At 59.2% G+C, this 55,036-nt stretch carries 57 protein-coding genes; 36 read left to right on the forward strand and 21 right to left on the reverse strand.

Features of this window, described 5'->3' with window-relative positions:
* Window positions 1-7: 7 nt before the first annotated feature.
* Window positions 8-634 carry an RNA pyrophosphohydrolase gene (locus tag B472_RS10775; RefSeq protein WP_019426394.1) on the reverse strand — a complete coding sequence of 209 codons (627 nt, stop codon included), beginning with the start codon at window positions 632-634 and terminating at the stop codon, window positions 8-10.
* Between the two features lie 99 nt (window positions 635-733).
* Here B472_RS10775 and B472_RS10780 point away from each other — a divergent pair, with 99 nt between their 5' ends.
* Both B472_RS10780 and B472_RS10785 read left to right on the forward strand, forming a co-directional pair.
* Entirely contained in the window at window positions 734-2,479 is a 1,746-nt protein-coding gene (locus tag B472_RS10780) for a proline--tRNA ligase (protein ID WP_019426395.1), read from the forward strand.
* A gap of 17 nt (window positions 2,480-2,496) precedes the next feature.
* Entirely contained in the window at window positions 2,497-3,123 is a 627-nt protein-coding gene (locus tag B472_RS10785) for a lytic transglycosylase domain-containing protein (RefSeq protein ID WP_019426396.1), read from the forward strand.
* A gap of 62 nt (window positions 3,124-3,185) precedes the next feature.
* On the opposite strand, the gene grxD is transcribed toward B472_RS10785, so the two are convergent.
* The 4 genes from grxD to hemA form a co-directional block, all read right to left on the reverse strand.
* Window positions 3,186-3,509, reverse strand: coding sequence for a Grx4 family monothiol glutaredoxin (gene grxD / locus B472_RS10790; RefSeq protein ID WP_019426397.1), 324 nt, complete (start codon window positions 3,507-3,509; stop codon window positions 3,186-3,188).
* A gap of 85 nt (window positions 3,510-3,594) precedes the next feature.
* Entirely contained in the window at window positions 3,595-4,434 is an 840-nt protein-coding gene (gene prmC / locus B472_RS10795; RefSeq protein ID WP_019426398.1) for a peptide chain release factor N(5)-glutamine methyltransferase, read from the reverse strand.
* Entirely contained in the window at window positions 4,434-5,522 is a 1,089-nt protein-coding gene (gene prfA, locus B472_RS10800) for a peptide chain release factor 1 (protein WP_026039439.1), read from the reverse strand. The genes prmC and prfA overlap by 1 nt, the downstream gene beginning before the upstream one ends.
* A gap of 114 nt (window positions 5,523-5,636) precedes the next feature.
* Complete coding sequence (gene hemA / locus B472_RS10805; RefSeq protein WP_019426400.1) at window positions 5,637-6,908, reverse strand: glutamyl-tRNA reductase; 1,272 nt, start codon at window positions 6,906-6,908, stop codon at window positions 5,637-5,639.
* Window positions 6,909-7,043: 135 nt separating this feature from the next.
* On the opposite strand from hemA, the gene B472_RS10810 reads away from it, so the two are divergent.
* A complete protein-coding gene (locus B472_RS10810) occupies window positions 7,044-7,319 on the forward strand; it encodes an SPW repeat protein (RefSeq protein WP_019426401.1) in 276 nt (91 codons plus the stop codon).
* Between the two features lie 48 nt (window positions 7,320-7,367).
* Window positions 7,368-8,342: a tripartite tricarboxylate transporter substrate binding protein gene (locus B472_RS10815; protein WP_019426402.1), complete on the forward strand. Its 975-nt coding sequence runs from the start codon at window positions 7,368-7,370 to the stop codon at window positions 8,340-8,342.
* On the opposite strand, the gene ugpQ is transcribed toward B472_RS10815, so the two are convergent.
* The 5 genes from ugpQ to ugpB all read right to left on the reverse strand — a co-directional run bounded on the left by ugpQ (window position 8,329) and on the right by ugpB (window position 13,277).
* Window positions 8,329-9,108 carry a glycerophosphodiester phosphodiesterase gene (ugpQ, locus tag B472_RS10820; RefSeq protein WP_019426403.1) on the reverse strand — a complete coding sequence of 260 codons (780 nt, stop codon included), beginning with the start codon at window positions 9,106-9,108 and terminating at the stop codon, window positions 8,329-8,331. The two genes, B472_RS10815 and ugpQ, sit on opposite strands and share 14 nt — an antisense overlap.
* Complete coding sequence (locus tag B472_RS10825) at window positions 9,105-10,118, reverse strand: sn-glycerol-3-phosphate import ATP-binding protein UgpC (protein WP_019426404.1); 1,014 nt, start codon at window positions 10,116-10,118, stop codon at window positions 9,105-9,107. Before B472_RS10825 ends, ugpQ begins: the two co-directional genes overlap by 4 nt.
* Before the next feature lie 10 nt (window positions 10,119-10,128).
* Window positions 10,129-10,983, reverse strand: a complete 855-nt coding sequence (gene ugpE / locus B472_RS10830) for a sn-glycerol-3-phosphate ABC transporter permease UgpE (RefSeq protein ID WP_019426405.1) — start codon at window positions 10,981-10,983, stop codon at window positions 10,129-10,131.
* Between the two features lie 9 nt (window positions 10,984-10,992).
* The gene (ugpA, locus tag B472_RS10835) at window positions 10,993-11,874 is read right to left on the reverse strand and encodes a sn-glycerol-3-phosphate ABC transporter permease UgpA (protein WP_019426406.1); all 882 of its coding nucleotides are present in this window, start codon (window positions 11,872-11,874) and stop codon (window positions 10,993-10,995) included.
* Window positions 11,875-11,972: 98 nt separating this feature from the next.
* Complete coding sequence (ugpB, locus tag B472_RS10840; protein ID WP_019426407.1) at window positions 11,973-13,277, reverse strand: sn-glycerol-3-phosphate ABC transporter substrate-binding protein UgpB; 1,305 nt, start codon at window positions 13,275-13,277, stop codon at window positions 11,973-11,975.
* A 266-nt stretch (window positions 13,278-13,543) separates the two neighbouring features.
* Between ugpB and B472_RS10845 the strand changes: the two genes are divergently transcribed.
* From B472_RS10845 to aspS, 10 genes are all read left to right on the forward strand, one after another.
* Entirely contained in the window at window positions 13,544-17,422 is a 3,879-nt protein-coding gene (locus B472_RS10845) for a DUF3683 domain-containing protein (RefSeq protein WP_019426408.1), read from the forward strand.
* A 41-nt stretch (window positions 17,423-17,463) separates the two neighbouring features.
* Entirely contained in the window at window positions 17,464-17,883 is a 420-nt protein-coding gene (locus B472_RS10850; protein WP_019426409.1) for a gamma-butyrobetaine hydroxylase-like domain-containing protein, read from the forward strand.
* A gap of 10 nt (window positions 17,884-17,893) precedes the next feature.
* Window positions 17,894-18,625 (forward strand): bifunctional demethylmenaquinone methyltransferase/2-methoxy-6-polyprenyl-1,4-benzoquinol methylase UbiE, encoded by a 732-nt coding sequence (ubiE, locus tag B472_RS10855; RefSeq protein WP_019426410.1) that lies wholly within the window; start codon window positions 17,894-17,896, stop codon window positions 18,623-18,625.
* 35 nt (window positions 18,626-18,660) lie between these two features.
* Window positions 18,661-19,683 (forward strand): Tim44 domain-containing protein, encoded by a 1,023-nt coding sequence (locus B472_RS10860; RefSeq protein ID WP_040505861.1) that lies wholly within the window; start codon window positions 18,661-18,663, stop codon window positions 19,681-19,683.
* Between the two features lie 48 nt (window positions 19,684-19,731).
* Window positions 19,732-20,304 carry an SCP2 domain-containing protein gene (locus B472_RS10865; RefSeq protein ID WP_019426412.1) on the forward strand — a complete coding sequence of 191 codons (573 nt, stop codon included), beginning with the start codon at window positions 19,732-19,734 and terminating at the stop codon, window positions 20,302-20,304.
* Entirely contained in the window at window positions 20,301-21,878 is a 1,578-nt protein-coding gene (gene ubiB / locus B472_RS10870) for a ubiquinone biosynthesis regulatory protein kinase UbiB (RefSeq protein WP_019426413.1), read from the forward strand. Before B472_RS10865 ends, ubiB begins: the two co-directional genes overlap by 4 nt.
* A 25-nt stretch (window positions 21,879-21,903) precedes the next feature.
* On the forward strand, window positions 21,904-23,346 hold the full coding sequence (locus tag B472_RS10875) for a sodium:solute symporter family protein (RefSeq protein ID WP_019426414.1): 1,443 nt from the start codon (window positions 21,904-21,906) through the stop codon (window positions 23,344-23,346).
* A gap of 105 nt (window positions 23,347-23,451) precedes the next feature.
* Window positions 23,452-23,790 (forward strand): FmdB family zinc ribbon protein, encoded by a 339-nt coding sequence (locus tag B472_RS10880; protein ID WP_019426415.1) that lies wholly within the window; start codon window positions 23,452-23,454, stop codon window positions 23,788-23,790.
* Window positions 23,791-23,833: 43 nt separating this feature from the next.
* Window positions 23,834-24,505 (forward strand): DUF502 domain-containing protein, encoded by a 672-nt coding sequence (locus B472_RS10885; RefSeq protein ID WP_019426416.1) that lies wholly within the window; start codon window positions 23,834-23,836, stop codon window positions 24,503-24,505.
* A 47-nt stretch (window positions 24,506-24,552) separates the two neighbouring features.
* Window positions 24,553-26,367 (forward strand): aspartate--tRNA ligase, encoded by a 1,815-nt coding sequence (gene aspS / locus B472_RS10890; RefSeq protein ID WP_019426417.1) that lies wholly within the window; start codon window positions 24,553-24,555, stop codon window positions 26,365-26,367.
* Window positions 26,368-26,598: 231 nt separating this feature from the next.
* On the opposite strand, the gene B472_RS10895 is transcribed toward aspS, so the two are convergent.
* Entirely contained in the window at window positions 26,599-27,030 is a 432-nt protein-coding gene (locus B472_RS10895; protein WP_019426419.1) for an RNA-binding protein, read from the reverse strand.
* A 167-nt stretch (window positions 27,031-27,197) separates the two neighbouring features.
* Complete coding sequence (locus B472_RS10900) at window positions 27,198-27,494, reverse strand: hypothetical protein (RefSeq protein WP_019426420.1); 297 nt, start codon at window positions 27,492-27,494, stop codon at window positions 27,198-27,200.
* On the opposite strand from B472_RS10900, the gene katG reads away from it, so the two are divergent.
* Entirely contained in the window at window positions 27,487-29,652 is a 2,166-nt protein-coding gene (gene katG / locus B472_RS10905) for a catalase/peroxidase HPI (RefSeq protein WP_019426421.1), read from the forward strand. The two genes, B472_RS10900 and katG, sit on opposite strands and share 8 nt — an antisense overlap.
* A gap of 31 nt (window positions 29,653-29,683) precedes the next feature.
* On the opposite strand, the gene B472_RS10910 is transcribed toward katG, so the two are convergent.
* Entirely contained in the window at window positions 29,684-30,307 is a 624-nt protein-coding gene (locus B472_RS10910; RefSeq protein WP_081504939.1) for an ATP-binding cassette domain-containing protein, read from the reverse strand.
* Window positions 30,308-30,348: 41 nt separating this feature from the next.
* On the opposite strand from B472_RS10910, the gene nudB reads away from it, so the two are divergent.
* The 8 genes from nudB (at window position 30,349) to B472_RS10950 (ending at window position 37,393) form a co-directional block, all read left to right on the forward strand.
* Window positions 30,349-30,816: a dihydroneopterin triphosphate diphosphatase gene (gene nudB / locus B472_RS10915; RefSeq protein ID WP_019426423.1), complete on the forward strand. Its 468-nt coding sequence runs from the start codon at window positions 30,349-30,351 to the stop codon at window positions 30,814-30,816.
* The gene (locus B472_RS10920) at window positions 30,813-31,568 is read left to right on the forward strand and encodes an endonuclease/exonuclease/phosphatase family protein (RefSeq protein WP_019426424.1); all 756 of its coding nucleotides are present in this window, start codon (window positions 30,813-30,815) and stop codon (window positions 31,566-31,568) included. The genes nudB and B472_RS10920 overlap by 4 nt, the downstream gene beginning before the upstream one ends.
* Window positions 31,569-31,570: 2 nt before the next feature.
* Complete coding sequence (gene clsB, locus B472_RS10925; protein WP_019426425.1) at window positions 31,571-32,797, forward strand: cardiolipin synthase ClsB; 1,227 nt, start codon at window positions 31,571-31,573, stop codon at window positions 32,795-32,797.
* Window positions 32,798-32,865: 68 nt separating this feature from the next.
* Entirely contained in the window at window positions 32,866-33,594 is a 729-nt protein-coding gene (folE, locus tag B472_RS10930) for a GTP cyclohydrolase I (protein ID WP_019426426.1), read from the forward strand.
* 2 nt (window positions 33,595-33,596) lie between these two features.
* Window positions 33,597-34,019 carry a BLUF domain-containing protein gene (locus B472_RS10935; protein WP_019426427.1) on the forward strand — a complete coding sequence of 141 codons (423 nt, stop codon included), beginning with the start codon at window positions 33,597-33,599 and terminating at the stop codon, window positions 34,017-34,019.
* Between the two features lie 37 nt (window positions 34,020-34,056).
* Window positions 34,057-34,872 carry a DUF429 domain-containing protein gene (locus tag B472_RS10940; protein WP_019426428.1) on the forward strand — a complete coding sequence of 272 codons (816 nt, stop codon included), beginning with the start codon at window positions 34,057-34,059 and terminating at the stop codon, window positions 34,870-34,872.
* Window positions 34,873-35,229: 357 nt separating this feature from the next.
* Window positions 35,230-36,582: a hypothetical protein gene (locus B472_RS10945; RefSeq protein WP_019426429.1), complete on the forward strand. Its 1,353-nt coding sequence runs from the start codon at window positions 35,230-35,232 to the stop codon at window positions 36,580-36,582.
* A gap of 115 nt (window positions 36,583-36,697) precedes the next feature.
* Window positions 36,698-37,393 carry an aspartate/glutamate racemase family protein gene (locus B472_RS10950; protein WP_019426430.1) on the forward strand — a complete coding sequence of 232 codons (696 nt, stop codon included), beginning with the start codon at window positions 36,698-36,700 and terminating at the stop codon, window positions 37,391-37,393.
* 34 nt (window positions 37,394-37,427) lie between these two features.
* Here B472_RS10950 and B472_RS17495 read toward each other — a convergent pair whose 3' ends face one another.
* Complete coding sequence (locus B472_RS17495) at window positions 37,428-37,766, reverse strand: BrnA antitoxin family protein (RefSeq protein WP_116798658.1); 339 nt, start codon at window positions 37,764-37,766, stop codon at window positions 37,428-37,430.
* The gene (locus B472_RS10960) at window positions 37,729-38,025 is read right to left on the reverse strand and encodes a BrnT family toxin (protein ID WP_019426432.1); all 297 of its coding nucleotides are present in this window, start codon (window positions 38,023-38,025) and stop codon (window positions 37,729-37,731) included. The genes B472_RS17495 and B472_RS10960 overlap by 38 nt, the downstream gene beginning before the upstream one ends.
* A gap of 198 nt (window positions 38,026-38,223) precedes the next feature.
* Between B472_RS10960 and B472_RS10965 the strand changes: the two genes are divergently transcribed.
* Genes B472_RS10965 through B472_RS10985 form a run of 5 tightly spaced genes read left to right on the forward strand, consistent with a single transcriptional unit; the run spans window position 38,224 to window position 41,038 of the window.
* Entirely contained in the window at window positions 38,224-38,706 is a 483-nt protein-coding gene (locus tag B472_RS10965; protein ID WP_019426433.1) for a pyridoxamine 5'-phosphate oxidase family protein, read from the forward strand.
* A complete protein-coding gene (locus B472_RS10970; RefSeq protein WP_019426434.1) occupies window positions 38,703-39,155 on the forward strand; it encodes a GNAT family N-acetyltransferase in 453 nt (150 codons plus the stop codon). Before B472_RS10965 ends, B472_RS10970 begins: the two co-directional genes overlap by 4 nt.
* 45 nt (window positions 39,156-39,200) lie before the next feature.
* A complete protein-coding gene (locus B472_RS10975) occupies window positions 39,201-39,590 on the forward strand; it encodes a cupin domain-containing protein (RefSeq protein WP_019426435.1) in 390 nt (129 codons plus the stop codon).
* 13 nt (window positions 39,591-39,603) lie between these two features.
* A complete protein-coding gene (locus B472_RS10980) occupies window positions 39,604-40,560 on the forward strand; it encodes a putative transporter (RefSeq protein WP_019426436.1) in 957 nt (318 codons plus the stop codon).
* 34 nt (window positions 40,561-40,594) lie between these two features.
* Window positions 40,595-41,038 (forward strand): SRPBCC family protein, encoded by a 444-nt coding sequence (locus B472_RS10985; RefSeq protein WP_019426437.1) that lies wholly within the window; start codon window positions 40,595-40,597, stop codon window positions 41,036-41,038.
* Window positions 41,039-41,044: 6 nt separating this feature from the next.
* Here B472_RS10985 and B472_RS10990 read toward each other — a convergent pair whose 3' ends face one another.
* From B472_RS10990 to B472_RS11000, 3 genes are read right to left on the reverse strand one after another with little or no spacing between them, the layout of a single operon-like run.
* Complete coding sequence (locus B472_RS10990) at window positions 41,045-42,730, reverse strand: SulP family inorganic anion transporter (RefSeq protein WP_019426438.1); 1,686 nt, start codon at window positions 42,728-42,730, stop codon at window positions 41,045-41,047.
* Window positions 42,731-42,754: 24 nt separating this feature from the next.
* Window positions 42,755-44,095 carry a sulfatase gene (locus B472_RS10995; RefSeq protein ID WP_019426439.1) on the reverse strand — a complete coding sequence of 447 codons (1,341 nt, stop codon included), beginning with the start codon at window positions 44,093-44,095 and terminating at the stop codon, window positions 42,755-42,757.
* A 4-nt stretch (window positions 44,096-44,099) separates the two neighbouring features.
* A complete protein-coding gene (locus B472_RS11000) occupies window positions 44,100-45,080 on the reverse strand; it encodes a tripartite tricarboxylate transporter substrate binding protein (protein ID WP_116798659.1) in 981 nt (326 codons plus the stop codon).
* Window positions 45,081-45,195: 115 nt separating this feature from the next.
* Between B472_RS11000 and B472_RS11005 the strand changes: the two genes are divergently transcribed.
* A complete protein-coding gene (locus tag B472_RS11005; protein ID WP_019426441.1) occupies window positions 45,196-45,768 on the forward strand; it encodes a thermonuclease family protein in 573 nt (190 codons plus the stop codon).
* Between the two features lie 3 nt (window positions 45,769-45,771).
* Here the strand turns inward: B472_RS11005 and B472_RS11010 are convergent, their stop codons facing one another.
* The 3 genes from B472_RS11010 to gpmA all read right to left on the reverse strand — a co-directional run bounded on the left by B472_RS11010 (window position 45,772) and on the right by gpmA (window position 48,844).
* Window positions 45,772-46,527, reverse strand: coding sequence for a molybdopterin-synthase adenylyltransferase MoeB (locus B472_RS11010; RefSeq protein WP_019426442.1), 756 nt, complete (start codon window positions 46,525-46,527; stop codon window positions 45,772-45,774).
* A 26-nt stretch (window positions 46,528-46,553) separates the two neighbouring features.
* Window positions 46,554-48,002, reverse strand: coding sequence for a S41 family peptidase (locus B472_RS11015; RefSeq protein WP_019426443.1), 1,449 nt, complete (start codon window positions 48,000-48,002; stop codon window positions 46,554-46,556).
* A 98-nt stretch (window positions 48,003-48,100) separates the two neighbouring features.
* Window positions 48,101-48,844, reverse strand: a complete 744-nt coding sequence (gene gpmA, locus B472_RS11020) for a 2,3-diphosphoglycerate-dependent phosphoglycerate mutase (protein WP_019426444.1) — start codon at window positions 48,842-48,844, stop codon at window positions 48,101-48,103.
* 115 nt (window positions 48,845-48,959) lie between these two features.
* Here gpmA and B472_RS11025 point away from each other — a divergent pair, with 115 nt between their 5' ends.
* The 7 genes from B472_RS11025 to tldD all read left to right on the forward strand — a co-directional run bounded on the left by B472_RS11025 (window position 48,960) and on the right by tldD (window position 54,927).
* Entirely contained in the window at window positions 48,960-49,361 is a 402-nt protein-coding gene (locus tag B472_RS11025; RefSeq protein WP_026039445.1) for a rhodanese-like domain-containing protein, read from the forward strand.
* A gap of 41 nt (window positions 49,362-49,402) precedes the next feature.
* Complete coding sequence (grxC, locus tag B472_RS11030) at window positions 49,403-49,663, forward strand: glutaredoxin 3 (protein ID WP_019426446.1); 261 nt, start codon at window positions 49,403-49,405, stop codon at window positions 49,661-49,663.
* 118 nt (window positions 49,664-49,781) lie between these two features.
* Window positions 49,782-50,261 carry a protein-export chaperone SecB gene (gene secB / locus B472_RS11035; RefSeq protein ID WP_019426447.1) on the forward strand — a complete coding sequence of 160 codons (480 nt, stop codon included), beginning with the start codon at window positions 49,782-49,784 and terminating at the stop codon, window positions 50,259-50,261.
* A 27-nt stretch (window positions 50,262-50,288) separates the two neighbouring features.
* A complete protein-coding gene (locus tag B472_RS11040) occupies window positions 50,289-51,290 on the forward strand; it encodes an NAD(P)H-dependent glycerol-3-phosphate dehydrogenase (protein ID WP_019426448.1) in 1,002 nt (333 codons plus the stop codon).
* 12 nt (window positions 51,291-51,302) lie between these two features.
* Window positions 51,303-52,484, forward strand: coding sequence for a rod shape-determining protein RodA (gene rodA / locus B472_RS11045; protein ID WP_019426449.1), 1,182 nt, complete (start codon window positions 51,303-51,305; stop codon window positions 52,482-52,484).
* Window positions 52,481-53,368, forward strand: coding sequence for an NAD(P)-dependent oxidoreductase (locus B472_RS11050; protein WP_019426450.1), 888 nt, complete (start codon window positions 52,481-52,483; stop codon window positions 53,366-53,368). Before rodA ends, B472_RS11050 begins: the two co-directional genes overlap by 4 nt.
* A gap of 98 nt (window positions 53,369-53,466) precedes the next feature.
* Window positions 53,467-54,927, forward strand: a complete 1,461-nt coding sequence (gene tldD, locus B472_RS11055; protein ID WP_019426451.1) for a metalloprotease TldD — start codon at window positions 53,467-53,469, stop codon at window positions 54,925-54,927.
* Window positions 54,928-55,036: the final 109 nt, after the last annotated feature.

Here is a 55,036-nt window from a genome sequence, read left to right on the forward strand (position 1 = left end):
CCTGAGCTCAGCCTTGAGGGTTGGGGTCGAAACTGGCCCCAGGCGGCAATTCCATGTGCAGAGGCGCTGGTATTTCCATTGCCCCGTTCTGGCCGTTGTCTGAGTCCACGCCATCGCGTGGCCCACGGTTGCCACCACGCAAGTAACGGTTTTGTCTGTCCTGACGGGGCAGGTAGCGGGCCAGTTCGGTCAAGGCCATTTCGTACACGCCACGCTTGAACTCGACCACCACATCCAGCGGCACCCAATAATCGTTCCAGCGCCAAGCATCGAACTCGGGGTGGTCGGTGGCGCGCAGGTTCAAGTGGTGGTCGTGCGTGACCATCTGCAGCAGGTACCAGATTTGTTTCTGGCCCTTGTAAAAACCACGCGCATCCCTGCGGATGAAGCGGTCTGGCACCTCATAGCGCAACCAATCACGGGTTCGGGCCACAATGCGCACATGCTCCGGTTGGAGCCCCACTTCTTCGTGCAATTCGCGGAACATGGCTTGTTCAGGACTTTCACCCCGGTCAATGCCACCCTGCGGAAACTGCCAGCTGTGGGTGCGAATGCGCTTGCCCCAGAAAACCTGGTTCTTCTGGTTGAGCAGAATGATGCCGACGTTCGGCCTAAAGCCTTCACGGTCAAGCATAATCAACCTCAAATTTTTAAATTGTGTCCATTATGCACGCCGTACCGGCGCTGGCTCTTGGATGTTTCCCTGATCCCCCTGCTCAGTTAGCCCGCCGCGATGAAAGCCTCCCAGTTCCTCATTTCTACCCTCAAAGAAGCCCCAGCCGATGCTGAAGTGGTCAGCCACAAGCTGATGACCCGCGCCGGCATGATCAAGAAGCTGGGCGCAGGCATCTACAACTACATGCCCATGGGTTTGCGGGTGATCCGCAAAGTCGAAGCCATCGTGCGCGAAGAGATGAACCGCGCAGGCGCCATCGAGATGACCATGCCCGTGGTGCAACCGGCCGAGTTGTGGCAGGAGACAGGCCGCTTTGACAAGATGGGTCCAGAGCTTTTGCGCATCCAGGACCGCCATGGTCGCGATTTTGTGATCCAGCCCACCAGCGAAGAGGTGGTGACCGACGTGGTGCGCCAGGAAGTGCGCAGCTACAAGCAGCTGCCCAAAAACTTCTACCAGATCCAGACCAAATTCCGCGACGAGCGCCGTCCCCGCTTTGGTTTGATGCGCGGTCGCGAGTTCACCATGAAAGACGCCTACAGCTTTGACCGCGATATGGCGAGCGCCAAAGCCAGCTACCAAGTGATGGCCGGAGCCTACCGCCAAATTTTTGACCGTTTTGGCCTGACTTACCGCGCTGTGGCTGCCGACAGCGGTGCCATCGGGGGCGATTTGAGCGAAGAGTTCCAGGTGATCGCTGCCACCGGCGAAGACGCCATCGTGTATTGCCCCTCCAGCAACTACGCCGCCAACATCGAAAAGGCCGAAGCCTTGGCGCCCAGCCGGCCCCGTGGCGCGGCCACGCAAGCCTTGACCAAGACCCCCACTCCCGGCAAGAGCACCTGCGAAGACGTGGCTGCTCTGCTGAATGTGCCGCTGGCCACCACGGTCAAGTCGCTGGTGCTGGCCACCGACACCTTGAACGAGCAGGGCGAGGTGCTGAAGTCACAAGTCTGGCTGCTGCTGCTGCGCGGCGACCACGACATGAACGAAGTCAAAGTGGGCAAACTGCCCGGCATGGAAGGCGGTTTCCGCTTTGCCACCTTGGGTGAAATCGAAGAGCACTTTGGCTGCAAGCCCGGTTACCTCGGCCCCCTGAATTTAAAGAAGCCGGTGCACCTGGTCGCCGACCGCGACGTGGCCGTGATGGCCGACTGGATCTGTGGGGCCAATGAGGAAGACTTTCACATCACCGGCGTCAACTGGGGCCGCGACCTGCCCGAGCCCGCGCTGGTGGCCGACATCCGCAATGTGGTGGCGGGCGACAAGTCGCCTGACGGCGCGGGCGAGTTGGCCATTGAGCGCGGCATCGAAGTGGGCCATGTGTTCTATTTGGGCACCAAATACTCGAAGGCCATGAACGCCACCTTTCTGGATGAGACCGGCAAGCCGCAGTTTCTGGAAATGGGTTGCTACGGCATCGGCATCACCCGCCTGCCTGCTGCCGCCATCGAGCAAAACCACGACGAGCGCGGCATCATCTGGCCCGACGCGATTGCGCCCTTCACGGTGGTGGTTTGCCCCATCGGCATGGACCGCAGCGAGGCGGTCAAGCTTGAAGCCGAGCGCATCTATGCCGCCTTGCTGGCCGAGGGCGTGGACGTGATCCTGGATGACCGTGGCGAGCGCCCCGGTGCCATGTTTGCCGACTGGGAACTGATCGGTGTGCCGCACCGCATCACGATTGGCGACAAGGGCCTCAAAGACGGCCTGGTCGAATACCAGCACCGCCGCGATGCCGAATCCAGCAAAGTGGCTTTGGCCGACATTCTGAGTCACCTCAAGGGGCGTTTGGCCCCCTGAACCGCGCACCCCGGCCCATGACGCGCCCGGACTTGCCCAGCCGCCGGGCTTGTTTGCTCAGTCTGTGTGGCGCTGTGTTGCCCGTCGGGCTGGCGCACGCTGGAAGGCAAATTGAAGAGCCTCTGTCGCACGCCGTGCGTTCGGCCCTGAGCGCTGCCGTGGCTGCGTCGGCTCCCCCTGAACCCCTGTTGCCCACCACCGCTGATCAGCAGGCTTATGCACAGTGGCAAGCAGACAGCAGCCAGCGTCTGACGCGCTACAAAAAACACCCCACTGAACGGCAAGAGTTTTTGCAAACCCTTTGGTACGAAGCCCGCAGGGCTGGCCTGCCTTTGTCGCTGGTGTTGGGCGTGGTGCAGGTCGAAAGCGCGTTTCGCAAATTTGCCATCTCCAGCGCTGGGGCACGCGGCTACATGCAGGTCATGCCCTTTTGGGCGGGCCTGATCGGCGACGGCGACGACAGCCGCCTGTTCCACATGCAGACCAACCTGCGTTTTGGCTGCGTGATCCTGCGGCACTACCTGGACCGCGAACGGGGCGACATGTTCATGGCGCTGGGCCGTTACAACGGCAGCCGCGGACAGTCGGCTTATCCGCAATCGGTGATGGCGGCGCAGCGGACTTGGCGGCACCCCTTGGATTGAGGGCACAAAAAAGCCACCCGAGGGTGGCTTTGACGGTTGGAGGCCTCGCTCGAGGCCACCCTTCAAGCCTGGCCGTTGATGACCTGTTGCAGCTCGCCCGATTCGTACATTTCCATCATGATGTCCGAGCCACCAATGAACTCGCCCTTGACATAGAGCTGGGGGATGGTGGGCCAGTTGCTGTATTCCTTGATGCCCTGACGGATTTCTGCGTCATCCAGCACGTTCACGGTCTTGACGGTCTTGGGGTCGACACCGCAAGCCTTGAGCAGTTGGATGGCGCGGCCCGAAAAACCGCACATGGGAAAGTTGGCGTTGCCTTTCATGAACAGGGTGATCTCGTTGCCTTTGACGAGTTCGTCGATGCGTTGTTGGGTGTCGCTCATGTTGTTGCTCCAAGTGGGGTCAGTGTCGGTTGAAGTGAATTATGTCTCTGATTGAAAGTCTGCCATTTTTGCAGGGATGTTGCTGTCAATTCGGCATCACCGCCCCTGTACAGCGTTCGATGCCGCCCAGATCGCGGCGCGACTGAATCTGGACAAACCCGGCTTTGCGCAGCAGGTCCTGCACAGCGCTGGCCTGGTCCCAGCCGTGTTCGAGCAGCAGCCAGCCGCCTGCGGTGAGTCGGCTGGGGGCCTGGGCGATGATGTGACGGATGTCATCGAGGCCATCGGCACCACCCGTCAGGGCGCTCAGGGGCTCATGGGTCAGGGCGCTCAGGTGCGGATCACCTTCGGCCACATAGGGCGGGTTGGAGACGATCAATTCAAACGGGCCAGGCACGGCGTCCATCCAGTGGCTCAGCACGCACTGCACTGGCAAGTTCAGGCGCTGGGCGTTGGCGCTGGCCACGGCCAGGGCGGCGGAGCTGGCGTCCACCGCCGTCACCTGTGCTGCAGGGCGCTGGTGCTGCAGGGCCAGCGCCACAGCGCCGCTGCCGGTGCCCAGGTCCAGCACGCAGGCTGCTTGGCCCGCAGGCAGCAATTGCAGCGCCCATTCGACCAGAATTTCCGTATCGGGGCGCGGGTCCAGCACGCGGGCGTCGACATGCAGGGTCAGACCAAAAAAGTCCTTGAGCCCGGTGATGTAGGCCACAGGCTCGCCTTGCAGGCGGCGTTGCAGGGCTTGATCCCAGTTGTGTTGTTGGGCCTCGGTCAACAAATCCGCATCGTGGGCCAGCAGCCAGGCGCGGTCATGCAGCGGGCGCGCCAGGGCGTGCAGCAAGAGGATTTGTGCGTCCACCCGGGCCAGGGCTTGTTTCAGGGCTTGTTGCATGCAATCGGCCACGCTGGGGCTGGCGTGCGTGGCCATCACGCAGTCGCCCCGATTTCAAGCGCGGCCAGCTGTTCAGCGGCTTCGTAGCTTTGCAAGGCACTGACCACGTCCTGCAAATCGCCCTCCATGATGGTGAGCAGCTTGTAAAGCGTGAGGTTGATGCGGTGGTCGGTCAGGCGCCCTTGCGGGAAGTTGTAGGTTCGGATGCGGTCCGAGCGGTCGCCGCTGCCGATCAGGCTTTTGCGCTCGGCAGCGTCTTTCGCGGCACGTTCCGCACGGTCTTTTTCTTGAATGCGGGCCGTCAGCACTTTCAGGGCCTGAGCCTTGTTGCTGTGTTGGCTGCGGCCGTCCTGGCATTCGGCCACGATGCCGGTGGGCAAGTGGGTGATGCGCACGGCCGAGTCGGTCTTGTTGATGTGTTGCCCGCCCGCACCGCTGGCGCGGTAGGTGTCGATGCGCAAGTCAGATGGGTTGATCTTGATGGCCTCGGCTTCGTCCGGCTCGGCCAGCACGGCCACAGTGCAGGCGCTGGTGTGGATGCGGCCTTGCGTTTCGGTGGCAGGCACGCGCTGCACCCGGTGGCCGCCCGATTCGAATTTGAGCGCGCCGTAAACCTGATCGCCCTCGATGCGCACCACGACTTCCTTGTAACCGCCCAGCTCGCTCAAGGATTCAGACACGATGTCGCAGCGCCAGCCCTGGCTTTCGGCATAGCGCGTGTACATGCGCAGCAAGTCCCCCGCAAACAGGGCCGACTCGTCGCCCCCGGTGCCCGCGCGGATTTCAACAAAGGCCGGCCGTGCGTCGTCAGGGTCTTTGGGCAGCAGCATGCGTTGCAGTTCGGCGTCTAGGAGCTGCAATTCGGCGCTGGCGCTGGCCGATTCTTCTTCGGCCATTTCGCGCATATCCGCATCTGCCAGCATGGTTTGGGCTGCTGCCAGATCGGCGTTGCGCTGCTGAAATCGGGCAAAGCGGGAGGCCACGGCGCTGACCTCGGCATGCTCACGCGACAGCTTCAGGAACTGCGTCATGTCGGCCATGATGTCTTCACGGGACAGCAGAAAGTCCAGCTCGGTCAAGCGCAAAGCATAGCGTTCGAGTTGTTGGATCAAAAAGGGTTTCATGCCGGCTGAATCTTGTGTGTCGGCGCGACTGCACCGACTGGAGGTCTGCATTGGCGCCGCGGCGCCGAGAGGCGAGGCGATGTCGGATTTGAACGCCGACCAGGGACTCAATCGCTAACGTTCTTTGCGCAGAAAAACGCGTTGGACCGTTTGCATGCTTTGCTCCCGCAGTTCTGGCGGTGCGCCGCGCAGTTCAGCCAGAGCGCCGTGCAACATTTTTTGCGTCAATCCCTTGGACAGGGCTTCCATCACGGCGATCGGGTCGTCGCCCCGGGCCAGAAGTTTGCGGGCACGGGCCAGTTCAGCTTCGCGCCAAGCGTCGGCTTGGTTTTGCAGTTGCTGGATCAGGGGCACCGCGCAACGCTGGCCCATCCAGTTCATAAAGCTTTGCACCCCCGCATCGATGATGACCTCGGCCTCGGCCACGGCCGCTTGGCGGTGGGCTTGGCCGGTTTGCACCACACTGGCCAGATCGTCCACGGTGTAGAGGTAAACGTCTTCGAGTGACTTGACTTCGGGTTCGATGTCCCTGGGCACAGCCAAATCGACCATGAACATGGGGCGGTACTTGCGTTTTTTCAGGGCCCGCTCGACCGCGCCCAAGCCAATCAGGGGCAAGGTGCTGGCCGTGCAGCTGATCACGGCGTCAAATTCATGCAGGCGGTCGGGCAGATCGGCCAAGGGCATGACTTCGGCCCCAAAGCGGTGGGCCAGCAACTCGGCCCGGTCCAAGCTGCGGTTGGCAATGGCCATGCCTCTGGGCTGCTTGGCTGCAAAGTGAGTAGCCACCAACTCATTCATTTCTCCAGCGCCAACGAACAGGATGCGAATGTCTTTGATGTCTTCAAACAGCTGGCTGGCCAGACGAACCGAAGCGGCCGCCATGCTGATCGAATGGGCGCCGATTTCGGTGGAGCTGCGCACCTCTTTGGCCACGGCGAAGCTGCGCTGAAACAGTTGGTTCAGTGTGCTGCCCAGGGCGCCGGCTTGTTCGGCTGCACGCACGGCGTCTTTGAGTTGTCCCAAAATCTGGGCTTCACCCAGCACCATGGAATCCAGGCCACTGGCCACCCTAAATGCATGGCGAGCGGCTTCGTTGCCCTCCAGCAAATAGGTATGGGCATGCAGTTCGGAGGCGCTGACGCCACCGGTTTGGGCGAGCCATCTGAGGGTGTCGTTGGTGGCAGCTTGGTCGGCAGCGCAATAAATTTCGGTGCGGTTGCAGGTCGAAAGAATGGCCGCTTCGGGCTCTTGTGCGATGCGGTTGGCCAAGTCACGGCGCAGGCCTTGCAGTGTGGGAACCAGTTTATCCACGGCAAACGCAAACCGGCCACGCAGATCCAGCGGGGCGGTGGTGTGGTTCAAACCGAGGGTCCAGACAGCCATGACATGAATTATAGGCTTGTTGTGTCAACTTTTCTTGACACAATCAAGACATGGCCACTTGACGTGGCTTTGGAGGCACAATTTGCCTCTTGGGCGCCCTGATCGGGTGCCTGCCTCCTAAAAAAATGAGGTTTTATGACGTTGGGCTTGTTGGGGTTTCACCTGCTGGGCTTTGTTTTGCCTGCTTTGGCCATGGCGGTGCTCATGCCTTGGGCGGGCCGTTGGGTCATGGGCAGCAGTGCCAAAACGATCCGCCACCGGATGTGGGTGCATGCACTGTGCGGCCTATGCGTGCTGCTGCTGGGTTTGTGGCTGCACGGACAAGATGGCAAGATGAGCACTTACATCGCCCTGGTGTTGGTGGCTGCGACGGTCGAATGGCTCATGCAGCGGGCTTGGATCCAGCGTTGAGCCTCAACGGGCTTCTTTTGATCAAAGTCATTCAAAAAAGGACAAAGCATGTTGTGCTTCAAAAAACGCATTTGGATCGCCCTTGCGGGTTGGGGCTTGGCGCTGGCTTTCAGCAGCGCTTGGGCATTTCCAACCAAACCCATACGGGTGGTGATGGGCTTCCCAGCGGGAGGGCCTTTGGACCAGCATGCCCGTTTGTTGACCGACCGGCTGCAGACCCATCTGGGACAGCCCGTCTTGGTGGATTACAAAGCAGGTGCTGGTGGTACGGTGGGCGCGCAAGAGGTGATGCGTTCAGCCCCCGATGGCCACACCCTCATGCTCGCCAACACCGGCGTCATGGTCATCAACCCAGCGCTTTACACCAAGTTGCCGTACAGCACATTGCGCGATTTTGTGCCTGTGGCCCGCACGGCCATGCAGCCACTGGCCTTGATGGTCAACCCCAAAGTGCCCGTTCAATCTTTGCAGGAATTCGTGGCTTACGCCAAGGCGCGTCCTGGCCAGATCAATTACGGTTCGGCCGGCAATGGCGGCAGCAGCCACTTGGTGCCGGAGATGTTCAAGTCGGCCACGGGACTGTTCATGGTCCACATCCCCTATCGAGGCAGTGCGCCCGCTTTCACCGACCTGATGGCGGGGCAAGTCCAGTTCATGGCCGAGAGCATTCCCCAAGCCGCCCAGTACCACAAGCAGGGCAAGGTGCGGGCATTGGCCGTGACCAGCCGAGAGCGCAACCCGGCACTGCCCGACATCCCGACCGTGATCGAAACCGGCATCGCGAATTTTGAGGTGGTGGGCTTTTATGGTTTCTTGGCCCCTGCAGGCACGCCTAAAGAGGTGGTCAACAAGCTCAGTGACGCGTTCAAAGCGGTGATGAACCAAAGCGACATTCGATCACGCATGGTGGCGCAAGGCGCCGATCCGGCTTTTTTGGGGGCCGATGACTTCGCTAAATTTCTGACGACAGAAATGCCGCGGTGGGCGTCAGTCGTTCAAAAGTCGGGCGCTAAGCTCGACTGAGTCCATTGGGGTTGAACAGGTCCACCCGGTCGGTGATGATGCCGTCGGTGCCCAGAGCCAGCAGGTGCTGGGCGGCCCAGTCGTCGTTGACGGTGTAACTCAGGCACCGCATGCCCGCGTTGTGCACCCGGGCCACGGTGGCAGCGTCCCACAGGGCGTAGTTGGCGACCACGGCCACACATCCGAGCGCTTGGGCTTTCTCAAACCAGCCGGTCCACATCGTGTCGACCAGCAAGCCGCGAGGCAGTTCGGGCGCTGCTGCTTTTGCGGCTGCCAATGCATCGGGTTTGAATGAGGTGAGCAGTGGCGGCACTTCCGCGCCATGCCACAGTTGCGCGGCCAGACGCCCCACAGTCTCGCCCGTGGCGGACTCGGTGCCCGGGGTGGGCTTGATCTCGATGTTCAGCAGGTGCCCGTTGGTCTGGCAAAACCGCGCCAGCGCCTCGAGCGTGGGCAGGGCTTCGCCCGCCCAGGTGCGCGAATGCCAGCTGCCTGCGTCCAACTGTGACAGGGCGTGCCAGGGCAGCTCACCGCCGATGCCTTGGCCGTTGGTGGTCCGCTCCAGCGTGGCGTCGTGCATCAAAAACACCACACCGTCGGCGCTGAGTTTGGCGTCGCATTCGAACATGCGGTAGCCGTGCGACGCGCCCAGCCGGAAGGCGGCCAGGGTGTTTTCCGGTGCGAGCTTGCCTGCACCCCGGTGTGCAATCCAAAGCGGGTAAGGCCAAGCGGGAAGGGCGCTCACGGCAGCGGCGGCGGGTTTCATGCTGTGTGGATGCGTTGGCCCGTTTGAGCGTCAAACCAGTGCAGTTTGTCTGCTCGCGGGGTGATGTAAAAGGACTCGCCAGTCGCAGGGGCTGGCAGCGATGCGTCCAGGCGCAGCGTCAGGCTTTCTGTGCCCAAACGGGCGTGCACCAAGCGCTCGGCCCCAAGCAGTTCCACCGTTTCCACTTGCAAAGGCCAGCCGCTGGGCGTGATGTCCATGTGCTCGGGCCGGATCCCCAGAATGCGGCCTGCGGGTGTGTCTGGGGCTTGTTCGAGCAGGTTCATCGGGGGTGAGCCAATGAAACTGGCCACGAAGGTGCTGGCGGGGCGGTTGTAGACCTCTTCGGGGGTGCCGAACTGTTCCATGTGGCCACCGTTCATCACGATCATGCGCTGAGCCAGCGTCATGGCTTCGACCTGGTCGTGCGTCACAAACAGGCTGGTGATGCCCAATTCGCGGTGCAGTTTTTGAATCTCGAGTCGGGTCTGGGCGCGCAGCTTGGCGTCCAGATTCGACAGCGGCTCGTCAAACAAAAACACCTGGGGCTGGCGCACGATGGCGCGGCCCATGGCCACCCGCTGGCGCTGCCCGCCCGACAGTTCGCGCGGCTTGCGCTGCAGCAGTTGGCTCAATTCGAGGATGCCTGCGGCTTTGTCCACCCGGGCTTTGATCTCGGCCACCGGCACTTTGGCGATTTTCAGGCCATAGGCCATGTTGTCGAACACGCTCATGTGCGGGTACAGCGCGTAGTTTTGGAACACCATGGCGATGTCGCGCTCGGCGGGCTCCAGGTCGTTGACGACCCGTTCACCGATGGCGATCGTGCCGCCCGAGATGTCTTCGAGGCCCGCCACCATGCGCAGCAGGGTGGATTTGCCGCAGCCCGAAGGACCGACGATGACCACGAACTCACCATGAGCGATCTCAGCGCTCAGGTCGTGGATAACGGTGTTGGCTTTGTCGCCTGCACCGTAGGTTTTGAGGATGTGAGAGAGGGTAATGGAAGCCATGTGGAGGTATTTATTTTTCCGTATCAACCAGGCCCTTGACGAACCATTTTTGCATCAGGATCACGACCAGCGCCGGGGGCAGCATGGCCAAAATGGCGGTGGCCATGACCACGTTCCATTCGGTGTAAGCCTCGCCCGCGATCAGGCGCTTGATGCCCATGACCACCGGGTACATGTCTTCGTTGGTGGTCACCAAGAGGGGCCACAGGTATTGGTTCCAGCCATAAATGAACTGGATCACGAACAACGCGGCGATGGAGGTGCGTGTCAGGGGCAGCAGGATGTCGATGAAAAAGCGCATCGGTCCTGCGCCGTCCATGCGCGCAGCTTCCACCAACTCGTCAGGCACCGTGAGGAAAAATTGCCGGAACAAAAAGGTGGCCGTGGCCGAGGCGATCAGTGGCACGGTCAGGCCCGCATAGCTGTTGAGCATGCCCAGGTTGGCCACCACTTCGTAAGTGGGGCCAATGCGCACTTCAACGGGCAGCATCAGGGTGACAAAAATCATCCAGAACACCAGATTGCGCAGCGGAAACCGGAAGTAAACGATGGCAAAGGCCGACAACAAAGAGATGACGATCTTGCCAATGGCAATCACCAGCGCGCTGATCAGGCTGACCCACATCATGGGCGCGGCCGCCGGGATGCGGCTGCCGGCGCTGGTTTCGCCGCCAAACAAGGCGGTTTTGTAGGTTTCTAGGGCATGGCTGCCGGGCCACATGGACATGGGCACCGATTGGGCGATCTCGGTGGCGCTTTGGGTCGAGGCGACAAAGGTCAGGTACAGCGGGAAGGCCACGATCACCACCCCCAGGATCAGCACCAGGTGGGACAGGACCGTGAGGCCGGGGCGTTTTTCAATCATGGGGCGGGCTCAGTACTGGACTTTTTTCTCAACAAAACGGAACTGCACCACCGTCAGCGCCACCACGATCAACATCAGAATCACCGACTGAGCGGCCGAGCCGCCCATGTCGAGCGCCTTGAAGCCGTCGTAATAGACCTTGTAAACCAAGATGGCCGTGTCCTTGCCGGGGCCGCCCTGGGTGGTGGCGTCGATGATGCCGAAGGTGTCAAAAAAGGCGTAGACCACGTTGATGACCAAGAGGAAAAACGTGGTGGGGGACAAGAGTGGGAAAACGATGGTCCAAAAGCGGTGCCAAGGGCTGGCCCCATCGATGGCCGCCGCCTCGAGCAGGGATTTCGGGATGGACTGCAGCCCCGCCAAAAAGAACAAGAAGTTGTAGGAGATCTGCTTCCAGACCGCCGCCACCACGATCAGGGTCATGGCGTGGCCGGAGTCCAGCAGGTGGTTCCACTCAATGCCCACAGAGCGCAAATAAAAGGCGATGACGCCCATGGGCGAGGCAAACATGAACAGCCACAGCACGCCCGCCACCACCGGGGCCACTGCATAGGGCCAGATCAGCAAGGTTTTGTAGATGGCTGCGCCTTTGAGCACGCGGTCGGCCATGACAGCCAGCAAAAGTGAAATGACCAGGCCGGAAACGGCCACCAGCAAAGAAAAAACAGCCGTGGTTTTGAAAGATTCGAGGTAAGTGCTGTCAGCAAACAGGCGCTCGAAGTTCTCCATGCCCACAAATTCGGTGCTCAGGCCAAAAGCGTCCTGCGACAACACGCTTTGGTACAGAGCTTGGCCGGCGGGCCAAAAAAAGAACACCAGCACGATGGTCATTTGCGGCGCTATGAGCAGCCAGGGCAACCATCGGGATTGGAATCGAACGCGTTTTTCCATGGGGGTTCAGTTTCGACAAGCTAAAAAGCTGAAAAAGCAGGGACCCCAGGCCCCTGCTTTCAAGACACACGCTGGGCCGCAATCGGCCCAGGAAAGGCTTATTTGTTGGCTTTTTGGAAGCGATCGAGCTGCTCGTTGCCCCGCTTGACCGCGGCATCCAGTGCTTCTTTGGGTTCTTTTTTACCGGCCCAGACCTGCTCGAGCTCTTCGTCGTTGACGGTGCGGATCTGCACAAAGTTGCCCAAGCGGATACCGCGCGACTTTTCAGTGGTCTTGCGGATCATCTGCTCCACGGAGACATCGGTGCCGGGGTTTTGCTTGTAGAAGCCCGATTTTTCGGTCATTTCAAACGAGGCGGGTGTCAAAGGCAGGTAACCCGTGCGCTGGTGGCTGCGGGCATCGACTTCGGGCTTGGACAGGTGGGCGAAGAACTGGGCCACGCCCTTGTATTCGTCGGCCTTTTTGCCCGACATCACCCACAGGCTGGCGCCGCCAATCACGGTGTTTTGCGGTGAACCGGCCACATCGGGGTAGTAAGGCAAGGTGCTGATGCCGCTGGCGAACTTGGCGTTGCGCTTGATGTTGCCGTACAGCGCAGACGAGCCCGTGGTCATGGCGCATTCGCCCGATACAAAGGTGGCGTCAGCCGCGTTGCCCCGGCCCTTGTAGACAAACAGGCCTGTTTTGGACATGTTGGCCAGGTTTTCGATGTGGCGCACATGCAAGGGGCTGTTGAAGGTCAAGCGTGCATCCATGCCGCGCATGCCGTTGCCCTTGGAGGCAAACTCGGTGTTGTGCCAAGCCGAGAAGCTCTCGAGCTGGGTCCAGCTCACCCAGCTGGTGGTGAAGGGGCACTTGTGGCCCGAGGCCTTGAGCTTGGCAGCCGCCAAGGCCACTTCAGGCCAAGTTTTGGGTGGTTTTTCAGTGTCAAGGCCCGCGGCTTTGAAGGCATCTTTGTTGTAGTGGAAGACGGTGGTCGAGCTGTTGAAGGGGAAGCTCAACATCTGGCCATTGGGTGCGGTGTAGTAACCCGCGACCGCCTGCACGTAGTTTTTGGGCTCGAACTTGACGCCAGCGTCGGCCATCACTTTGCCCACAGGCACGATGGCGCCTTTGCTGGCCATCATGGTGGCGGTACCCACTTCAAACACCTGCAGAATGTGCGGCGCATTGCCCGCGCGGAAGGCGGCAATGGCTGCTGTCATCGATTCGTCGTAGCTGCCCTTGAAAGTGGGCACCACTTTGTACTGTGTCTGACTGGCATTGAAGTCTTTGGCGTGGTCGTTGACCCATTCGCCCAAGGCGCCGCCCATGGAGTGCCACCATTGGATTTCAGTCTGTGCTTGGGCCGAGAGGCTGGCCAGGCTCAAAGCCAAGGCGGAAAGGGTCAGTTTGAGTTTCATGTGAGCTCCTGGGGGTAAAAGCAAATATCAAAACGATGGATGTCTTGAAAGGCATTGGCGCTGATAAGTGTTGCTAAATCATTAAAACCGCATGAAATTTTTGTGACAACCCGTACTTTCCATGATTTCAGACGCTTGTGTGACAGGTGCCCCCACCTTCTGCGCGTGATTGTTGCACTGCGGTAACATCCAACTTCAGCCGGTATGACACTTTTCCGGGTCTGGCTGACAGCGTCTTCAGCGACGCATTTGATTGCGCCAAACCCATGAATGCACCCAATACGCTCCAACTTTTGATGCAAGCCGACGCCGATGCGCCGCGCTTGCGTGAGATTCCCTACAACTACACCAGCTTTTCAGACCGTGAAATCGTTCTGCGTTTGCTGGGCGAGTCGGCCTGGGATCTGCTGAATGAACTGCGCGGCGAGCGTCGCACCGGCCGTTCTGCACGCATGTTGTACGAAGTCTTGGGTGACATTTGGGTGGTCGAGCGCAACCCTTACTTGCAAGACGACTTGCTGGACAACCCGGCCCGCCGAAAACTGCTGGTGGAAGCCTTGCACCACCGTTTGTCTGAGGTGCAAAAGCGCCGAACGCCCGCTGCAGATGCTCACCGAGATGCCTTGGTGGTGCAGTTGCTGGACATGGCCACCCAGGCGGTGTCGCAGTTCAGTGAACGTTTCACCCGCATGGCCAAGCTGCGCAGCCAAGTGCAAAAAACCCTGGGTCGCCTCACAGCCAAAGACAACATCAAGTTCGATGGTCTTTCCCGCGTGAGCCATGTGACCGATGCGACCGACTGGCGCGTGGAATACCCCTTTGTGGTGCTGACGCCAGACTCCGAAGTCGAGATGGCTGGTTTGGTCAAAGGTTGTATCGATTTGGGTTTGACCATCGTCCCACGCGGCGGTGGCACAGGCTACACGGGCGGCGCGATTCCGCTGACCTGGAAAAGCGCGGTCATCAACACCGAAAAGCTCGAAGCCATGACCGAAGTCGAGATGGTCGACTTGCCCGGTATCGCGCACAAGATTCCCACCATCTATACAGAAGCCGGTGTGGTGACCCAGCGCGTGGCCGATGCGGCCGAGCGCGGTGGTTTTGTGTTCGCGGTGGACCCCACATCGGCCGAAGCCAGCTGCATTGGCGGCAACATCGCCATGAACGCGGGCGGTAAAAAGGCGGTGCTGTGGGGCACGGCGCTGGACAACCTGGCCAGCTGGCGCATGGTCACGCCCGACGCTGAGTGGCTGGATGTGGTGCGCATGGACCACAACATGGGCAAGATCCACGATGCCGAAGTGGCCACCTTCGAGTTGCGCTACTTCAAGGCCGACGGCAAAACACCGATTCGAACCGAAACCTTGGTCATTCCTGGCAAAACTTTCCGCAAGGAAGGTTTGGGCAAGGACGTGACCGACAAATTCTTGTCGGGCCTGCCCGGCGTGCAAAAAGAAGGCTGCGACGGCCTGATCACCAGCGCCCGCTGGGTGATGCACCGCATGCCCACCCACACCCGCACGGTCTGCATGGAGTTTTTTGGCCATGCCCGCGAGGCGGTGCCCAGCATCGTCGAGATCAAGGACTTCATGTTCGCCGAGCAAAAGCGCACCGGTACCGTGATGGCGGGTCTGGAGCACTTGGACGACCGTTATTTGCGTGCGGTGGGTTACTCCACCAAGAGCAAGCGCGGTGGCTTTCCCAAAATGGTGCTGATCGGCGACATCGCCGGTGACAACGCCGACGACGTGGCCAAGGCCACCAGCGAGATCGTGCGCATTGCCAACTCGCGCAGCGGCGAAGGCTTCATTGCCATCAGCCCGGAAGCGCGTAAAAAATTCTGGCTCGACCGCAAGAAGACCGCGGCCATTTCGCGCCACACCAACGCCTTCAAGGTCAACGAAGACGTGGTCATTCCGCTGCCGCGCATGGCCGAGTACACCGACGGCATCGAGCGCATCAACATTGAGCTGAGCTTGCGCAACAAACTCAAGCTGTGCCGCGAAATCGAAGCCTTTTTGGAGCGTGGCAACTTGCCCTTGGGCAAGCATGACGACGCCAACGAGATCGCCTCAGCCGAGCTGCTGGAAGACCGCGTCGCGCAAGCCTTGGCCGTGGTGCGTGAAGTGCAGGCGCAGTGGCAAGGCTGGCTGACCGATGTGGATGCCTTGTTCCCTCAGCTGCAAGAGCACAGCTTGCGCGCCAGCTGGAAGACGCAAATCCGCCCGGCGTTCCAAAACATCTTTTCCGGCGCGGCCTTTTTGCCGATCCTGAACGAGGTCATGGCCATCCATCAGCGCGTGCTCAAGGGCCGCGTGTGGGTGGCGCTGCACATGCACGCCGGTGACGGCAATGTGCACACCAACATCCCTGTCAACAGCGACAACTACGAGATGCTGCAAACCGCGCACGAAGCGGTGGCCCGGATCATGGTTTTGGCGCGCAGTTTGGACGGTGTCATCTCGGGCGAGCACGGCATTGGCATCACCAAGCTGGAGTTTTTGACCGACGCCGAGTTGGCCAACTTCACGGCCTACAAAGCCAAAGTGGACCCCGAAGGTCGCTTCAACAAGGGCAAGCTGCTGCGCGGCGCGGCCCTGACCGGCTTGGGCGACGATGTGCATGCCGCCGACCTGACGCACGCCTACACCCCCAGCTTTGGCTTGATGGGTCATGAGTCGCTGATCATGCAGCAGTCGGACATTGGCGCGATCGCCGCCAGCGTGAAGGATTGCTTGCGCTGCGGCAAGTGCAAGCCTGTGTGCGCCACGCATGTGCCGCGTGCCAATTTGCTCTACAGCCCACGCAACAAAATTCTGGCCACATCCTTGTTGGTCGAAGCCTTTTTGTACGAGGAACAAACCCGTCGGGGCATCTCGATCAAGCACTGGCAAGAGTTTGAAGACGTGGCCGACCACTGCACCGTGTGCCACAAGTGTTTGTCGCCATGCCCGGTGAACATCGATTTTGGCGATGTGTCCATGAACATGCGCAACCTGCTGCGCAAGATGGGCCAAAAGAGCTTCCGTCCTGGCAACGCGGCGGCCATGTTCATGCTCAACGCCACCAACCCCGAGACCATCAAGTTGGCGCGTGCCGCCATGGTGGGCGTGGGCATGAAGGCGCAACGCTTTGTGGCCGGTTTGCTCAAGGGCGTGGCCCGCAAGCAGACCAGTGCACCGCCAGCCAGCGTGGGCACGGCGCCCATCAAAGAGCAGGTGATTCACTTCATCAACAAAAAAATGCCGGGCAACTTGCCCAAAAAGACAGCACGGGCTTTGCTGGACATCGAAGACAACGACTACGTGCCCATCATCCGCAACCCGAAAGCCACCACGTCGGAATCAGAAGCGGTGTTTTACTTCCCGGGTTGTGGTTCCGAACGACTGTTCAGCCAAGTGGGTCTGGCCACCCAGGCCATGCTCTGGCATGTGGGTGTGCAGACGGTGTTGCCACCGGGCTATTTGTGCTGCGGTTACCCGCAAAAAGGCTCGGGCCAGTTCGACAAGGCCGAGAAAATCATCACCGACAACCGCGTGCTGTTTCACCGCGTGGCCAACACGCTCAACTACCTGGACATCAAGACCGTGGTGGTCAGCTGTGGCACTTGTTATGACCAGCTTCAGGGCTACCAGTTCGACAAGATCTTCCCCGGCTGCCGCATCATCGACATCCACGAGTTCCTGCTCGAAAAAGGCATGAAGCTGGGCGCAGGCGGCGCTTATCTGTACCACGACCCCTGCCACAGCCCCATGAAGCAGCAAGAACCCATGAAGACCGTCAAGGCCTTGATGGGCGACAACGTGCTGGAAAGCAAACGCTGCTGCGGCGAGTCGGGTACTTTGGGCGTGACGCGCCCCGACATTTCGACCCAGGTGCGCTTTCGCAAGGAAGAAGAACTGCTCAAGGGCGAAGCCGCTTTGCGCAGCAGTGGCGCGCTGGCCCCTCAGGCCAACGTGAAAATTTTGACCAGCTGCCCCAGCTGCCTGCAAGGTTTGTCACGCTTTGGCGATGATCTGAAAAACGGCTTGTTGGAAGCCGATTACATCGTCGTCGAGATGGCCAAGCACATCCTGGGCGAGGAGTGGTTGCCCGAATACGTGAGCGCTGCCAATGCGGGCGGCATTGAGCGCGTGCTGGTGTAAGCCCAGCGCGCATCCAGACAGCAAGATTTCGAAAGCAAAAGATGGCCGGATTGAAAAAAGACATGCCCCACCCCGAGTCGCTGACACTGCACGGTCAGACGAAGGTGTTGGAGATCGGGTTTTCTGACGGTGCTCAGTTTCGCATCCCGTTTGAGCTGATGCGCGTGTATTCGCCTTCGGCCGAGGTGCAAGGCCATGGTCCCGGTCAAGAGGTGCTGCAAACCGGCAAACGCGAGGTCGGTATTGCCGAAATCGAGCCCGTGGGCAACTACGCGGTCAAGCCCACTTTCACCGACGGGCACGAGTCGGGGCTGTTCACTTGGGAGTACCTTTACTTTTTGGGCGACCAAGAAGCGGCCCTTTGGAAACAGTACGAGGACCGTCTGCAAGCTGCGGGCATGAGCCGTGATGCGCCCATGATCGAAGCCGCATCGGGCGGCAGCTGCGGTCACAAGCATTGAGGAAGTTGGCATGAGCAGCACCCACTTCGGCTTCAAAACCGTTGACGAAAGCGAGAAAGCCAAGCACGTGCGCGGCGTGTTCGACTCGGTCGCATCCAAATACGATGTGATGAACGACCTCATGTCCATGGGCCTGCACCGCGTGTGGAAGGCCTACACCGTGCAGGTGGCCAACCTCAAAGAGGGCGACCAGGTGCTGGACATCGCAGGCGGTACGGGCGACCTTTCGATGGCGTTTGCCAAAAAAGTGGGCGCCACGGGGCGCGTGGTCCACACCGACATCAATGAAGCCATGCTGTCGACTGGGCGCGATCGTCTGGTGGATCATGGCCTGGCATTGCCTACGCTGGTCTGCGATGCAGAAAAACTGCCTTTTCCAGACAACCATTTCAATGTGGTCAGCGTGGCTTTTGGCTTGCGCAACATGACGCACAAAGATGTGGCCTTGAAGGAAATGTGCCGTGTCCTCAAGCCAGGCGGCAAATTGCTGGTCCTTGAATTTTCCAAAGTGGCCAAGCCCTTGGAGAAAGCTTACGACTGGTACAGCTTCAAGATCTTGCCCCAGTTGGGCAAGCTGGTGGCGGGTGATGCTGACAGCTACCGCTACCTGGCTGAGTCGATCCGCATGCACCCCAGCCAAGAGGACTTGAAAACCCTTATGAAAAATGCCGGATTTGGCCATGTTGATTTTCACAACTTGTCCGCGGGGGTGGTAGCCTTGCACATGGGCATTAAATGTTGACGCCCAAAAACTGTATTTCCTGAGTTGGAGACACCATGAATAGCAAACTTGTAACCCTGATGCTCGCTGGCGTGATGGCCTTGGGCAGTCTGAACGCTGAGGCCGCACGCCGCATGGGTGGCGGCAAGTCTGTAGGTCAACAATCCAACCAAGTGACCAAGCGCGACGCTGCGCCACAAACACCGGCAGCACCGGCTCAAAACGCTGCGCCTACCAGCGCCGCAAAACCTGCTGCAGCCCCTGCCGCCGCCGCGCCCAAGAAGCCTTGGGGTGCCATGTTGGGTGGTTTGGCCGCTGGTTTGGGCTTGGCCTGGTTGGCCAGCTCCCTGGGTATGGGTGAAGCCTTTGGCAACATCTTGATGGCCTTGTTGATTGGCGTTGCGGTGATCGCCGTGATCGGCATGATCTTGCGTGCCCGCCGCGGGGGCGCTGCTCAGTCGGGTGGTTTGGCTTACCAAGGCGCTGGTGCCTCGGCCGAAAACCCTGCAACCTATAAGCAGTACAGCCCCAACAACGTTGGCAACGATGCCTCGGCCCGCCCATGGGAAGGTCAAAACACCCGCTTCGACAGCTCGGCTGCGTCGGCCTCCACCGGCTCCATGATCGGCTCGGGCATTGGTTCTGGCCTGAATGCCAACGCCAGTGACAGCCTGAGCGGCTCGCAAACCTGGGGCATCCCTGCAGGCTTTGATGTGGACAGCTTCGTCACAGCCGCCAAACGCAATTTCGTCACCTTGCAGGACGCTTGGGACCGTTCGGACATCAGCGCCCTGCGTTCCATGATGACCGATGCCATGGTCGTTGAGATCCGCAACCAGTTGTCTGAGCGTGAAGCCCAGTTCCCAGGTCAACCCAACAAAACGGAAGTGGTCATGTTGGAAGCCCAGCTTTTGGGCATCGAAGAGCAGGCCGACGACTACATGGCCAGCGTCGAGTTCAACGGCATGATCCGCGAAGACGCGTCTTCGGGCCCCAGCCCATTCCGTGAAGTTTGGAACATGACCAAATCCAAGCAGGGCGGCGGTTGGTTGGTGGCAGGCGTGCAAGCGCTGCAATAAAGCCCGGGCCCCTTTGTGGGCCAGCACTTTCGGGAATAATCGGGGACTATGGCAACACAGTCCCCTTTTTCATGGGCCGCTCAGGCGCTACCCGACCTGGCCGCCCAAATGGCCCACAAATTCAGCAACTCCTTCCAACCGCCTGAATGGGTGGTTGACGAAGCGGTCAACCGCATGGTGCTGTTTCTTAACCACGTCTTGATGAGTGAGCCTGAAGCCATGGCCCGTTTGGCCCGTCAAAAAGGTCAGCGCATCGAGTTGGTTTGGGAGCGTGTGCAGCTGCAGCTGACGCCGACTCCAGCGGGATTGCTTGCGCGGGGCCACTTTGAGGGGTTTGACTTGCGCCTGACCGTGACCGAAGATTCGCCGGTCACTTTGGCCTCTGCTTTAGCGCGGGGTGACAAACCCAAGGTGCGCATCGAAGGCGATGTCCAACTGGCGGCTGAAATCAACTGGTTGATCGACCATGTGCGTTGGGACGCTGAGGAGGACTTGGCGCGCCTGATCGGGGATGCCCCTGCTCACACTTTGGCACAAGCTGCCCGTCAGGCCATGACGGCCTTGCGCAGTTTTGTCGCTCAGCGCCCTGGCACCGGGCTGCGCACGGGCAGCGCAGCATGATGCGCTGGGGCCGTTTCGGGCGCGGGGCTTTCATCGTTTTCATTGTTTTGCGCTACGGCTTGGATGAGCTGGTCCTGTCGAGTTTTCAAAAACCTTGGATCAAACTGTTGGCCCGCGTGCTGTCGGTGGGCCGTGATTTGCGCTCGCCTCGTGCTGTGCGTTTGCGCGAAGCCTTGGAACGCTTGGGGCCCATTTTTGTGAAATTCGGCCAAGTGCTGTCCACTCGCCGTGATTTACTGGCCCCGGACATCGCCGAAGAGTTGGCCAAGCTGCAAGACCGGGTGCCACCCTTTAGTTCAGCCATTGCTGTGGCTTCTATTGAGCGAGCATTTGGCCGCCCAGTGGACGATATTTTTGAATCCTTTGAGCGTGAACCCGTGGCCAGCGCTTCGATTGCGCAGGTGCATTTCGCCACCTTGCGCGGCAAATCCGGGGATGTCCGCGAGGTGGCGGTCAAGGTGTTGCGCCCGGGCATGTTGCCCGTGATTGACAAAGACCTCAGCCTGATGCGCATGATGGCGGGATGGGTCGAAAGCTTGAGCACCGACGGCAAGCGCCTCAAACCCCGCGAGGTGGTGGCCGAGTTTGACAAATACCTGCACGACGAGTTGGACCTGGTGCGAGAAGCGGCCAACGCCGCGCAGTTGCGCCGGAACATGCAGGGCCTGGATCTGGTGTTGATCCCTGAGATGATCTGGGACTTTTGCCACCCTGAAGTCATCGTCATGCAGCGCATGCACGGTGTGCCCATCAGCCAGGTGGACCGTTTGCGAGAAGCGGGTGTGGACATCCCCAAACTGGCCCGCGATGGCGTGACGCTGTTTTTCACGCAAGTCTTCCGCGATGGGTTCTTTCATGCAGACATGCACCCGGGCAACATCCAGGTCAGTTTGGCGCCTGAGACTTTTGGCCGTTACATCTCGCTGGACTTTGGCATTGTGGGCACGCTGACCGAATACGACAAAGAGTACTTGGCGCAAAACTTCACGGCTTTTTTCCGCCGTGACTACAAACGCGTGGCCGAGTTGCACATCGAGTCGGGTTGGGTGCCCGCCGAGACGCGGGTCGATGAGCTGGAGTCGGCCATTCGCGCTGTGTGCGAGCCTTACTTTGATCGCCCGCTCAAGGAAATTTCGCTGGGCATGGTGTTGATGCGCCTGTTTCAGACTTCACGCCGTTTCCAGGTGGAAATCCAGCCGCAGTTGGTGCTGTTGCAAAAAACCTTGCTCAACATCGAAGGCTTGGGCCGTGATCTGGACCCCGAGCTGGATCTGTGGAGCACGGCCAAGCCTTTCTTGGAGACCTGGATGCTGGAGCAAATCGGTCCCAAAAAGCTGTGGGAAGAGCTCAAGTCGCAGGCCCCGCATTACGCCAAGTTATTGCCTCAGTTGCCGCGTTTGCTGAGCGACTACCTCAAGCAGCCGCGCACCAACGATGCGGCGCAGATCGAGCACTTGTTGGCCGAGCAGCGCAGAACCAACAAACTGCTGCAAACCCTGATTTACGTTGGGCTTGGTTTTGTGGTCTCCTTGGCGGTTTTGCAACTCGCCATGCATTTGCAACTTTTCATGTGACTTTTGACATCCGGAGGGTACGAAGGTGTTGCTGACTTTTGTGATCGCTTATTTGACGGTGACCATCTGCATTGGTTTGTTCGCAGCACGCAGGGTCCACGGGGCCAAAGACTATCTGGTGGCGGGTCGAAGTTTGCCCCTTTACATGAACGTGGCCACGGTGTTTGCCACTTGGTTCGGTGCAGAAACTGTGTTGTCGGTGTCGGCGACCTTTGCCAAAGACGGCTTGAATGGCATTCCTGGCGACCCTTTTGGGGCCACGGTGTGCCTGGTGCTGGCTGCTTTGTTGTTTGCCAAACTGTTTTACCGCCTGAACCTTTTGACCATAGGCGACTTTTACAAGGTTCGGTACGGCAAGTCGGTCGAGGTTTTGACCAGTGTGGCGATTGTGGTGTCTTATTTGGGTTGGACTTCGGCGCAACTGACGGCGCTGGGCTTGGTCATCCATGTGTTGTCTTCGGGGGCCATTGACCTGAACCACGCCATCATGATGGGCGCTGCGGTCGTGTTGGTCTACACCGTGTTTGGCGGCATGTGGTCGGTGGCTTTCACCGACTTGTTTCAGACGGTGGTGATCGTGGTGGGCCTGATGGCCGTGGCTTTGCTGGTGGGCGACAACGCGGGTGGGTTTGACACCGTCATTGCCCAAGCAGCAGCCGACGGCAAGTTCGATATGTTCCCGTCAGACATGGATGCCGCCGCTTGGTGGGCCATGGCGGGTGCCTTCTTTGCCTTTGCTTTTGGTTCCATTCCTCAGCAAGACGTGTTCCAGCGCATGACCAGTGCCAAGGATGAAAAAACCGCAGTGCGTGGCACGGTCATTGGCGCCATGATGTACTTTGTTTTTGCCTTCATTCCTTTGTACATCGCCTACGCGGCCTTGATCGCGCATCCTGAACTCAAGGCTTTGTTTGAGTCCGAGGATGCCCGTGCGATCCAACGCATCCTGCCCGATTTGGTTTTGGGGCAGATGCCGATGTGGGCGCAAATCTTGTTCTTTGGCGCTTTGCTCTCGGCCATTTTGTCCACCGCCAGTGGCGCTTTGTTGGCGCCCACCGCCACCTTCACCGAAAACGTGCTCAAGCCATTTGTGCCCCACATGAGCGATCGCCAGTTTTTGCTGCTTTTGCGGGTGACATTGGTCAGCTTCACAGCGTGTGCTTTGTTGTTTGCCATGAACAGCACGAGCACCATGTATGAAATGGTGCAAAACGCTTACAACGTGACCTTGACTGGTGCATTTGTGCCCTTGGTGGCGGGGGCCTTTTGGCGGCGTGCCAACACCCAAGGGGCCTTGTTCTCGGTGGTGTTGGGGGTGGGCACTTGGCTGGTGTTCAACTTTTGGATACCCGACACCCTGATACCTGCCAACTTGCTGGGTTCTTTGTTGCCAGCGATTTTCCCCAACCGGGGACAGTCGATCACCAGCGCTTTGGGTCACGCGGCCCATGATTCGACGGTTCGTTGAACGCCCGGCCAGGGCGCGCCCTTGAGCCAGTGAGCGCTGGGTCGTCATGGCTCAGCCAAGCCTATAATTGAAGGTTTTCTTGCATCACCTTCAAAGGCTCTTTCCATGCCCATTTACGCTTACAAATGCGACGCCTGCGGCCATGCCAAGGATGTCCTGCAAAAAATGAGCGACGATTCCCTGACCGATTGCCCGGTTTGCGGTGCGCCCAAATTCAACAAACAACTCACAGCCCCGGGTTTTCAACTCAAGGGCACGGGTTGGTACGCCACCGACTTCAAGGGCGGCGGTGCGGCAGCCACTGCGGTGCCCGCCGCTGCAGCCACAGCCGATGCCGTGGCCTCGCCGGCACCCGCTGCCGCCCCCTCGGGTGGTGACACTTCTGGGTCTTCGACAAGCGCCAGCAGTGCAGGGGCCTGTGCTGCTTCTTGCGCCTGTCATTGACTTTGCTTGACCTTCATTGAGCCCAGCCCCACCGATTGCCCGCATGAAAAACCGCAGCTTTAAACAATATTTCATCACCGGCTTGCTGGTGTGGCTGCCCATGGGCATCACGGTGTGGGTCATCATGTGGCTGGTGGGCATGCTGGACGCCATTTTCTTGGCCGTGTTGCATGCAGCCGATACCCTGATTCCAGGCATTCATGCCAATGCCGAATACCTGCGTGGTGTGCCAGGTTTGGGCGTCGCGATTGTGGCCGTGTTCATTTTTGCCACGGGTGTTTTTGTGGCCAATATGTTTGGCCAATGGTGGCTGCGCAAATGGCACGGCATGATGAACCGCATCCCCGTAGTTCGCAGCATCTACACCAGCGTCAAACAGGTGGCCGACACCTTGTTTTCGGGCAGCGGCCATGCCTTTTCCAAGGCGCTGTTGGTGCAATACCCCCGGCAAGGTTCGTGGACCGTGGCTTTTTTAACGGGCACCCCAGGCGGTGAAGTGGCCACCTACATGGACCAGCCCATGGTCAGTGTGTATGTGCCGACCACCCCCAACCCGACGTCAGGTTTCTTTTTGATGATGCCCAAAGCCGATGTGGTTGAGCTCGATATGACCGTGGATGACGCCCTCAAGTACATCATCTCCATGGGGGTCATGGTGCCCCCCATGCGCGGCGCCAAACCCACGGCCGACGCCCTGAAGGCCCCAGTGGCCTGAGCCCCCTTTTTTACCGAATTGTTTTTTGCGATTTCTGAAAGTACAACATGTCCATGCGTTCCCATTACTGCGGTCAAGTGACCGAAGCCTTGACCGATCAAAGCGTGAGCCTGTGCGGCTGGGTGAATCGCCGTCGTGACCATGGCGGCGTGATCTTCATCGACCTTCGTGACCGCGAAGGTTATGTCCAGGTGGTGTGCGACCCCGACCGCCCCGCCATGTTCAAAGTGGCCGAAGACGTGCGCAACGAGTACTGCGTCCAAATCAAAGGGACTGTGCGCGCTCGCCCCGAGGGCACCACCAACGATGGCCTCAAAAGCGGCAAGATCGAGGTGTTGTGCCACGAGTTGATCGTCTTGAACGAATCGGTGACGCCACCCTTCCAGATCGATGACGACAACTTGTCGGAGACAACACGGCTCACGCACCGCGTGCTGGACCTGCGCCGCCCCTACATGCAAAACAACCTCATGCTGCGCTACAAGGTGGCCATGGAAGTGCGCAAGTACTTGGATGAAAACGGCTTTGTGGACATCGAAACGCCCATGCTGACCAAGAGCACGCCCGAAGGTGCGCGCGATTATCTGGTGCCCAGCCGCGTGCACGATGGCCAGTTCTTCGCGCTGCCCCAATCGCCTCAACTGTTCAAGCAGTTGCTCATGGTGGCCGGTTACGACCGTTACTACCAAATCACCAAGTGCTTCCGCGACGAAGACTTGCGCGCGGACCGCCAGCCTGAATTCACGCAGATCGACATCGAAACGTCCTTCCTGACCGAAGAAGAAATCCGCGACATGTTCCAGGGCATGATCAAGCGCGTGTTCCAAAAGACCATTGGCGTGGACTTGGGCGAATTCCCGGTCATGACTTACCAAGATGCGATGCACATTTACGGCTCCGACAAGCCGGATCTGCGCGTCAAGTTGCAGTTCACCGAAGTCACCGACGTGATGGGCGATGTGGATTTCAAAGTTTTCTCGGGTGCGGCCAACATGAAGGGTGGCCGCGTGGTGGCCCTGCGCGTGCCTGGCGGCTCGGCCGAAGGCGGTGGCATCAGCCGTGGCGAGATCGACGCTTACACCGAGTTCGTCAAGATTTACGGCGCCAAAGGACTGGCTTACATCCGTGTCAACGACCTGTCCAAAGGCCGTGATGGTTTGCAGTCGCCCATCGTCAAGAACATCCACGATGCAGCACTGAAGGCTGTGCTGGAGCGCTCGGGCGCTCAAAACGGCGACCTGATTTTCTTCGGCGCCGACAAAGAAAAAATCGTCAACGATGCGATAGGTGCCTTGCGCATCAAGATTGGTCACAGCGAGTTTGGCAAGAAGAACGGTTTGTTTGAAAACCGTTGGGCCCCCATGTGGGTGGTCGACTTCCCCATGTTCGAACACGACGAAGAGAACGACCGCTGGGCCGCTGTGCACCACCCCTTCACCGCGCCCAAAGACGGCCACGAAGACTGGATGGTCACCGCGCCCGAGAAGTGCATCTCCAAGGGCTATGACATGGTCTTGAACGGTTGGGAAATGGGCGGCGGCTCTGTTCGTATCCACCGCGCCGACGTGCAGCAAAAAGTGTTTGACGCTTTGAAAATCACGCCCGAAGAAGCCCAGCTCAAGTTCGGTTTCCTGCTCGACGCGCTGCAGTACGGCGCGCCGCCGCACGGCGGTTTGGCCTTCGGTTTGGACCGCATCGTCACGCTCATGACCGGCGCCGAATCGATCCGCGACGTGATCGCCTTCCCCAAGACCCAACGCGCTCAGTGTTTGCTCACACAAGCACCCAGTCCGGTGGACGAGAAGCAGCTGCGCGAACTGCATATCCGTTTGCGCAACTTGGATGCTGCCAAAGCCGCATAAGCAGCGCATTCCTTCGTCAACGCCACCTCCGGGTGGCGTTGTTGTTTTCGCGGACGATTCACAGAGGCATTGGCATGGTTTGGGGTGACCTGCTTCAGCCAAAGGCCAATCCGACAAACAAAAAAGGCTTCAAAACCGAAGTCTTGAAGCCTGAGATGTCTGCATTCAGCCCTGAAGGCTGAACCAGAAATTTTGCAACGGCATCGCTGCCGTTAGCGGGACTGGCAGGGCTTAGTAGCCGCCGCGGCCGCCGCCACCACCGCCGTAGCCGCCACCGCCGGAGCGATCGCCGCCACCGCCGTAGCCGCCGCCGCCGGAGCGACCGCCACCGCCGTAGCCGCCACCGCCGGAACGGTCACCGCCACCGCCGTAACCGCCACCACCACCGAAGCCGCCGGTACGGGGAGGACGTGCCTCCATCGGACGGGCTTCGTTCACGGTGATGCTGCGGCCACCCAAAGATTGGCCATTCATGCCGTTGATCGCGGCTTGGGCTTCGGCATCGCTGCCCATTTCCACAAAACCGAAACCTTTGGAGCGACCGGTGTCGCGTTCCATCATGACTTTGGCGCTGGTGATGGCGCCGAATTCGCCGAATGCCTGTTGCAGGTCTTCGTCACGAACGGTGTACGGCAAATTGCCGACGTAAAGTTTATTGCCCATGGGGGACTCCTCAGAAATACAAAAAAACAAAGCGATGGGGTCCCGAAAGCACAACAAACTGAAAACTGCCGCCGTAGCGCGCGAAACTGACCGATCACCTGACTTGTGCCGTTTTTTATGACGTACACGCACGCATTATGGGGCATAGCGTAGAAAGGCCCTAGAACTTATTCGATCCACTGGATATGACCTCTCTTTTCCAAGGGGTCTCTGCGGTACGCGATGGAGCGCTCAAGCGATTTTTCTAGGGGGTCTTGTTCTTTGTGACTTGGCGAACACTTGTGCCAAGCAACGATGACGGCCATAGCCAAATACAACTTTGGGAAGGTGCTCATCGGCGTAAGCTGTCCCATCGGATGTCCAAAAACAAGAGACCTTGATGCAGGTCGCTTGGCACCAAGCCTGAACGAGGCAGCATGGCGGGCACCGAGCTTCGCAAACACCCCCACGAAAGACATGCCCATGAGCCAATCTCCTACACCGCAAGGCCAATGCCCCGTGATGCACGGCGCCAACACCCACACCGCGACGGCCAACGCCGCCAAGGCTTGGTGGCCCAAGGCACTCAACCTCGATATCCTGCACCAGCACGACACCAAAACCAACCCCATGGGGGCAGACTTCAATTACCGCGAAGAAGTGAAAAAGCTGGATGTGCCCGCACTTAAAAAGGACCTGACTTCGCTCATGACCGACAGCCAAGACTGGTGGCCAGCCGATTGGGGACATTACGGCGGCTTGATGATCCGCATGGCTTGGCATGCTGCAGGCACTTACCGCATTGCCGATGGCCGGGGTGGGGCGGGCACGGGCAACCAGCGCTTTGCGCCGCTCAATTCCTGGCCCGACAACACCAACCTTGACAAAGCCCGTCGCCTGCTGTGGCCCATCAAAAAGAAATACGGCAACCGCCTCAGTTGGGCCGACTTGATCGTGCTCGCAGGCAACGTGGCTTATGAGTCCATGGGCCTTAAAACCTATGGTTTTGCCTTCGGCCGCGAAGACATCTGGCACCCTGAACACGACATTTATTGGGGCGCAGAACAAGAATGGTTGGGTTCGGCGCGTTATGACGGCAGTGACCGTCAATCGCTCGAGAATCCTTTGGCTGCTGTGCAGATGGGCTTGATTTATGTGAATCCCGAGGGTGTCAATGGTCAGCCCGATCCGCTGCGTACGGCGCAAGACGTGCGGCTGACCTTCGCGCGCATGGCGATGGACGATGAAGAAACCGTGGCCTTGACGGCGGGTGGTCACACGGTGGGCAAAGCGCACGGCAATGGCCCAGCGCAAAACCTGGGGCCAGCACCCGAAGGTGCAGACGTCAATGAACAAGGCCTGGGCTGGATGAACCATGCCACCCGCAGTGTGGGCCGCGACACCGTGACCAGCGGCATCGAAGGGGCTTGGACCCCCCACCCCACGCAATGGGACAACGGCTACTTCCATATGCTGCTCAACTATGAGTGGGCGCTGACCAAGAGCCCAGCAGGCGCGAACCAGTGGCAGCCCATCGGCATCAAGCCCGAAGACATGCCAGTCGATGTGGAAGACCCTTCGATTCGCCTGCAGCCCATGATGACCGATGCCGACATGGCCATGAAGATGGACCCGGCTTACCGCGTCATTTCAGAGCGTTTTTACAAAGACCCCGAACATTTCACCAAGGTGTTTGCCCGCGCGTGGTTCAAACTGACCCACCGTGACCTCGGGCCCAAGGCCCGTTACATCGGCCCGGAAGTGCCGCAAGAGGATTTGATTTGGCAAGACCCGGTGCCCGTGGGCAAGTCCGATTACGACGTAGCCGCAGTCAAGGCCCAAATTGTGGCGAGTGGTTTGAGCGTGAGCGAGATGGTGGCCACCGCTTGGGACAGCGCCCGCACTTTCCGCCACTCCGACAAGCGCGGCGGTGCCAACGGCGCACGCATCCGCTTGGCCCCCCAGAAAGACTGGGAAGGCAACGAGCCTGCTCGTTTGGCCAAAGTTTTGGGTGTGCTCGAAGGCATTGCCCAAGACTCAGGAGCCAGCTTGGCCGATGTGATCGTGCTGGCCGGCAATGTGGGTGTGGAGCAGGCCATCCAAGCGGCCGGCTTCAATATGCCCGTGCCGTTCACGCCGGGTCGCGGCGACGCGTCACTAGACATGACCGATGTGGCGTCGTTTGCCGTGCTGGAGCCGATTCACGATGGGTTCCGCAACTGGGTCCAAAAAAGTTACAGCGTCAGCCCCGAAGAGCTTTTGCTCGACCGTGCGCAGCTCATGGGCCTCACGGCGCACCAAATGACCGCGTTGGTGGGCGGGATGCGCGTGTTGGGCACCAACCACGGCGGCTCCAAGCACGGCGTGTTCACCGACCGTGTGGGTGTGCTGAGCAACGATTTTTTTGTGGCACTGACCGACATGGCCTATGCATGGAAGCCGACAGGCCGCAATGCCTATGACATTTGTGACCGCAAAACGGGTCAAGTCAAATGGACGGCCACTCGCGTGGATTTGGTGTTCGGCTCCAACTCGGTGTTGAGGGCTTATGCCGAGGTGTATGCGCAAGACGACAACCAAGAGAAGTTTGCGCGTGACTTCGTGGCCGCCTGGACGCAGGTCATGAACGCAGACCGGTTCTGATCCATCAAGCCCTGTTGGGCCTCAGAGGCCTTCAGGGCTTGAGTTGACTCAAGTCCAGCACGCTGTTGGGCGTCAAGTCTTGTGGCACTTCGTAATCGGCCACGATCCATGCGCGGCTGGTGTGCGCCGCGGCATCAGATAAAAAGTCTTTGATCACGCGCACGGAGACCTGGTCCAAAGAGACAAAGGGTTGGTCGAGCAAAGTGACGCGGGCACAGGCTGCCAAGGCGGCCACCAACATGACTTTGCGGCGGCTGCCTGTGGACAGCATGAACAAGGGCTTGTGCCGGTGCCGTTCCATGTCGAGGGCTTCGATCAGGTCTTGCTCAATGGCGTGCTGCCAGTTGGGATGTAGCGCTTGCAACTGGTCCCAGCAGGCTTGCACGGTGGTTTGGTCGTGCTCGCTGCCTTTCAAGTCGGCCCAAAACACCCCGTCCGATGGCCTGTCCACGCGCCCCTGGAGGGCAGGCAAGTCGCCCGCCAGTAAACGCAACAGGCTGGTTTTGCCGCTGCCCTCATCGCCACACACCCAATGCAAGCCAGGCCACCATGCGTAAGACAGGTCATGAATGACGGTTTCACCCGAGGGGCCACCGCTCAAAACGTGGCTGCGAAGCACTGGGGGCAAAGCGCTTGTCTGGCTGGTATTTGACATGGCCTCATCCTACCAAGGCCTGTGCTGCCTAGAATGAGCCTGTGGACGAAACCATTTACAAAATTCCTGAATCCGTGTTGGTGGTGATTTACACCCCCCAGCGCGAGGTCTTGCTGATCCGCCGTGCCGATGCAGGCACCTGGCAGTCGGTGACGGGCAGCAAAGACCACGGGGCCGAAACCTGGGCCGAAACGGCCATTCGCGAGGTTCAAGAGGAAACCGGCCTGGATGCCCAACACCCTGATTGCCATTTGCAAGATTGGCAGCTTGAAAATGTGTACGACATTTACCCGGCTTGGCGCTGGCGCTACCACCCTGAAGTCAGCCGCAACACAGAGCGCGTGTTTGGCTTGCGTCTGCCTCAAAAAATGCCGATCACCTTGAGCCCCAGCGAGCACACCGCATGGCAATGGCTCGATTGGCAGGCCGCCGCCGACCATTGTTTTTCGGCCTCCAACGCAGAAGCCATCTTGATGTTGCCCCGCTACTTGTCGGACCCGGCGCCATGAAGCCCGAGCGCCACGAACATCCGGTGTTGCGGGTGGCCACCTACAACATCCACAAAGGTGTGCAAGGCTTGGGCCCTGCGCGGCGCCTTGAAATCCACAACTTGGGCCACGCTGTGGAGCAGTTGGATGCCGACATGGTTTGCCTGCAAGAGGTGCGCAGCGTGCACCGCCGTGAAGAGCGATTTTTCCCCCACTGGCCCAACATTCCGCAGGCTGACTTTTTGGCCCCCGAAGGTTACGAGGCCATTTACCGCACCAATGCCATCACGCGACATGGTGAACACGGCAATGCGATGCTGTCGCGTTGGCCTGTGTTGACGCACCAACACCGCGACATTTCAGACCACCGATTTGAACAGCGCGGTTTTTTGCACACCCAAGTGGAGGTCGTTGACCGTGTGGTGCATGTGCTGGTGGTGCACTTGGGGCTGGTGCCTGCCAGCCGCGTGCGCCAAGTGGTCAGCCTGTTGGCGCACATTGAGCAAGACATCCCGGCACACGCACCGGTGTTGGTGGCGGGCGACTTCAATGACTGGGGGACGGGCCTTGGCCGGCGCATGGCGCAAGCCGGGTTTCGTGAATGGCGAGAAAAGCCGACACCCACTTACCCATCGCGTCTGCCGTTGAACCAGCTGGACCATGTGTATGCCCGAGGCCTCACGCCTGTGCACGCCATGGTGCCGACGGGCCGGATTTGGCAGCGCATGTCGGACCACTTGCCATTGGTGGCAGAGTTTGCCTGGAACGATTGAGCATGCGGCACAACCCTGCCTTGACCGATGGCCACCACATCCAATTGATCGAAGGGGGCCAGGCGTATTTCGAAAGCTTGATACAGGCCTTGGACCAAGCGCAATCGCATGTGCTGTTGGAAACCTATATTTTCGATGTGCATGGGGCAGCAGTGGGGGTGGCCGAGGCGCTGGAGCGGGCAGCCCAGCGGGGCGTGCGGGTGTGGTTGCTGGTCGATGGCGTGGGCACGCCCAAGTGGCCCGATGTCTGGCGCGCGAGACTTGAACAAGCCGGCGTTGAATGCCGGATCTATTTGCCTTTGGGCACTTTGGGTTTGCTCATTCCCAGCCGCTGGCGTCGTTTGCACCGCAAGCTGTGTGTGGTGGATGGTCACACCGCTTTTTGCGGGGGCATCAACATCTTGGACGACTGGTACGACCCGCACCATGGCACTTTGGCCCGACCGCGGCTTGATTTTGCGGTCCGTGCGCAAGGCGATTTGGTGGGGCATATCCAGGACAGCATGGCGCAGCTTTGGTGGCGTTTGCAGGGCGCTCAGCACGCGCGCGATCGTCAAATTCCGCAGGCTTGGCGCTCGTTCAAAGCGGCGGGTTTGCCCCTGCCTTGGAAGCAGTCGCCGCCCTTGCCGGACGGGTCCTTGCCCTCTAGTCGGGCGGCTTTGCTTTTGCGCGACAACGTGCTGCACCGCAACCAAATTGAGCGGGCCTACCTCAAAGCCATCGGTTTGGCCCGTCATGATGTGTTGATCGCCAATGCTTATTTTTTACCGGGCCGCAGGCTTCGCCAAGCTTTGGTCCATGCCGCGCGGCGTGGGGTGCGGGTGCGTTTGCTGGTGCAAGGGCGCTACGAATACTTCATGCAATACCACGCGGCCCGTCCTGTGTATGGAATTTTGTTGGCGGCGGGTGTTGAGATTTACCAGTACGACGCCAGTTTTTTGCACGCCAAAGTGGCCGTGGTCGATGCCCACCATGAGCGTCCCTGGGCCACTGTGGGCTCGTCCAATCTGGACCCACTCAGCCTGTTGTTGGCGCGTGAGGCCAATGTGGTGGTGGCCGATCGCGTGTTTGCGCAAGGTTTGCACCTGCGCTTGAGCGACGTGATCGCCACCCAAAGCACGCCTGTGGCCGAGTCTTTCAAGCACCGTTTTTGGCACCAGCGTTGGCGAGACCGCGTGGCCTTTGGCCTCATGCGCTTGGCGCTTTTCATCACCGGGCACCGTTATTGAGGGGCGCCAAAGCCAAACCCCTGATCGTTGTGCGTCGATCAATCGCTGTTAGGATCATCCCCATGTTAATGAAAATCCCAGATGCCATGACTGCTTCTGCTGCCACGCCCGACGACGAAGGCGTACCCGTATCCGTCAAGATCCGCGAGCGCATCCACGCTGCCCGCAAACGCTTTCACGCCAACGACAACATCGCCGAGTTCATCGAGCCCGGCGAGTTGGAAAAACTGCTCGACGAAGTCACAGGCAAGATGGCAGGTGTGCTCGACAGCCTGGTGATCGACACCGTCAACGACCACAACACCGGCGATACCGCCCGCCGCGTGGCCAAGATGTACCTGAAAGAAGTGTTCAAGGGCCGCTATGTCGAAGCCCCTGAGATCACCGAATTCCCCAATGCCGAACACCTGAACGAGCTGATGATCGTCGGCCCCATCACGGTGCGCAGCGCCTGCAGCCACCACTTTTGCCCAGTGATTGGCAAGATCTGGATCGGCGTGTTGCCCAACGAGCACACCAACGTGATCGGCCTGTCCAAATACGCCCGCCTGGCCGAATGGATCATGGGCCGCCCCCAGATCCAAGAAGAAGCCGTGGTGCAACTGGCCGACCTGATCCAGCGCAAAACCCAGCCCGATGGCTTGGCCGTTGTGATGGAAGCCAGCCACTACTGCATGGGCTGGCGCGGCGTCAAAGACATGGACAGCAAGATGATCAACTCGGTCATGCGCGGTGCCTTCCTCAAGGACCCGAATTTGCGCCGTGAATTTTTGTCCCTGATTCCTGGAAAGAACTGACCATGTTGGTACGCCTTCTTTATGCCAGCCGAGTGGTCGACGCCCGCCCAGAAAGCATCGAATCCATTCTGAGTCAGTCGCGTCAGTTCAATCCGGCCACTGGCATCACCGGCATTCTTTGCTACGGCGGCGGTATCTTTTTGCAAGCCATCGAAGGTGGGCGCAATGCCGTGAGCGAGTTGTATGGCCACATTCAAAAAGATGCGCGCCACAAAGACGTGGTCTTGTTGCATTACGAAGAAATCTCAGAGCGCCGTTTTGGCGGCTGGACCATGGGCCAGGTCGATGCCTCCCGCGTCAACACCAACATCCTGCTCAAGTACTCCGAGCGGGCCGAGCTGGATCCGTACAACGTCTCAGGCAAAGTCTCACTGGCCTTGCTGGAAGAGCTGATGGCCACCGCGTCCATCATTGGCCGCGCCTGAACCTTGTAGGCGCGACGCCCGCGTCGCGAAGTGAACCATGAACCTGATTGGCTGCGACTTCTCCAGCAGCCCCTCCAAACGCAAGCCCATCGTGCTGGCGCTGGGCCAAGCCCGGCAGGGCCGCGTGCAACTGCAGGCGCTGCACACCTTCGACACCCTGAACGCCTTTGGCCAATGGCTGGCGCAGCCTGCCGACTGGGTGGGCGGTTTTGACTTGCCCTTTGGCCTGCCGCGCGAGCTGGTCGAGACGCTGGGCTGGCCCACCGACTGGGCCGCCTGCATGGACCATTACGGCGCACTGGAGCGTGCCCAGATTCGCGAGCAGTTTGCGGCGTTTTGCAACGCCCGCCCCGCAGGCGGCAAGTTCGCGCACCGCGCTGCCGACCGGCCCGCAGGCTCCAGCCCCTCCATGAAATGGGTCAACCCGCCGGTGGCCTACATGTTGCACGCGGGCGTGCCCCTGTTGCGCCAAGCGGGCGTGCACCTGCCCGGCCTGTGCGTGGGCGATGTGCGCCGTGTGGCGCTCGAAGCCTACCCCGGCCTGCTGGCGCGCGAGGTGCTGGGCAACACCAGCTACAAGAGCGACGACAAAGCCAAACAAACCCCCGAACGCCTGCTGGCCCGGCGCGAATTGCTGAGTGCATTGGAGCGCGGTCAGACCCGCCTGGGCCTGCGCCTGGTGGCCAGCAACGCCCTGTTGGGGCGCCTGGCTGACGACGCCAGCGGCGACGCGCTCGACGCCACCCTGTGCCTGATGCAAGCGGCCTGGGCGCAGCAGCAGCACGAATCAGGGCATCCGCAATACGGCTTGCCGCCGTGCGATCCGCTCGAAGGCTGGATCGTTACGGCTTAGGCTGCGATTTCAGCTTGCCCCATGTTCTTGGGGTGGCGCGTAGGTCCACTTGCATCGGTCGATAACAGAATAAAAAATAATTTATTAGTATTAATATTATTGTTTTTAATTCTAAAGTGCGTATACTGAACCCGCTCGCGCACCTGATCGAGTTAGCGGGTGGACTGCAAAGATGGAGTGCCGGGGTTCATAGCAAATGTGTACCTGTAAGAAATTACAGAGTATGAAGCTATATGCCAAGGTGCAAGCGGCTTGCAGCCATTTCATCCAAAAGATGTATCGACTTTATCCGGATGTATCCACCGGGTTTTGAGGTCTAAATCACGTTAGGTGTCATTTCACAGGATCGGAGAACTCATGGATGACGGTCTCGTATCGGAACTGGACATGGCCATTGCCTTGTGGACTGATGGCGCCAGCATCGAAGAGGCAATCTTCCATGCTTCAAGAGATGAGCTCTTTGAGTTCTCTGAAGTGCTTTCTCTCATTTCCAAACACCATAGTCAACCCAAAGCGGGAAAGCGTGAGCAATTTTCCTTTACCGCCAATTCGGCACTGAGCGGCGGAAGCCATCCATGCGCTTCTCGTGAGTGCAGGATTCAGCGCACCGAGAGACTTATTGCCTTTGCTGCGCTTTATGCCGACGAGGTCTATATTCAGCAGCCCTTTGAGGGAATTGCGCTCCGTGATCCCTCATCTATTCGCGAAGTAGACCGGCTCAACTTGGTCGCCGGAATCTACACGTACAAGGCGCTTCGGCCATTAATTGAGAAAGGTGTTGTCAAATACTCGCATGACCTCAACCCTTTCTGCGACTATCACAGCGAGATCATCGCTAAGCCGCTGGCAAAGAGGATCGATACGAAGTGCCAGGCTCTAGAAGCCGAAATTACGCGATTGCTGCTCGAGTCTTGCAGCGTTACGTTCAATCGAACCAATCGACGCAGCCCTTACTTCGAAATATCTGGCCCAGAGGGAGTGATTGAACATGGAAAGGTTTATTTTCACGCCTTCCAACCGATGCCCAGCATCTTTCGAAGGTTTCAGAAGCGGGGCTCGACTTACACCCTGAACAAAGCCGAAATAGAAGATAGTGGGGTCCTCAGAATGGTGGTCAGTCCGATTGTCCGAGACATCACGTTTCAGGAGTGGCACACCGCGCTTAACGGCACGTCTTACTTGTGCGACAACCCAGCGCACATTGCACTTGTCTCCACCGTTAATAACGAAACCTTCGCTGCGAGTTCATCGGCTTTCTCCAATGCGCTGAAGCACCATCTTCCTCAAATTTATTCGCGTGATCCAAGCACGCTTCTTGACTTACGAGAGAGGGAAGCAGAGGCCTTTTTTGTTTATAGAGACAAATTAAGAAAGTTGATGCAAGGGGCCGCTGGTTGGAACGAGAAAGAGGTATCGTGCGTTTTTAGAGACGAGATCGTTCCTGAAATCAACGGTTTGAAGAAGCGGATTCATGACTGGAAGGCAAACGCAAGGGAGTCGCTGAAAGAGAAGTTAATCTTTGGGACCGGTGCCGTCACGCTAGGGCTTTACGCTGGAATACTTCCCGCGGACATAGGTCAACTTGTAGCAGCGCTCGGAGGAACGTCAGCAGCGGCAGGCGTACTCATGGATTGGAACAAAACACTCAAGGAGAAGCAGCAGGCTAGAACGAGTGACTTTTACTTCTTGTGGGAAGCAGGGGCTCGCTAGCGTTTTCTTGGGTGCCATTTCGAGCGTGACGTCTAACCCTTCCGTCAAGCAGACCTGCCTCCGGCAGGCCACTTAAGTCAAAAGTCAGTCGTCATTCGCAGCCACAGGAATCCACATGAAAACAATCGGCCTGATCGGTGGCATGAGCTGGGAATCCACAGTGCCTTATTACCGCGTGATCAACGAGACGATCAAAGCGCAGTTGGGCGGCTTGCATTCGGCCAAGCTCGTTTTGTATAGCGTGGACTTTCACGAGATTGAAGAACTTCAACGCCAAGGCGACTGGGACAGCGCAGGCCTGGCCCTGACCCATGCGGCGCGCTCGCTGCAAGCGGCTGGCGCATCGTTCTTGGTGTTGTGCACCAACACCATGCACAAGGTCGCGCACCACATCGAAGCGGCCGTCAACATCCCACTGCTGCACATTGCAGACCCTACCGCAGCCGCCATCAAGACAGCGGGGCACACCGTGGTGGGCCTGCTGGGCACGCGCTTCACCATGGAGCAAGCTTTTTACAAAGACCGGCTGCGCGATCACCATGGCCTGCAGGTCAAAGTCCCTGCCCAGGCAGACCGGGACATCGTTCACCGCATCATTTATGAAGAACTGTGCCTGGGCATCGTCAAGGCCGAGTCTCGCGCTGAATACCAACGGGTGATGCAATACCTGGCCGCTCAGGGCGTGCAATCCATCATCCTGGGCTGCACAGAAATCTCGCTCTTGGTAAACGCACAAGACTCCCCGGTCCCGCTGTTTGACACCACAGCCATCCACGCCAGGGCGGCGGCGCTGAAGGCGCTGCAGCTGTGAAGGTCCATCAAGCGTAACGACTGCTTCCGCAGACTCAAGCCGCCGTCTGCATCTTTAGCCAATCGCGCAGCGCGGCGTTCATGCGGGTTTGCCAGCCTGGGCCACCTGCGCGAAAGGCCGCCAGTACATCGCTATCTATCCGGATGGTGGTGGATTCCTTGTCGCTGCCGGTGGGGCGTCCCCTCTGGCGTCGGTAGATCTCGATGCCGCCCTGCATTTCTTCACGCGTCAGTGGCCGCTCATTTTCATTTTGGCCGTCCCATGCATAGGGCGCTGAGGCCTGAACTCGGTCTTTCTGCGTTTTCGTTTTCCCCTGGGCCGAGGCTTTGCGCAATTCATCGAGCGTCATCGAAGTCGTTTTTGAGCCAGTCATGGTAGGCGGTCCTTTCTTCTTCACTGGCGGGCCTGAAGCTGATGATCCGCATCGCGCTTTGTCGCGAGACATACACCACCGTCAGTACAGCCAGCACATCAAACACATAGGCAAATGCTTGGGTGCGTTGTTCCAGGTTTCGAACACTTTTCACGTCCAGTCGATACTTGCTGTCCAGCACCATCACGGCGTCAATGAAGTCCAAACCGTGCTTGTCCAAATTGGTTTGCCGTTTATCGGGGTCCCAAAGTATGTGCATTTCGGTTCATTTATTGTAGTAACGAAAATTTCGAAGTCAATCATCGGATACGCCAAAAAGCGCCTTGGATGCGATACCGATAGATGGGAATGTTGCCTTTGTTATTCAAATAATGAATCAGGGGATACGATGAGGCCTGATTTGCTGGGTTGCTGGAAATGCGCAAGCTCAGAGCGATTCACACGAAGGAGAGTGCCGATGACCCTTTTGCATGAACCCGTCCAAGAAGCCGCTCGCCGGAGCGTGCTGTGCTGGCTGGCCACAGTCGATGCCGACGGTCAGCCCAATGTCTCGCCCAAAGAGGTTTGGGCCATTGCAGACAATGCGCATGTGGTGGTGGCGAACATTGCATCACCCCAGTCGGTCCGCAACATCGCGCATCAGCAGAAGGTGTGTCTGAGTTTTGTCGATGTGTTCGTGCAAAAGGGATTCAAGCTGGTGGGCACGGCGCGCGAGTTGCGTGCAGCCGATCCAGAATTCTCTGCTTGGGCCGCGCCATTGCTTTCCATGGTGGGGCAACGCTTTGCCATTCAGAGCGTGCTGGTGCTTCGCGTCACAACGGTGAATCCCATCGTGGCACCCAGTTACCGCTTTTATCCAGATGAAACCACCGAAGCTTCGCAAGTGGCATCTGCCATGCGAACCTACAAAGTCCAACCTTCTGCACAGGAGAAACCATGAGTTCAATCACCATCCGCCAAGCTGTGTTGGCTGACCTCGATGCGGTGACAACCTTGTTCGATGGCTATCGCCAGTTTTATGGTCAGGCCAGCGATGAAGCCGCAGCCAAGACTTTTCTGCAAGCCCGCTTTGAGCATGGTCAATCGGTGGTGCTGCTGGCCGAATCAAACGGGCAGGCTGTGGGTTTCACGCAGCTGTACCCGAGCTTTTCTTCGGTGTCGATGGCGCGGGTGTTTGTGCTCAATGATTTGTATGTGGCCGAATCGGCCAGACGAATGGGCGTGGGCGAAGCCTTGTTGAATGCCGCTACGGACCATGCACGCCAACTGGGTGCGGTGCGTTTGTCCTTGACCACAAACGTGCAAAACTTGCCCGCACAGTCTTTGTACGCGGCCATGGGTTGGGAGCGTGATCAAAAATTCTATGCCTACCACTTGGCATTAGGATAGGCCTGATGGTTCGCTCGATTTCAGCGAATCCCTTAGGAGATGCCGATGACAACGCAAGGTTTTGTGGTGACGCACGCCAAAGACGCGCAGTTCGAGCGTGGTCTGCGCTCATTTTTTGAGTACCGTGATTTGGGGCTCAAGGAGGCCACCCAGGGCCGTGTCACGGCCAGTGTGATCCGTGCCGCAGGCGGGCATGAATTTTCCAGCCAGCCGCATTTGCACCACACCGAGTTCCAGCTGGTGTATGTGCTCAAGGGCTGGATCGAGTTTGAATACGAGGGGCAGGGCCCGGTTCGGCTGGAAGCGGGCTCCTGTGTACACCAACCGCCAGGCATTCGCCACCGCGAGCTGGGCCACAGCGAGGATCTGGAGCTGCTCGAAGTGGTGCTGCCCGCTGACTTCAAGACCGAGACGGTCGACAGCGTCAACCCCTGAATTAGAAGAACCCATGTTCCGCAGTTTCTTTCTTTCACGCCGATGGGCTTTGTGGGCCTGGGGTGGTCTGTTTGTGCTGGTGGCGCTGGTGTTCATCACGGTGCAGCAGACCGTCAAGTTGAACGCTTGGTACGGCGAGTTTTATGACCTCTTGCAAAAGCCCGAACAAGCCGGCGGGTTGGAGAAGTTCTGGGGTTTCATGCTGCAGTTTGCGTGGATTGCTTTTCCGTTCATGTTGCTGCGCAGCCTGGAGACGTATCTGGCGTCTCACTTTGCTTTTCGATGGCGTCAGGCCATGACCGAAGAATACCTGCCGCGCTGGCAGCGCACCGATGCCACGGTAGAAGGTGCATCCCAGCGCATTCAAGAAGACTGCATGCGGTTTGCCCGGCAAACAGAAAACCTGGGCCTGGGGCTGGTGCGTGCGGTATTGACGCTGGTGTCTTTCATCCCGATTTTGTGGGCCTTGTCCGCGGGCATGGCGATTGCCTGGTTGCAGTTTGAGGGTTCGCTGTTTTGGGTGGCGCTGGTCACGGCGCTGGGCGGCACCGTCATTTCGTGGTTTGTGGGCATACGCCTGCCTGGGCTGGAGTACAACAACCAAAAGACCGAGGCCGCCTTGCGCAAGGACCTGGTGTTTGCCGAAGATGATCGCAGCCGCATGCATTTGCCCACGGTGCTGGAGTTGTTTACCGGCGTGCGGCTGAACAATTTCAGGCTGTTCAACCACTACGCATACTTTCACCTGTGGAGCAATTTGTACAGCCAGATGATGGTGATCTTTCCATTCCTCTTGATGGGGCCCTCGCTGTTCACCGGCCTGATCACCTTGGGGGTGATCCAGCAGGTCAGCAATGCCTTCAACAAAGTCAACGACGCGTTTTCTTACCTGATTGAGCGTTGGACCGACATCACCGAGCTGCGCTCCATTTACAAACGGCTGACCGAGTTCGAAAAGGCCTTGGCTTGACCCTTGGCAAAATGGCCTGTCCTCAGGAAAACCCATGCCCCATACCGTCAAATTTCAGCGTGTTTTTCGTGCACCTGCACAGCGCGTTTTTCGCGCCTTCATCGATCCCGATGCCATGGCCAAGTGGTTGCCGCCCCATGGATTCACCGGCCGCGTGCATGAGATGGATGCCCGAGTGGGTGGCGTTTACCGGATGTCGTTCACCAACTTGAGCAATGGCCAATCGCACAGCTTTGGGGGCAAGTTCCTGGAGTTCCGCCCTGCTGAATTGCTCAGCCACACCGACCGCTTTGATGCTGCCGAATTGCCGGGCGAGATGGTCACCACCATCCGCTTTCAAACGGTGTCGGTGGGCACCGAGGTGAACATCGAGCAGACGGGCATTCCCGATCCAATTCCTCCCGAGGCCTGTTGTTTGGGCTGGCAGGAGTCTTTGCAACTGCTGGCGCTGCTGGTCGAGGCCGAAATTCCCGATTGATTGTCTTTAGATGGCTGCAGCGCTGATATCGGCGGGTAGCGGGTCCAGCGCTCTGAGCGCCTGCAGGGCTTCGGCATCGGTGCGGTAGAGCTTGAGGTGCGGGCCCTCGGCCAGCTCACCCGCTCGGCGCAAGGTGCTCTCGACAGGCAGCTTGATGCCGCTGATGTGCAGGGTGATGCCCCGGCTGGCCAATTGGCGCTGCAACTGGCCAAAGGTTTCCACCCCCGTCACATCAATGCGGTTGATGGGCTGGGCAAACAGGGCCACATGTTTCACATCGGGGTGCTGGGCCAAGTGGTCGGTGATGGCGCGGTCAAAGTCGCTGGCCGCGGCAAAGTCCAGCTCGGCGTCCATGCGCAACGCATACAAATGTGGCGCCAGCGGCGGCAACTTCCACAGATGCCGGTCACGCAGGCTGCCATCAGGGTGCAGACCCACTTCGATGATGCGCGGGTGCAAGCGGGTGTGCAGAAAGTGACTCAAGCCCACCAGCACGCCGGTCATCACACCCCAGTAAATGCGCGGTGCCGTCAGCAGGGTCATGGCAAAGGTGATGCCCGCCGTCATGGTCTCGATGCGGCCCACGCGCCAGAGGTTCAAAAATTGCCGGGGCTGGAACAGGTTGAGCACGGCCACGATCACGGCCGCCGACATGACCGAGCGCGGCACGAACTGCAGCGCGGGCATGAGCAAGAGCAAAGCCAGCAGCACAAAACCCACCGACGCCACCACCGCCCAGCCTGAGCGTGCGCCGGCATAGAGCATGAGGGCTGAGCGCGAGAACGAGGTGCTGGTGGCAAAGCTGCCCGAAAACGCCGAAGCTATTTTGGCCAGGCCTTGGCTGAAGAGTTCGGTGCTGTCGTCCCAGCGCTTGCCGTCGCGACGGCATTCGATGCGGGCGCTCGAAGCTGTTTCCAGAAAGCTCACCAGGGCGATCACCAGGGCGGGCACCCAGAGTTGGTTCAGGGTGTCCAAACCCGGCCATGCTGGCCAATAAAAATCAGGCAGGCCCGAAGGCAGCAGGCCGACCACCGCGCCGTGGTCTTGGTAATCGGTGGCATAGGCGATGACCGAGGCGATGCCCATGACGATCATGATGCCAGGCCATCGGGGCTTGAAGTGGCGCAGCAGCAGCAAGACAGCCAAACTGCCCAGCCCAAACCACGCAGGCCAGCCGCTGAGCCACAGGGGCCAGCTTTGCACATCCCAGCTCCAGGCTTTGACGCCCAGCAGTCCCGGCACTTGCGAGGCCATGATGAGCAAGGCGGCAGCTTGGGTAAAACCCATCATCACTGGGGCGCTGACCAGGTTGATCAGCCAGCCGTAGCTGCCCAGACCCAGCAGCAGCTGAATGGCCCCCGACAGCAGCGACAACCAAACCGCCAAGGCCACCCATTCGGGCGAGCCGGGTTCGGCCATGCCCGTTAGAGAAGCCCCAATCAACACGCAAGTGAGGGCAGCCGGGCCCACTGATAAGCGGTTGGCGCTGCCAAACAAAACGGCCAGCAATGCGGGGATCAGGCAGGTGTAAAGCCCGGTGACCAATGGCATGCCCGCCAAGCCCGCATAGGCCACGGCTTGCGGAACCATGACCAGCGCCACGGTCAGGCCTGCCAGCACTTCGGTGCGCGCCAGCGGCGCCGTCAGGCGTGGCCATTGGCGGAAGGTCAAAAAGCGTTGCATGTCAGGCATGCCCGATCTTAGCCGCCAAGGCCTTCAGCGCTGGGGCATGTCTTTGGCCGAGTAGCCCAAGCTGACGGTGGCGTCTTCAGGAATGGCGGGCACGGTGGCGTCCCAGGCTTCCCAAGCAGCGCGCATAGCGCCTAGGCGCTCGGGTTCACGCTGGGCCAGATTGGCGCGTTCGCGTTCGTCGGCGGGGATGTTGAACAGGTAGTCGTGGCCGTCCACCCGCAGGTATTTGTAGTCGCCCATGCGCAAGGCGCGCTGGCCCCGGTGGTTCATGCGCCAGTACAGCGGGCGCTCAAACTGTTGGCTGGCATCGCGCAGCACGGGCAGCATGGACACACCGTCAAAGGGCAAGTCGTCTTGGGCCTTGGCACCTGCCAACTCGACCATGGTGGCGGACCAGTCCATGGTCATGCAGTGCTGGGCCGATGTGCCGCCGGGCGCAATCACAGCAGGCCAGTGCGCGATCCACGGCACACGGATGCCGCCTTCGGTCAGGTCCATCTTGCCGCCCACCAAGGGCCAGTTGTCGCTGAATCGCTCGCCCCCGTTGTCGCTGGTGAAAACGATCAAGGTGTTGTCGAGTTGGCCCGTCTTTTTGAGCGCATCGACCAACCACCCAATGCCTTCGTCCATGTGGTGGATCATGCGGTGGTAAGTGTGGATGTTGCCGCCGTGCAGGTGGAACAGGTTGTCCTTGACCTCTTGCGCCAGGGCGTGGTCTTCGCGGGTTTCCCAGGGCCAGTGTGGCGCGGTGTAGTGCAGGCTCAAAAAGAAGGGCTTGCCCTGCGCGGCGCCGGGGGCCATGCGCTCGACAAAATCCACCGCTTTGTGCGAGATCAGGTCGGTCAGGTAACCGTCTTCGTGCTTTTCTTCTTCGTTGGTGTAGAGGTCGTGTGTGCCGTTGTTGCTGGCGTGGGTGAAGTAGTCCACCCCGCCCGACATGGGACCAAAAAATTCTTCGTAACCTGACTTGATCGGGCTGAAGTGGGGTGGGTAGCCCAAATGCCATTTACCGATCAGCGCCGTGCGGTAGCCACTGGCTTTCAGCAGCGAGGGCAGTGTGGGGTGCTCGGGCGGCAGGCCCAGCACTTTGCTGCCCTTGCTTTTGCTGTTGATCGGCTCGTCAGCCCCGCCGCGCAGGCGGTACTGGTACCGCGCCGTCATGAGCGCGAAGCGGGTGGGCGAGCACACGGGCGAGTTGGCGTAACCCTGTGTGAACTTGAGACCGCCTGCCGCCAGCTGGTCGAGCACGGGCGAGACCTTGCCAAACTTGGCGTCGCGGCCGCCGTAGCAGCCGAGATCCGCAAAGCCGAGGTCGTCGGCCACGATGAAAATGATGTTGGGGCGCGGGGTGATCGTGGGCGTCATGGGTTCAGTCCAGTTGCACGCCGGTGGCTTTGATGGGCTTTTCCCAGCGGGCCAAGTCAGCACGCTGTGCGGCCGCCAAATCGTTGGAGTTGGAGCCAATCACCTCGTAACCAAGTTTGATCATCTTGTCTTTCGTGGCGGGATCGCGCGCGATTTTCATCATGGCTTTTTCCAATCGGGCCAGGGCTTCACCCCTGAGGCCCGCTGGGCCGTACATCGCAAACCAGGCGGTGGCGTCCATGTTGACGCCTGACTCTCTGAGGGTGGGCACTTCAGGAACTTGCGGGTCGCGTTGGTTGCCGGTCACGGCGATGATGCGTACTTTGCCTGCCCGGTGCATTTCGGCGGTTTCAGACACCACGTCAAATTTGTAGCCGATGTGGCCACCCAACAAAGCGGTGTTGGCTGGCGCGCCGCCTTGGAAAGGGATGTGGTTGAGGTTGATGCCCGCCGATTGCTCCATCAACACGCCCATGAAGTGGGGCAGGGTGCCTGCACCGGGTGTGCCGTAGCTGGCAGAGTTGGGGTCGGTCTTGGCTTTGGTCACCATCTCGGCCACGGTTTTCACGTTGCTGGCAGGACCAGAGACCACACCAAACTGGAATCGGGCGATTTGGGAAATGGGTGTGAAGTCTTTCACGGCGTCGTAATCGAGCTTTTTGTAGACATGCGGGAACAGCACCATGGGGCCGCTGGGCAAAATGATCACGGTCTGGCCATCGGGTTTGGCCGCCTTGGTCATGTTCAAAGCGATGCGTCCACCTGCACCCGGTTTGTTGTCCACCACAATGGGGCCAAAGTCGTCTTTCAGCGCATCGGCCACCATGCGGGCCAACACATCGGCAGAACCACCAGGTGGAAAACCCACCAGAATTTTCAAGGGTGGCTTGTCTTGAGCCCCAACCCCAGAGCTCAGTAAAGACATGGACAAGGCGGCCATTGCCAAGACCCAAACACGTCGAGGTGTGCGTTGAAAAACAGACATGAAAGTCTCCAGAATGAGTGGGATGCAAACGTACCCAGTGAGCGGGCAAACCAAGCCAAAATGTAATCTTGTTTTGAGCAGTTGTTCTGAACAACCATCACCCCGGAAAACCCTGATGCTTCTGATGCCTTCACAAGGTCTGTCTTGGATCGGCGACTTGTTACGCACTGTTCCTGCGCCCATGAAAGCCTTTCGCCAATGCGGGGTGCTGGTGTGTTTGTCTGGGGCTTGTGGGCTGCAAGCTGCCGAGAGGTGGCCTGCTTGGGTGAGTTGGGTGATGGACGGTGACACGGTGTTGTTGGTGCGGCAGGGTCAGACGGAGCCGGTCAAATTGCGCATCGATGGCATCGATGCCCCCGAAACATGCCAGCCTGGCGGTATGGCCTCGCGGGACGCCATGATTCGCCTGACACTTCGCAAGTCGGTTCAGGTCACCGATCTGGGTTTCGACAGTTACGGCCGTCAAGTGGGGCGTTTGTCGGCTGACGGTGTCGATGTGGGTGCGGAGATGGCGCGCTCGGGCATGGCTTGGGCTTACCGATTCAAAACAGGTCGTGGCCCTTATGCGGCCTTGCAACGCTCGGCACAAAAAGAGAAAAAGGGGGTGTTTTCCGCCGCTGAGGCGGCCATGTCACCCGCCGTGTTCAGGCGTTTTCATGGCGCGTGCCAAGGCACTTTGGGCCAATAGCCTTCAAGCTCTGACAGAGGCGCACACCGGGCATGCTGCGTTGCGCTGCATGCGGATATCGGTCCAAGACAGTTCGCGCCCATCGAGCATGAGCAAGCGCCCAGCCATGTGGCTGCCCATGCCGCTCAAGATCTTGAGGGCCTCAGCCGCCTGCACCGAGCCGATGATGCCCACCAAAGGCGCAAAAACACCCATGGTGGCGCAGCGGGTCTCTTCGGGTGTTTGTTCGGGCGGAAAGATGCAGGCATAGCAAGGCGCATCGGTTTGGGTGCTGTCAAACACGGACACTTGGCCGTCCATGCGGATGGCGGCCCCAGAGACCAAGGGTTTTCGGTGGGTCACACAAGCCAGGTTGACGGCTTGACGGGTTGCGAAGTTGTCACAGCAGTCAATGACCACGTCGGCTTGCGGCACCAGGGCATTCAGCAAGGCCGTGTCCGCCCTTTGGGTGACCGCGGTGACGGTGACGTCGGGGTTGATTTGTGCAATGGCGGTGCGCACCGATTCGGCCTTGAACTGGCCCACGCGGTCCAGCGTGTGCGCAATTTGGCGTTGCAAGTTGGTGGCGTCCACTTCGTCGTGGTCCACCACGGTGATGTGACCGACACCCGCACTGCCCAAATACAAGGCCACCGGTGAACCCAAGCCACCCGCCCCTATGACCAAAGCATGGGAGCCTAAGAGTTTTTCTTGGCCCTCAAAGCCCAATTCGTTGAGCAAAATGTGCCGCGAGTAACGCAGCAGTTGGGTGTCATCCATTCGGGGCATCCATCCGAGGCGTCGGATCACTCTTTCTTGTCGGCTTTGCGCTCGGCCAAGGTCGTGCTGGCCTTGACCGGTTGGCCCTTGAGTTGCCTGATGGCTTGGGCCAACTGAAAGTCTTGGTCAGAGCCAAACTCAGGCAAACGGCGCTCTGCCAAGGGTTTGCGAGAGTCTTCCTCCAGTTTTTTCATGGCCTCTTCACGGGCTTGCTCGCGGGCCGGGTCTTTCTTTTCTTCGGCCTCTCGGCCATTGGACAGGTGCTTTTGCAAGTCGGCTTCGCGGGTGCGCAGGGCCGCAAACACATTGCCCGTTTCGGTTTCATCCAGCATCACGTCAGGTACGATGCCTTTGGCTTGAATGGCGCGTCCGCTGGGGGTGTAGTAGCGGGCCGTTGTGATTTTCAGTGCCGTGTCAGGGCCAAGTTGACGAACGGTTTGCACCGAACCTTTGCCGAAGGTTTGGCTGCCCATCAGTGTGGCCCGCTTGTAGTCTTGCAAGGCACCTGCCACGATTTCACTGGCCGATGCAGAGCCTTCGTTGACCAGCACCACCAAGGGCACCTTTTTCAAGGCGCCATTGGTGGCTTGGGTCATGCGGGTGATCGGGTCATTGGTGCTGTTGCGACGCCAAAATTGGGGAGAGGCCTTGTAGGTGAACTTGCTCTCTTCGAGTTGCCCGTTGGTGGTGACCACTGTGACGTTGTCCGGCAAAAAGGCCGCGGACAGGGCCACGGCGGCATCCAGCAAACCGCCCGGATCGTTGCGCAAATCGAGCACCATGCCCTTGATCTGAGGGTCTTGTTTGTACATCTCTTCGATCTTGCGGGCGAAGTCATCCACAGTGCGTTCCTGGAACTGAGACACCCTGATCCAGCCATAGCCCGGCTCGATCAGCCTGGATTTGACCGATTGGGTCTTGATCTCTTCGCGGATGATGGTGACCGGGAATGTGCGGTTTTCGGACCTGCGGAAGACGGTCAAGACCACTTTGGTTTTGGGCTCACCGCGCATGCGCTTGACCGCTTCACTCAGTGGCAGGCCCTTGAGCGGCGTGTCATCGACCTTGGTGATCAGGTCGTTGGTTTTGAGGCCTGCACGGTCGGCGGGTGAACCTTCGATGGGGGAGACAATTTTGACGACACCGTCTTCTTGGCTGATTTCAATACCCACGCCCACGAATTTTCCGGAGGTGCCTTCAGAAAACTCTTTGAAGCTTTTTTTGTCGAAATACTGCGAGTGAGGGTCCAGACTGGACACCATGCCAGAGATGGCTTCGGTGATGAGTTTTCGCTCGTCGACCGGCTCTACGTAATCGCTTTTGACCATGCCGAAAACAGCTGCCAATTGCTGCAGCTCTTCCAGAGGCAGCGGAGCCATGTTGCCACGCGCCACGGTTTGCAATGAAACAGTGGTCAGTGCGCCCGCCAAGGCGCCAATGCTGAGCCATCCGGCGATCTTGAGTTTGTATCCCATGGTGCGTGTGCGTGTTCGGTGAATGTCAAATCAATATACACCCGCAAGCCCTGAAGCGACGGGCGTGGCCTGTAATTTCCTGTAAAGACCCCGAAAGCTCAACCTTTGCCTTGGCTGGCCACTGCGGCGGCGGCGTGGGCTGCAGCTTGCGCGTCTCCCAAGTAGTAGTGCCGAATCGGCTTGAGTTCGGCATCCAATTCATAGACCAAGGGGATGCCGTTGGGGATATTGAGCCCCACGATGTCTTGCTCAGAGACGTTATCGAGGTACTTGATCAAAGCGCGGATCGAGTTGCCATGTGCTGCGATCAGGATGCGCTCGCCCTTTCGAATGCGAGGGGCAATGGTGTCTTGCCAACATGGCAGCACCCTGGCCACGGTGTCTTTGAGGCATTCGGTCAGGGGCAGGTTTTGTGGTTCGACATGGGCATAGCGGCGGTCACCCCGTTCGCAACGGGGGTCGCTGGCTTCCAAAGCGGGGGGCGGTGTGTCGTAGCTGCGGCGCCAAGCCAGCACCTGCTCGTCGCCAAATTTTTTGGCCATATCGGCTTTGTTGAGGCCTTGCAAAGCGCCGTAATGGCGCTCGTTCAGACGGTAATCCTTGATCACGGGCAACCAGGTACGGTCCATTTCGTCCAGGGCGAACCACAGTGTGTGAATGGCCCGTTTGAGCACCGACGTGAAGCACACATCAAAGTCCCATCCCTCGGCTTTGAGCAGTTGGCCTGCCGACATGGCTTGGCTCACCCCCGTGGGGGTCAGGTCCACATCGGTCCAACCGGTAAAACGGTTTTCCAGGTTCCAGGTGGACTCGCCATGGCGAATGAGAACAATTTTGTACATGGTGAAAAGGGGCGCTTTAGGAAGTGGAAACAAAGGTTGAGCTGCTCATTTTAGAATCCGTGTTGGCAGGCCTTCTTACAGGCCTTTGTTTTTTTTGCTCGAAAAGGTCTGATTTGTGAACTTTCTCCTCGAAAACTGGATGTTGTTGTTGGTGGCTTTGGCCTCGGGCGTCGCTTTGATGTTGCCCGTGCTGACCAAAGGCAGTGGTCTGGATCCCCAAGCCATGGTGCAACTGATGAACCGCGAAAAGGCGGTGGTGATCGATGTGTGCGAGCCCGATGAGTTTGCGCGAGGCCATGTCATCGGCGCCAAAAATCTGCCACTGGCCCAGGTCGACGAAAAATTGGCGCAGTTGGTCAAGAACAAGTCAAGCCATGTGATCATGGTCTGTCAGGTGGGCGCACGTTCAGCGCGAGCCGCTGCGGCAGCGCGCAAACTGGGCTATGAAAACGTCCAATCTTTGTCCGGCGGCCTGCGTGCCTGGGTGGCGGCCAGCATGCCTACCGAAAAAGCCTGATTTTCCCCACCTTTTAACGACCCATTACCCAAGGATCCGCCATGCAATCCGTCAAGATGTACACCACAGCCGTTTGCCCTTATTGCACGCGTGCCAAGCAAATCCTCAAGGCCAAAGGTGTTGAGCAAATCGAAGAAATTCGCATCGACACCGATCCGGTGCAGCGCGATCACATGATGCAAACCACAGGTCGCCGCACAGTGCCCCAAATTTTCATTGGCGCCACCCATGTGGGCGGCTGTGATGACCTGATGGCGCTGGATGCCAAAGGGGGCCTTCAAGCCTTGTTGCAAGCGGCCTGACATCAGGCTAACGCACTGAACAGGGCTGATCCAGCGGCGCTTGGCCCACCCAGCTTCCCTCATAATCTCCACTTTCATTCGCCCGGAATCTGCCCGAGGCTTTTTTCAAAGACACACCATGACCGATACCGCAGCCACCACCAGCACCGAAGCCCAAGCGCCTGTTTTTCAGATCCAGCGTGTCTATTTGAAAGAGGCTTCATTGGAGCAGCCCAACTCACCAGCCATCTTGCTCGATCCACAACAACCCAGCGTGGACATTCAATTGGGCGTGGAAGCCACGCCCGTGGCGGATGGTGTGTTTGAAGTGTGTGTCACGGCCACTGTGCACACCAAAATCGACGATAAGACGGTGTTTTTGGTGGAATGCAAGCAAGGCGGTATTTTTGAAATTCGCCATCTTCCCGATGAGCAAATGGGCCCTGTGATGGGCATTGCCTGCCCACAAATCGTTTACCCGTATTTGCGTGGCAACGTGGCTGACTTGATCACACGTGCCGGTTTTCCGCCCGTGCATTTGGCCGAAATCAACTTCCAGGCCATGTACGAGCAGCAGCAACTGCAGCAGGCAGAACAAGCCGGTTCTTTGCCTCAGTAAAGCGCGGTTTTGGCCGGACACCCCGTGATGCACATCAGCGTGATTGGTGCCGGCGCTTGGGGCACAGCCATGGCCATGGCGGCCAGCCGTCACCCTGCAGGGCACCGCGTGGACCTGCATGTTCGGGATGAGGCGCAGGCCATCGCCCTGCAGCAGTCCCGAGAAAACACCCGTTACCTGCCCGGTTTTCGCTTGTCGGATTCTGTTCGCATTTCATCCGAGCCCCTTGCCGGCAGTGAGTGGCGGGGCATGTCTGATCGTTTGGTGGTTGTGGCCACGCCGATGGCTGGTTTGAGGAACGTCTTGACGTCTTTGGCGGGTGCGGATGCGCCCGTTGCTTGGCTGTGCAAGGGTTTTGAATCGGGTACGGGGCTGATGCCGCACGAGGTTCAGGCCCAAGTGGCACCCCGGTTGCGTGCGGGTGCCTTGAGTGGCCCCAGCTTTGCCTTGGAAGTGGCGCGTCAACAACCCACGGCCTTGGTGGCTGCAAGCCCCCATGCCAGCGTGCGCGATGCCATGGTGAACGCTTTCCACGGCCCTTCTTTGCGCGTTTATGCCAACCACGACATGGTGGGCGTGGAGGTGGGTGGCGCTGTGAAGAACGTCTTGGCCATTGCGACGGGCCTGTGCGACGGTTTGAATTTGGGCCTCAATGCGCGGGCCGCTCTGATCACCCGGGGCTTGGCAGAGATGACCCGTTTGGGTACAGCCCTGGGGGCGCAGTCTGACACCTTCATGGGCTTGTCCGGCTTGGGCGATTTGGTGTTGACGGCCACGGGTGATCTGAGTCGCAACCGGAAAGTCGGCTTGCTTCTGGCACAAGGGCAAACTTTGGCGCAAGCCGTGGCCTCTTTGGGGCACGTGGCAGAGGGCGTCTACAGCGCCCGCACAGTGATGCAAAGGGCCCAGTTGTTGGGCGTTGACATGCCGATCACCGCTGCCGTGGTGGCCCTGCTGGATGGGGCGTGCAGCGCGCAACAAGCGGTGCTGGCCCTGATGGGCCGTGACCCCAAAGGCGAGTTCGCCTGAACCCCGACCCCCATGATTGCCCGTCAACCTCCCTTGGCCAAGGGTTCTGTTTTTCAAAAACCCACGCTGGCCCAGAAAGTTTGGCGCTTGTTTGCAGGATTTGATGGCCCATTGGCCATGGCTGTGGGTTTGTTGGTCGGCCTCGGTCTTTTGGTGATGTATTCCGCCGGCTTTGACCACGGGACGCGTTTTGTGGACCATGGCCGCAACATGTTGATAGCCGGGGTGATCCTGATGGTCGTGGCGCAAATTCCACCTTCCAAAATGATGGCGTGGGCCTTGCCTATCTATGCAGTTGGCGTGCTGTTGCTGGTGGCTGTGGCGCTTTTTGGCATCACCAAAAAAGGCTCAACCCGGTGGATCAATTTGGGGGTGGTGATTCAGCCCAGCGAGATTTTGAAAATCGCTTTGCCGCTCATGTTGGCGGCCTGGTTCCAAAAGCGGGAGGGGCAGCTGCGGATGTCTGATTTCGCCATCGCCCTGGTGATTTTGTTGGTCCCTGTCGGTTTGATCATGAAACAACCCGATTTGGGGACGTCTTTGCTGGTGCTGGCAGCCGGCTTGGCGGTGATTTTTTTTGCAGGTTTAAATTGGCGTTGGATTTTGCCGCCTGTTTTCTTGGGTGTGGTTGGCATTGTTGTTCTGGTGATCATGGAGCCCAGCTTGTGCAAGCCTGGCGTTGATTGGCATGTTTTGCACGAGTACCAACGTCAAAGGGTGTGTACCTTGCTGGATCCCGGGCGGGACCCACTGGGCAAAGGTTTTCACATCATCCAAGGCATGATCGCGATTGGTTCAGGGGGGCTGTGGGGCAAGGGCTTCATGCAAGGAACGCAAACTCACTTGGAGTTCATCCCTGAGCGCACCACCGACTTTATTTTTGCGGCTTTGGGCGAAGAGTTTGGACTGCTTGGCGGCTTGGTCTTGTTGGCCAGCTTTTTCTTTTTGATCTACCGTGCCCTGGTCATTGCCATGCAGGCGCCCACTTTGTTCAGCCGCTTGTTGGCCGGCAGCATGGCCACCATCTTTTTCACGTATGCGTTCGTCAATATGGGCATGGTCAGCGGCATTTTGCCGGTGGTCGGTGTGCCTTTGCCCTTCATCAGTTACGGTGGAACAGCCATGGTCACTTTGGGCTTGGCGTTGGGCATTTTGATGTCGATTGCCAAATCCAAACAACTGGTACAAACATGAGCAATGCTTTATCTGTGGTGGTCGTTGGTGCGGGCAACATGGGCGGTGCCATGCTGGCAAGGCTGCGTGATTTGGCGTGGACGGTGGGTGTTCATGACACGGACGCGCAGGCCCAAGCCAAGGCTGTGGCAGAGGGTGCGTTGCCATTTGCATCGCCGCTCCAAGCTGTCCGCAGCTTGGCACCTGACGGCGTGATGTTGATCGCTGTGGTGGACGCGGCGCAAACCGAAGCGGTTTTATGGGGTGCTGGTGGTGCAGGTGGGGACCTCAAGCCAGGCCAAACGGTGATGTTGTGCCCCACTTTGGGCCCTAAGACGGTGCAAGACCAAGCCGAACGTTTGGCGCAAAGGGGCGTGGATTGCATGGATGCGCCCATGTCGGGTGGCCCTTTGCGGGCCAGACAAGGGTCCATGAGCCTGATGGTGGCCTGTTCTGAGCCCGTCTGGCAGCGGAGCCAAGATTTGCTGCAAGCGTTGAGCCAGCAGGTGTTTCGCGTGGGTGTTCGGGCGGGGGATGGTGCACGCACCAAACTGGTCAACAATCTTTTGGCCGCCGTCAACTTGGCGGGTGCGGCCGAAGCTTTGGCTTTGGCGGAGCGTTTGGGGCTTGAGCCGGCTGTGACCTTGTCGGTCATCGAGGCCTCCAGTGGCCAAAGCTGGATAGGCTCAGACCGCATGCGACGGGCTTTGGTCGGAGACTTCGAGCCCCGGGCGCACGTCAGTTTGCTGGCCAAGGACACGGGGCTGGCCATTTCTGCTGCCGATGAAGTGGCGTACGACCCGCCACTGGGCCGTCTGGCGCGAGACCTTTTCGCTCAGGCCATGGCGCAAGGCTGGGACCAGTTAGACGATGCGGCACTCTTCCAACTGATGCGTCAGCGCTGAGGCTTTGTCGCTTCGCCGCCAAGGCGGCCGCCTGAGCGGCCGACAGGGGCTCCCACCGGCTTGGGCAAGGGTCTTGAAGCCTGCCTACAATGTGTCCCATGATTTCACGCGAACCCACCCTTGAACGCTTGGCCACGGCCCGGTCCCTTTTGCTTGAGCCTTTTGGTTTGGACGAAACCCATCTGAGCAGAGCGCTTTCCGCTATCCAGGCGCACCAAGTTGACGACGCCGACTTGTATTTTCAGTACACCCGCTCTGAGGGCTGGAGTCTGGAAGAGGGCATCGTCAAGACCGGCAGCTTCAGCATTGACCAAGGTGTGGGCGTGCGGGCGGTATCGGGCGAAAAAACGGCCTTTGCTTATTCTGACGATATCTCTGAAGCCTCATTGATGGACGCGGCCATGACGGTGCGCACCATCGCGCAGGCCACGCAAAACAAGCGCATCAAAGTGCCCACGCGCAAAATTTCGGCCAGCCGCTCGCTCTATCCCTCGCTCGACCCGATGTCCACCCTGGACAGCACCGCCAAGGTGAATTTGCTGGGCCGCGTCGAGAAAATCGCCCGGGCCAAAGACCCGCGCGTGGTGCAAGTCATGGCCGGTTTGGCCACCGAGTATGACGTGGTCATGGTGGCGCGTGCAGATGGCACCTTGGCCGCCGATGTGCGTCCCCTGATCCGCTTGTCCGTGACCGTGATCGCCGAGCAAAATGGCCGCCGCGAAGTGGGCAGCGCGGGCGGCGGTGGTCGCTTTGGTTTGGCTTACTTTGACGACGCCATGGTCGAGAGCTATGTGCAAGAAGCGGTGTCTGCCGCGCTGATTAACCTGGATGCACGACCTGCGCCCGCAGGCGAGATGACGGTGGTCTTGGGCAATGGTTGGCCCGGCGTATTGCTGCACGAAGCCGTGGGCCACGGGCTGGAGGGGGACTTCAACCGCAAGGGCTCGAGCGCTTTCAGCGGCCGCATTGGCCAGCGCGTGGCGGCCAAGGGCGTCACGGTGCTCGACGACGGCACCATGGCCGATCGCCGGGGCTCGCTCAACGTGGACGACGAAGGCCATGCCAGCCAAAAGAATGTGCTGATCGAAGACGGTATTTTGCGCGGCTACATCCAGGATTCGATGAATGCCCGCTTGATGGGTGTCAAGCCCACGGGCAATGGCCGCCGCGAAAGCTATGCCCATGTGCCCATGCCGCGCATGACCAACACCTACATGCTGGGCGGCGACAAGAGCCCCGAAGAAATCGTGGCCAGCATCAAAAAAGGTCTGTATGCCACCAACTTTGCCGGTGGTCAAGTCGACATCACCAGTGGCAAATTTGTGTTCTCGGCCAGCCAAGCTTATTGGGTGGAAAACGGCAAGATCCAATACCCCGTCAAGGGTGCGACCCTGATCGGCAGCGGCCCCGAGTCGCTCAAGAAGATCAGCATGATCGGCAACGACATGAAGCTCGACTCGGGCGTGGGCACCTGCGGCAAGGAAGGTCAGAGTGTGCCGGTGGGTGTGGGTCAACCCACCTTGCGCATCGATGGCTTGACCGTCGGTGGTACGGCCTGATCTTCAAACCCGAGGCTGAACATGGCCCTTCGGGTTTGTCCCCGGCTTGGCCTGTCAGTAACGGTCATCCAGCTGTGATACATTGAACCCCATGTCTTCGCGCATCGCT

The organism is Limnohabitans sp. Rim28 (assembly GCF_000293865.2).
In the GTDB taxonomy this organism is placed as follows: Bacteria; Pseudomonadota; Gammaproteobacteria; order Burkholderiales; family Burkholderiaceae_C; genus Limnohabitans_A.

What these genes read in the sequence shown, in the direction of transcription:
- B472_RS10935 (WP_019426427.1), top strand. Translation starts at nt 33,597, where the DNA reads ATGTTGGTACGCCTTCTTTATGCCAGCCGAGTGGTCGACGCCCGCCCA.
- B472_RS10995 (WP_019426439.1), bottom strand. Translation starts at nt 44,095, where the DNA reads ATGACGCCCACGATCACCCCGCGCCCCAACATCATTTTCATCGTGGCC.
- B472_RS10980 (WP_019426436.1), top strand. Translation starts at nt 39,604, where the DNA reads ATGTTCCGCAGTTTCTTTCTTTCACGCCGATGGGCTTTGTGGGCCTGG.
- B472_RS10910 (WP_081504939.1), bottom strand. Translation starts at nt 30,307, where the DNA reads ATGTCAAATACCAGCCAGACAAGCGCTTTGCCCCCAGTGCTTCGCAGC.
- B472_RS10825 (WP_019426404.1), bottom strand. Translation starts at nt 10,118, where the DNA reads ATGGCTTCCATTACCCTCTCTCACATCCTCAAAACCTACGGTGCAGGC.
- B472_RS11000 (WP_116798659.1), bottom strand. Translation starts at nt 45,080, where the DNA reads ATGTCTGTTTTTCAACGCACACCTCGACGTGTTTGGGTCTTGGCAATG.
- B472_RS10940 (WP_019426428.1), top strand. Translation starts at nt 34,057, where the DNA reads ATGAACCTGATTGGCTGCGACTTCTCCAGCAGCCCCTCCAAACGCAAG.
- B472_RS10920 (WP_019426424.1), top strand. Translation starts at nt 30,813, where the DNA reads ATGAAGCCCGAGCGCCACGAACATCCGGTGTTGCGGGTGGCCACCTAC.
- B472_RS10945 (WP_019426429.1), top strand. Translation starts at nt 35,230, where the DNA reads ATGGATGACGGTCTCGTATCGGAACTGGACATGGCCATTGCCTTGTGG.
- katG (WP_019426421.1), top strand. Translation starts at nt 27,487, where the DNA reads ATGCCCATGAGCCAATCTCCTACACCGCAAGGCCAATGCCCCGTGATG.
- B472_RS10780 (WP_019426395.1), top strand. Translation starts at nt 734, where the DNA reads ATGAAAGCCTCCCAGTTCCTCATTTCTACCCTCAAAGAAGCCCCAGCC.
- B472_RS10865 (WP_019426412.1), top strand. Translation starts at nt 19,732, where the DNA reads ATGGCAACACAGTCCCCTTTTTCATGGGCCGCTCAGGCGCTACCCGAC.
- ugpB (WP_019426407.1), bottom strand. Translation starts at nt 13,277, where the DNA reads ATGAAACTCAAACTGACCCTTTCCGCCTTGGCTTTGAGCCTGGCCAGC.
- gpmA (WP_019426444.1), bottom strand. Translation starts at nt 48,844, where the DNA reads ATGTACAAAATTGTTCTCATTCGCCATGGCGAGTCCACCTGGAACCTG.
- B472_RS10815 (WP_019426402.1), top strand. Translation starts at nt 7,368, where the DNA reads ATGTTGTGCTTCAAAAAACGCATTTGGATCGCCCTTGCGGGTTGGGGC.
- B472_RS10960 (WP_019426432.1), bottom strand. Translation starts at nt 38,025, where the DNA reads ATGCACATACTTTGGGACCCCGATAAACGGCAAACCAATTTGGACAAG.
- prfA (WP_026039439.1), bottom strand. Translation starts at nt 5,522, where the DNA reads ATGAAACCCTTTTTGATCCAACAACTCGAACGCTATGCTTTGCGCTTG.
- B472_RS10845 (WP_019426408.1), top strand. Translation starts at nt 13,544, where the DNA reads ATGAATGCACCCAATACGCTCCAACTTTTGATGCAAGCCGACGCCGAT.
- B472_RS10880 (WP_019426415.1), top strand. Translation starts at nt 23,452, where the DNA reads ATGCCCATTTACGCTTACAAATGCGACGCCTGCGGCCATGCCAAGGAT.
- rodA (WP_019426449.1), top strand. Translation starts at nt 51,303, where the DNA reads ATGATTGCCCGTCAACCTCCCTTGGCCAAGGGTTCTGTTTTTCAAAAA.
- grxD (WP_019426397.1), bottom strand. Translation starts at nt 3,509, where the DNA reads ATGAGCGACACCCAACAACGCATCGACGAACTCGTCAAAGGCAACGAG.
- B472_RS10850 (WP_019426409.1), top strand. Translation starts at nt 17,464, where the DNA reads ATGGCCGGATTGAAAAAAGACATGCCCCACCCCGAGTCGCTGACACTG.
- B472_RS10965 (WP_019426433.1), top strand. Translation starts at nt 38,224, where the DNA reads ATGACCCTTTTGCATGAACCCGTCCAAGAAGCCGCTCGCCGGAGCGTG.
- B472_RS17495 (WP_116798658.1), bottom strand. Translation starts at nt 37,766, where the DNA reads ATGACTGGCTCAAAAACGACTTCGATGACGCTCGATGAATTGCGCAAA.
- aspS (WP_019426417.1), top strand. Translation starts at nt 24,553, where the DNA reads ATGTCCATGCGTTCCCATTACTGCGGTCAAGTGACCGAAGCCTTGACC.
- B472_RS10860 (WP_040505861.1), top strand. Translation starts at nt 18,661, where the DNA reads ATGAATAGCAAACTTGTAACCCTGATGCTCGCTGGCGTGATGGCCTTG.
- B472_RS11005 (WP_019426441.1), top strand. Translation starts at nt 45,196, where the DNA reads ATGCTTCTGATGCCTTCACAAGGTCTGTCTTGGATCGGCGACTTGTTA.
- B472_RS10895 (WP_019426419.1), bottom strand. Translation starts at nt 27,030, where the DNA reads ATGGGCAATAAACTTTACGTCGGCAATTTGCCGTACACCGTTCGTGAC.
- folE (WP_019426426.1), top strand. Translation starts at nt 32,866, where the DNA reads ATGAAAATCCCAGATGCCATGACTGCTTCTGCTGCCACGCCCGACGAC.
- B472_RS11015 (WP_019426443.1), bottom strand. Translation starts at nt 48,002, where the DNA reads ATGGGATACAAACTCAAGATCGCCGGATGGCTCAGCATTGGCGCCTTG.
- ugpQ (WP_019426403.1), bottom strand. Translation starts at nt 9,108, where the DNA reads ATGAAACCCGCCGCCGCTGCCGTGAGCGCCCTTCCCGCTTGGCCTTAC.
- ubiE (WP_019426410.1), top strand. Translation starts at nt 17,894, where the DNA reads ATGAGCAGCACCCACTTCGGCTTCAAAACCGTTGACGAAAGCGAGAAA.
- tldD (WP_019426451.1), top strand. Translation starts at nt 53,467, where the DNA reads ATGATTTCACGCGAACCCACCCTTGAACGCTTGGCCACGGCCCGGTCC.
- B472_RS11010 (WP_019426442.1), bottom strand. Translation starts at nt 46,527, where the DNA reads ATGGATGACACCCAACTGCTGCGTTACTCGCGGCACATTTTGCTCAAC.
- grxC (WP_019426446.1), top strand. Translation starts at nt 49,403, where the DNA reads ATGCAATCCGTCAAGATGTACACCACAGCCGTTTGCCCTTATTGCACG.
- B472_RS10810 (WP_019426401.1), top strand. Translation starts at nt 7,044, where the DNA reads ATGACGTTGGGCTTGTTGGGGTTTCACCTGCTGGGCTTTGTTTTGCCT.
- B472_RS11040 (WP_019426448.1), top strand. Translation starts at nt 50,289, where the DNA reads ATGCACATCAGCGTGATTGGTGCCGGCGCTTGGGGCACAGCCATGGCC.
- hemA (WP_019426400.1), bottom strand. Translation starts at nt 6,908, where the DNA reads ATGGCTGTCTGGACCCTCGGTTTGAACCACACCACCGCCCCGCTGGAT.
- B472_RS10900 (WP_019426420.1), bottom strand. Translation starts at nt 27,494, where the DNA reads ATGGGCATGTCTTTCGTGGGGGTGTTTGCGAAGCTCGGTGCCCGCCAT.
- B472_RS11050 (WP_019426450.1), top strand. Translation starts at nt 52,481, where the DNA reads ATGAGCAATGCTTTATCTGTGGTGGTCGTTGGTGCGGGCAACATGGGC.
- B472_RS10975 (WP_019426435.1), top strand. Translation starts at nt 39,201, where the DNA reads ATGACAACGCAAGGTTTTGTGGTGACGCACGCCAAAGACGCGCAGTTC.
- B472_RS10785 (WP_019426396.1), top strand. Translation starts at nt 2,497, where the DNA reads ATGACGCGCCCGGACTTGCCCAGCCGCCGGGCTTGTTTGCTCAGTCTG.
- B472_RS10885 (WP_019426416.1), top strand. Translation starts at nt 23,834, where the DNA reads ATGAAAAACCGCAGCTTTAAACAATATTTCATCACCGGCTTGCTGGTG.
- B472_RS10970 (WP_019426434.1), top strand. Translation starts at nt 38,703, where the DNA reads ATGAGTTCAATCACCATCCGCCAAGCTGTGTTGGCTGACCTCGATGCG.
- B472_RS10990 (WP_019426438.1), bottom strand. Translation starts at nt 42,730, where the DNA reads ATGCCTGACATGCAACGCTTTTTGACCTTCCGCCAATGGCCACGCCTG.
- ugpE (WP_019426405.1), bottom strand. Translation starts at nt 10,983, where the DNA reads ATGATTGAAAAACGCCCCGGCCTCACGGTCCTGTCCCACCTGGTGCTG.
- secB (WP_019426447.1), top strand. Translation starts at nt 49,782, where the DNA reads ATGACCGATACCGCAGCCACCACCAGCACCGAAGCCCAAGCGCCTGTT.
- clsB (WP_019426425.1), top strand. Translation starts at nt 31,571, where the DNA reads ATGCGGCACAACCCTGCCTTGACCGATGGCCACCACATCCAATTGATC.
- B472_RS10775 (WP_019426394.1), bottom strand. Translation starts at nt 634, where the DNA reads ATGCTTGACCGTGAAGGCTTTAGGCCGAACGTCGGCATCATTCTGCTC.
- prmC (WP_019426398.1), bottom strand. Translation starts at nt 4,434, where the DNA reads ATGGCCACGCACGCCAGCCCCAGCGTGGCCGATTGCATGCAACAAGCC.
- B472_RS10985 (WP_019426437.1), top strand. Translation starts at nt 40,595, where the DNA reads ATGCCCCATACCGTCAAATTTCAGCGTGTTTTTCGTGCACCTGCACAG.
- ubiB (WP_019426413.1), top strand. Translation starts at nt 20,301, where the DNA reads ATGATGCGCTGGGGCCGTTTCGGGCGCGGGGCTTTCATCGTTTTCATT.
- B472_RS10950 (WP_019426430.1), top strand. Translation starts at nt 36,698, where the DNA reads ATGAAAACAATCGGCCTGATCGGTGGCATGAGCTGGGAATCCACAGTG.
- ugpA (WP_019426406.1), bottom strand. Translation starts at nt 11,874, where the DNA reads ATGGAAAAACGCGTTCGATTCCAATCCCGATGGTTGCCCTGGCTGCTC.